At 41.8% G+C, this 57,671-nt stretch carries 37 protein-coding genes (1 of these 37 running past the window's edge); 13 read left to right on the top strand and 24 right to left on the bottom strand.

The window, feature by feature from the left end; genetic code table 11:
• Positions 1-550, bottom strand: the 5' portion of a protein-coding gene (locus LPH68_RS07040; protein ID WP_008018351.1) for an L-rhamnose isomerase. The gene continues 707 nt to the left of window position 1, outside the view; only the first 550 of its 1,257 coding nucleotides appear in the window; it begins with the start codon at positions 548-550; its stop codon lies beyond the left edge, outside the window.
• A gap of 46 nt (positions 551-596) precedes the next feature.
• On the bottom strand, positions 597-2,057 hold the full coding sequence (rhaB, locus tag LPH68_RS07035) for a rhamnulokinase (RefSeq protein ID WP_008024521.1): 1,461 nt from the start codon (positions 2,055-2,057) through the stop codon (positions 597-599).
• Positions 2,058-2,292: 235 nt separating this feature from the next.
• Here rhaB and LPH68_RS07030 point away from each other — a divergent pair, with 235 nt between their 5' ends.
• The 9 genes from LPH68_RS07030 to LPH68_RS06990 all read left to right on the top strand — a co-directional run bounded on the left by LPH68_RS07030 (position 2,293) and on the right by LPH68_RS06990 (position 10,409).
• Positions 2,293-2,766 (top strand): arginine repressor, encoded by a 474-nt coding sequence (locus tag LPH68_RS07030; protein ID WP_004310466.1) that lies wholly within the window; start codon positions 2,293-2,295, stop codon positions 2,764-2,766.
• Positions 2,767-2,793: 27 nt separating this feature from the next.
• Positions 2,794-3,372, top strand: coding sequence for a GNAT family N-acetyltransferase (locus LPH68_RS07025; RefSeq protein WP_004299851.1), 579 nt, complete (start codon positions 2,794-2,796; stop codon positions 3,370-3,372).
• 13 nt (positions 3,373-3,385) lie between these two features.
• Positions 3,386-4,594 (top strand): argininosuccinate synthase, encoded by a 1,209-nt coding sequence (locus LPH68_RS07020; RefSeq protein ID WP_004310468.1) that lies wholly within the window; start codon positions 3,386-3,388, stop codon positions 4,592-4,594.
• The gene (argC, locus tag LPH68_RS07015) at positions 4,591-5,559 is read left to right on the top strand and encodes an N-acetyl-gamma-glutamyl-phosphate reductase (protein WP_004310469.1); all 969 of its coding nucleotides are present in this window, start codon (positions 4,591-4,593) and stop codon (positions 5,557-5,559) included. The genes LPH68_RS07020 and argC overlap by 4 nt, the downstream gene beginning before the upstream one ends.
• A 6-nt stretch (positions 5,560-5,565) precedes the next feature.
• On the top strand, positions 5,566-5,955 hold the full coding sequence (locus LPH68_RS07010) for a four helix bundle protein (RefSeq protein ID WP_004313801.1): 390 nt from the start codon (positions 5,566-5,568) through the stop codon (positions 5,953-5,955).
• 38 nt (positions 5,956-5,993) lie between these two features.
• A complete protein-coding gene (locus LPH68_RS07005) occupies positions 5,994-7,127 on the top strand; it encodes an aspartate aminotransferase family protein (RefSeq protein ID WP_008024518.1) in 1,134 nt (377 codons plus the stop codon).
• A 120-nt stretch (positions 7,128-7,247) separates the two neighbouring features.
• Positions 7,248-8,021, top strand: coding sequence for a pyrroline-5-carboxylate reductase (gene proC / locus LPH68_RS07000; protein ID WP_004310476.1), 774 nt, complete (start codon positions 7,248-7,250; stop codon positions 8,019-8,021).
• 40 nt (positions 8,022-8,061) lie between these two features.
• A complete protein-coding gene (locus LPH68_RS06995; RefSeq protein ID WP_004313803.1) occupies positions 8,062-8,616 on the top strand; it encodes a helix-turn-helix domain-containing protein in 555 nt (184 codons plus the stop codon).
• Positions 8,617-8,753: 137 nt separating this feature from the next.
• On the top strand, positions 8,754-10,409 hold the full coding sequence (locus LPH68_RS06990; RefSeq protein WP_008024517.1) for an AMP-binding protein: 1,656 nt from the start codon (positions 8,754-8,756) through the stop codon (positions 10,407-10,409).
• Between the two features lie 111 nt (positions 10,410-10,520).
• Here LPH68_RS06990 and LPH68_RS06985 read toward each other — a convergent pair whose 3' ends face one another.
• A complete protein-coding gene (locus LPH68_RS06985) occupies positions 10,521-12,062 on the bottom strand; it encodes a glycoside hydrolase family 28 protein (RefSeq protein ID WP_008024516.1) in 1,542 nt (513 codons plus the stop codon).
• A gap of 212 nt (positions 12,063-12,274) precedes the next feature.
• On the opposite strand from LPH68_RS06985, the gene LPH68_RS06980 reads away from it, so the two are divergent.
• Positions 12,275-16,654: a two-component regulator propeller domain-containing protein gene (locus LPH68_RS06980; protein WP_087316983.1), complete on the top strand. Its 4,380-nt coding sequence runs from the start codon at positions 12,275-12,277 to the stop codon at positions 16,652-16,654.
• Positions 16,655-16,690: 36 nt separating this feature from the next.
• On the opposite strand, the gene LPH68_RS06975 is transcribed toward LPH68_RS06980, so the two are convergent.
• The 6 genes from LPH68_RS06975 to LPH68_RS06950 form a co-directional block, all read right to left on the bottom strand.
• Positions 16,691-17,995, bottom strand: coding sequence for a pectinesterase family protein (locus tag LPH68_RS06975; RefSeq protein WP_008024514.1), 1,305 nt, complete (start codon positions 17,993-17,995; stop codon positions 16,691-16,693).
• A gap of 33 nt (positions 17,996-18,028) precedes the next feature.
• On the bottom strand, positions 18,029-19,702 hold the full coding sequence (locus tag LPH68_RS06970; protein WP_004299827.1) for a DUF5123 domain-containing protein: 1,674 nt from the start codon (positions 19,700-19,702) through the stop codon (positions 18,029-18,031).
• A gap of 16 nt (positions 19,703-19,718) precedes the next feature.
• The gene (locus LPH68_RS06965; RefSeq protein ID WP_004305005.1) at positions 19,719-21,794 is read right to left on the bottom strand and encodes a RagB/SusD family nutrient uptake outer membrane protein; all 2,076 of its coding nucleotides are present in this window, start codon (positions 21,792-21,794) and stop codon (positions 19,719-19,721) included.
• Positions 21,795-21,804: 10 nt separating this feature from the next.
• The gene (locus LPH68_RS06960) at positions 21,805-25,056 is read right to left on the bottom strand and encodes a TonB-dependent receptor (protein WP_004305006.1); all 3,252 of its coding nucleotides are present in this window, start codon (positions 25,054-25,056) and stop codon (positions 21,805-21,807) included.
• Positions 25,057-25,167: 111 nt separating this feature from the next.
• Complete coding sequence (locus tag LPH68_RS06955) at positions 25,168-27,648, bottom strand: glycoside hydrolase N-terminal domain-containing protein (RefSeq protein ID WP_032811980.1); 2,481 nt, start codon at positions 27,646-27,648, stop codon at positions 25,168-25,170.
• A gap of 21 nt (positions 27,649-27,669) precedes the next feature.
• Positions 27,670-29,289 (bottom strand): pectinesterase family protein, encoded by a 1,620-nt coding sequence (locus LPH68_RS06950; RefSeq protein WP_008024509.1) that lies wholly within the window; start codon positions 29,287-29,289, stop codon positions 27,670-27,672.
• Positions 29,290-29,571: 282 nt separating this feature from the next.
• Between LPH68_RS06950 and LPH68_RS06945 the strand changes: the two genes are divergently transcribed.
• Positions 29,572-31,212, top strand: a complete 1,641-nt coding sequence (locus tag LPH68_RS06945) for a pectate lyase (protein WP_225473501.1) — start codon at positions 29,572-29,574, stop codon at positions 31,210-31,212.
• Positions 31,213-31,379: 167 nt separating this feature from the next.
• Complete coding sequence (locus tag LPH68_RS06940) at positions 31,380-31,580, top strand: DUF2007-related protein (RefSeq protein ID WP_008024505.1); 201 nt, start codon at positions 31,380-31,382, stop codon at positions 31,578-31,580.
• 177 nt (positions 31,581-31,757) lie between these two features.
• Here LPH68_RS06940 and LPH68_RS06935 read toward each other — a convergent pair whose 3' ends face one another.
• A complete protein-coding gene (locus LPH68_RS06935) occupies positions 31,758-32,192 on the bottom strand; it encodes a hypothetical protein (protein ID WP_004305010.1) in 435 nt (144 codons plus the stop codon).
• A gap of 994 nt (positions 32,193-33,186) precedes the next feature.
• Here LPH68_RS06935 and LPH68_RS06930 point away from each other — a divergent pair.
• Positions 33,187-35,271, top strand: a complete 2,085-nt coding sequence (locus LPH68_RS06930) for a BT4734/BF3469 family protein (RefSeq protein WP_008016805.1) — start codon at positions 33,187-33,189, stop codon at positions 35,269-35,271.
• A 285-nt stretch (positions 35,272-35,556) separates the two neighbouring features.
• Here LPH68_RS06930 and LPH68_RS06925 read toward each other — a convergent pair whose 3' ends face one another.
• The 14 genes from LPH68_RS06925 to LPH68_RS06860 form a co-directional block, all read right to left on the bottom strand.
• Positions 35,557-37,908, bottom strand: a complete 2,352-nt coding sequence (locus tag LPH68_RS06925; protein WP_004316746.1) for a glycoside hydrolase family 3 N-terminal domain-containing protein — start codon at positions 37,906-37,908, stop codon at positions 35,557-35,559.
• Positions 37,909-38,034: 126 nt separating this feature from the next.
• Positions 38,035-39,249 carry a DUF1735 and LamG domain-containing protein gene (locus LPH68_RS06920; RefSeq protein ID WP_004316748.1) on the bottom strand — a complete coding sequence of 405 codons (1,215 nt, stop codon included), beginning with the start codon at positions 39,247-39,249 and terminating at the stop codon, positions 38,035-38,037.
• 11 nt (positions 39,250-39,260) lie between these two features.
• The gene (locus tag LPH68_RS06915) at positions 39,261-40,274 is read right to left on the bottom strand and encodes a BT_3987 domain-containing protein (protein ID WP_151923199.1); all 1,014 of its coding nucleotides are present in this window, start codon (positions 40,272-40,274) and stop codon (positions 39,261-39,263) included.
• 24 nt (positions 40,275-40,298) lie between these two features.
• A complete protein-coding gene (locus LPH68_RS06910; RefSeq protein WP_004310485.1) occupies positions 40,299-41,312 on the bottom strand; it encodes a glycoside hydrolase family 18 in 1,014 nt (337 codons plus the stop codon).
• Between the two features lie 42 nt (positions 41,313-41,354).
• Positions 41,355-42,956: a SusD/RagB family nutrient-binding outer membrane lipoprotein gene (locus LPH68_RS06905; protein WP_004310486.1), complete on the bottom strand. Its 1,602-nt coding sequence runs from the start codon at positions 42,954-42,956 to the stop codon at positions 41,355-41,357.
• Between the two features lie 12 nt (positions 42,957-42,968).
• A complete protein-coding gene (locus tag LPH68_RS06900; protein WP_008770349.1) occupies positions 42,969-46,331 on the bottom strand; it encodes a SusC/RagA family TonB-linked outer membrane protein in 3,363 nt (1,120 codons plus the stop codon).
• Positions 46,332-46,511: 180 nt separating this feature from the next.
• Positions 46,512-47,483: a FecR family protein gene (locus LPH68_RS06895; protein ID WP_151923198.1), complete on the bottom strand. Its 972-nt coding sequence runs from the start codon at positions 47,481-47,483 to the stop codon at positions 46,512-46,514.
• Positions 47,484-47,632: 149 nt separating this feature from the next.
• Positions 47,633-48,175 carry an RNA polymerase sigma-70 factor gene (locus tag LPH68_RS06890; RefSeq protein WP_008770350.1) on the bottom strand — a complete coding sequence of 181 codons (543 nt, stop codon included), beginning with the start codon at positions 48,173-48,175 and terminating at the stop codon, positions 47,633-47,635.
• 346 nt (positions 48,176-48,521) lie between these two features.
• The gene (locus LPH68_RS06885) at positions 48,522-49,664 is read right to left on the bottom strand and encodes a DUF1735 and LamG domain-containing protein (RefSeq protein ID WP_004310490.1); all 1,143 of its coding nucleotides are present in this window, start codon (positions 49,662-49,664) and stop codon (positions 48,522-48,524) included.
• A 32-nt stretch (positions 49,665-49,696) separates the two neighbouring features.
• The gene (locus LPH68_RS06880; RefSeq protein WP_004310491.1) at positions 49,697-50,818 is read right to left on the bottom strand and encodes a glycoside hydrolase family 18; all 1,122 of its coding nucleotides are present in this window, start codon (positions 50,816-50,818) and stop codon (positions 49,697-49,699) included.
• Between the two features lie 33 nt (positions 50,819-50,851).
• Positions 50,852-52,492 (bottom strand): SusD/RagB family nutrient-binding outer membrane lipoprotein, encoded by a 1,641-nt coding sequence (locus LPH68_RS06875; protein WP_230296889.1) that lies wholly within the window; start codon positions 52,490-52,492, stop codon positions 50,852-50,854.
• 15 nt (positions 52,493-52,507) lie between these two features.
• Positions 52,508-55,831: a TonB-dependent receptor gene (locus tag LPH68_RS06870; protein WP_151923197.1), complete on the bottom strand. Its 3,324-nt coding sequence runs from the start codon at positions 55,829-55,831 to the stop codon at positions 52,508-52,510.
• 161 nt (positions 55,832-55,992) lie between these two features.
• Positions 55,993-56,979, bottom strand: coding sequence for a FecR family protein (locus LPH68_RS06865; RefSeq protein WP_230296888.1), 987 nt, complete (start codon positions 56,977-56,979; stop codon positions 55,993-55,995).
• Between the two features lie 70 nt (positions 56,980-57,049).
• Complete coding sequence (locus tag LPH68_RS06860; protein ID WP_004314638.1) at positions 57,050-57,592, bottom strand: RNA polymerase sigma-70 factor; 543 nt, start codon at positions 57,590-57,592, stop codon at positions 57,050-57,052.
• Positions 57,593-57,671 lie beyond the last annotated feature (79 nt).

The raw sequence follows: 57,671 nt of genomic DNA, 5'->3' as shown, positions 1-57,671 counted from the left end.
TGATACACGGATCCCCTTGTGCCTTACCCATTTCTTCCGCAACGGCACGACAGCGTTTGGTATGTTCAATCCAGAACTGACGGATGCCTTCATCAGGATTAGAAAGAGACAAGTCACCTGATTTCGGATGAGAGAAAGAAGTAGAGTTGAAATCGAGCTTCATGTTATGTTCTTTACCCCATTCGATCCAGCTCTTGAAATGTTCCGGTTCTACCTGGTCACGGTCTACCACCTTACCCTGGAAATCTCCATAGATTTCGTGCAGGTTCAGACGATGAGTACCCGGAATATAAGAAGCAGCTTTCAAAATGTCAGCACGCAATTCATCAATATTACGAGCTTTGCCCGGATAATTACCGGTTGCCTGAATACCTCCGGTCAATGAGCCGGCCTGTACTTCAAATCCTGCAACGTCGTCAGCCTGCCAGCAGTGAAGTGACAAATGAAAATCCTGCATCGTTTTCAATACTTGTTCGGTGTCCACACCTACTGCTGCATAACGTTCCACAGCAATCTCATACGCTTTCTGAATCAGTTCTTCTTTTTTCATGATATTCTATTAGTTTTAAAAATGATTATTCTGTCGATCGTTCTATTTATTTCCGAACGCAATTTTTAAAATGGATATAAGCCGCATCCCAAGCTTCCGTGTCTTGTGGTTGATAAGTCTTCAACGGGATAGAACGGTTAATTAACTGCCGCATACCGGCAACATCCGTCGCTTCGCCTGCCGCCATGGCCTGAATCATCACATTACCGATGGCTGTTGCTTCAGATGGACCGGCTACCACAGGAATTCCTATCGCATTGGCAGTAAACTGGTTCAGCAAATCATTCCGGCTACCTCCGCCAATCACGTGCAATGTTTCAATCGGACGGGGAGAAAGTGAACGCAAATTCTCCAACACCTGGCGATAACGCAAAGCCAAACTTTCAAAGATGCAACGCACTACTTGTCCGCGTTTCTCGGGAACCGACTGTCCGGTAGCCCGGCAATATTCTGTAATAGCTTTTTCCATGTCCGCAGGATTCGCGAAACAGTCATCATCCGGATTAATCAGACTACGGAACGGTTCACAAGCATCCGCCTCACTGATTAATTCAGGATAACTTGTATCTCCCCAATTCAGACGGCAACGTTCCAGCAACCACATTCCACAGATATTCTTCAATAGACGGATAGTTCCTTCCACACCACCTTCATTGGTAAAGTTCAACGCTTCCGTTTCGGCATTAATCACCGGAGCATCCGTTTCAACTCCCATCAGTGACCAGGTTCCGCTACTCAAATAAGCAAAGTTGCGATCCAATGCCGGAACGGCAGCAACAGCAGAACCGGTATCATGGCCGGCTACTGCAATTACAGGAATTGCCCCCAGTCCGGTTATCTTTTGCACTTCTTCCGTCAATACTCCCACCTTTTCACCCGGAAATACAAAACGTCCGAAATTCTTTTCACTCAAACCTACTGCTTTCAGCAACTCCGGTTCCAAACGGCGTGTTTGAGCATTTACCAGCTGCGCTGTCGAAGCAATTGTATATTCCGTCACCATCTCTCCGGTCAGCATATAACTTAATGCATCCGGCATAAACAGAATTTTATCTGCCGCCTCCAATGCGCTGTCGTGATTGCGACGTAAAGTATCTAATTGAAAAAGTGAATTAAAATTCATAATCTGAATACCCGTTTTGCCATAGACTTCACTACGCGAAATACGGGAAAAAAGAGCTTCCGGTGCACCTACCGTATGAGGATCACGGTACGCGTATGGTTGACGAAGCAGGTTACCGTCTTTTCCGACGCATACAAAATCCACTCCCCAGGTATCAATACCGATAGAAGCAATGGATTCGCCACGATGAGCCACCAACTTCAATCCGTCAATAATATGACGATATAATGCATAAATATCCCAATAGAAATGTCCACCCACTTCAATCAGGTGGTTAGGAAAACGATTAATCTCTTCCAGATTTAATCCGCCTTCGATGAAAGTTCCTAAGATTGTACGGCCGCTCGTTGCGCCCAGGTCGACTGCAAAAAAGTTTTGTTTCATGGTATTCTGTCTATATATTTAAGGTATCCATTTACCTACATGGCAAAGATAGGCGATTCCCTCCTCCCTTTCCTTATGTATTTTGATTGAAAGGGTATACATTTTGACACAAAACAAAAAAGCAGACTCTCACCGTTTAGCATATTTTTCACTTTTATGCAAAAAAACTTTGGTTTTATGCATATTTTCTCCAAAATAATGCATACTTTTGCGCCATTCTTAGAATAATTATACAATGAAGAAGAAAGCAAATCGGTTAGACGCCATCAAAATGATTATCTCAAGCAAGGAGGTCGGTTCGCAGGAAGAACTGTTGCAAGAGCTGAACCGCGAAGGCTTCGAACTGACACAGGCCACCCTCTCCCGCGACTTGAAACAATTGAAAGTAGCCAAGGCTGCCAGTATGAACGGGAAGTACGTATACGTACTGCCGAACAACATTATGTATAAACGTTCTACCGACCAGAGTGCCGGTGAAATGTTACGTAACAACGGATTTATCTCTTTACAGTTTTCCGGTAACATTGCCGTTATCCGCACCCGTCCCGGTTATGCGAGTAGCATGGCGTATGACATCGACAACAATGAATTCAGTGAAATTCTGGGAACCATTGCCGGTGACGATACAATCATGTTGGTGTTGCGTGAAGGAGTTGCCATCAGCAAAATACGTCAGCTTCTGTCACTCATCATTCCCAATATCGAATAATTATACCTATTATTATATAATAAAGAAATGGACACTCAACAAATAGATGTTATGGTAGCCGACGCCTCACATGAGGTTTACGTTGACACTATTTTGGAAACTATCAGAAATGCTGCCGCCGTACGAGGAACAGGAATTGCGGAACGTACACACGAATACGTAGCGACAAAGATGAAAGAAGGTAAGGCGATTATTGCTCTTTGTGGCGATACTTTTGCCGGATTCACCTACATCGAATCATGGGGAAACAAGCAATACGTGGCTACTTCCGGTCTGATCGTTCATCCCGATTTCCGTGGATTAGGACTGGCAAAACGTATTAAACAAGCTTCTTTCCAACTGGCACGTCTCCGATGGCCGAAAGCAAAAATATTCAGTCTGACCTCCGGAGCAGCTGTCATGAAGATGAACACCGAACTGGGTTATGTGCCTGTCACCTTCAACGAACTGACAGACGACGAAGCTTTCTGGAAAGGATGCGAAGGATGTATCAACCATGATATTCTGGTAGCGAAAAACCGCAAGTTCTGCATCTGCACAGCCATGCTGTACGATCCGACAGAGCCGCGGAACATTAAAAAAGAACAAGAAAGAAATAACATTTAAAAGATACAGCACTATGGAAGAAAAGAAGAAAAAAGTAGTGGTGGCATTCAGCGGCGGACTGGACACATCGTTCACCGTCATGTACCTCGCCAAAGAAAAAGGTTACGAAGTATATGCAGCTTGTGCCAATACGGGTGGTTTCAGCGAAGAACAACTGAAAACAAACGAAGAAAATGCTTATAAACTGGGAGCAGTGAAATACGTGACGCTGGACGTTACCCAGGAATACTACGAAAAGAGCCTGAAATACATGGTTTTCGGAAATGTGCTGCGTAACGGTACTTATCCTATTTCTGTTAGTTCCGAACGTATTTTCCAGGCATTGGCCATCGCACGCTATGCCAACGAAATCGGTGCGGATGCCATCGCACACGGTTCTACCGGAGCAGGGAACGACCAAATCCGTTTCGACATGACTTTCCTCGTACTGGCTCCCAATGTGGAAATCATCACATTGACCCGTGACATGGCATTGAGCCGTCAGGAAGAAATTGATTATCTGAACAAACATGGTTTCAGCGCGGACTTCACCAAACTGAAATACTCTTATAATGTAGGTTTGTGGGGTACTTCTATCTGTGGTGGCGAAATTCTCGACTCCGCGCAAGGACTCCCGGAAACAGCCTACCTCAAACATGTTGAAAAAGAAGGCAGCGAACAGCTCCGCCTGACTTTCGAAAAAGGGGAACTGAAAGCTGTCAACGACGAGAAGTTTGACGACCCGATCAAAGCCATCCAGAAAGTGGAAGAAATTGGTGCAGCATACGGTATCGGCCGTGACATGCACGTGGGTGATACAATTATCGGTATCAAAGGCCGTGTAGGATTCGAAGCAGCTGCTCCGATGTTGATTATCGGCGCCCATCGCTTCCTTGAGAAATATACATTGAGCAAATGGCAACAATACTGGAAAGACCAGGTAGCCAACTGGTACGGTATGTTCCTCCACGAAAGCCAATACCTCGAACCGGTGATGCGTGACATCGAAGCGATGTTGCAGGAAAGCCAGCGTAACGTAAACGGTACGGCTATCCTCGAGCTTCGCCCTCTCTCCTTCTCTACCGTAGGTGTAGAATCGGAAGACGATCTGGTGAAGACTAAATTCGGAGAATACGGTGAAATGCAGAAAGGCTGGACAGCCGAAGACGCCAAAGGCTTTATCAAAGTCACTTCTACTCCGCTACGTGTTTACTATAATAACCACAAAGACGAAGAGATATGATTAAAGCAGGAATCATTGGTGGCGCAGGATATACAGCAGGCGAATTAATCCGTCTGCTGCTCAACCATCCGGAAACTGAAATCGTATTTATCAACAGCAGCAGTAATGCCGGAAACAGAATTACCGACGTACACGAAGGCTTGTATGGAGAAACAGATCTAAGATTCACCGACCAGTTACCTCTGGACGAAATCGATGTTCTCTTTTTCTGCACCGCCCACGGCGATACAAAGAAATTCATGGAAAGTCACAACATACCGGAAGACCTGAAGATTATCGACCTCTCGATGGACTACCGCATTATGAGCGACGACCACGACTTTATCTACGGCCTGCCGGAACTGAACCGCCGTGCCACTTGTACGGCAAAGCACGTAGCCAATCCCGGCTGTTTTGCAACCTGCATCCAGCTCGGTTTGCTTCCGCTTGCCAAGAATCTGATGCTGACGGATGATGTAATGGTAAATGCCATTACAGGAAGTACGGGAGCCGGAGTGAAACCGGGTGCTACCAGTCATTTCAGTTGGAGAAACAACAATATGAGTGTGTACAAAGCATTCGAGCACCAGCATGTTCCGGAAATCAAGCAATCACTGAAACAGCTGCAAAACAGTTTCGATGCGGAGATCGACTTCATTCCATACCGTGGAGATTTCGCCCGTGGTATCTTTGCAACGCTGGTAGTCAAAACCAAAGTAGCACTGGAAGAAATCGTTCGTATGTATGAAGAATATTATGCAAAAGACTCCTTTGTACACATCGTAGACAAGAATATTGACTTGAAACAAGTCGTTAATACTAATAAGTGCCTGATACATCTGGAGAAACACGGTGACAAACTATTGATTATCTCTTGTATCGACAATTTGCTGAAAGGCGCCAGCGGACAAGCGGTTCATAACATGAACCTGATGTTCAATCTGGAAGAAACCGTAGGACTACGTTTGAAGCCTTCAGCGTTTTAATGAAGAATGAAGAATTGCCACAATAGAACAAATTCATTATTGAATACAAAAAGCTATTCATTTGCACTTCGAATTGTACAAATGACTAAATATCTTCGAGAAATGAAACAAGAGTTCATCCTCAGCAAACAAATTCTTCGTTCCGGCACTTCTATTGGAGCTTCAATTCGAGAATCCGAATTTGCCCAAAGCAATGCTGACTTCATTAATAAACTAAGTATATCATTAAAGGAAGCTAATGAAACCGACTATTGGTTGAATCTTTTAAAAGATTCAGATTATATCGATTCTAATGCTTTTAATAGTATGGAGATTGATTGTGGAGAACTCATAGCTCTGCTTGTTTCTTCAATCAAAACTGCCAAAAATAATCAAATGAACCATGAAGTAACCTAATTCTTCATTCTTCATTCTTAATTCTTCATTTAATTATTATGAAATTATTCGACGTATATCCTTTATATAACATCAACATTGTCAAGGGCGACGGTTGCAAGGTATGGGATGAGAACGGAACAGAATATCTGGATCTCTACGGAGGTCACGCCGTTATCTCTATCGGACACGCGCATCCTCACTATGTAGCGATGATCAGCAACCAGGTAGCTAAACTTGGTTTCTACTCAAACTCCGTCATCAACAAGCTCCAACAAAAGGTAGCCGAACGACTGGGAAAGATTTCCGGTTATGATGACTACAGCCTGTTCCTGATTAACAGCGGTGCCGAAGCGAACGAAAATGCACTGAAACTCGCTTCCTTCCACAACGGACGTACCAAAATCGTATCTTTCAATAAGGCGTTTCACGGACGTACGTCTCTGGCGGTAGAAGCGACTCAAAATCCTTCCATCATCGCTCCTATCAACAATAACGGTCATGTCACCTATCTCCCGCTCAACGACATTGAAGCGATGAAACAGGAATTGTCTAAAGGCGACACATGTGCTGTTATCATTGAAGGAATACAAGGGGTAGGCGGTATCAAGATACCGACCACCGAATTTATGCAGGAACTCCGCAAAGCTTGCAGCGAAACAGGAACGATCCTGATTCTCGATGAAATTCAGAGCGGATACGGACGTAGCGGTAAATTCTTCGCCCATCAATATAATGACATCAAGCCGGACCTCATCACTGTAGCCAAAGGTATCGGCAACGGTTTCCCGATGGCAGGTGTCCTAATCAGCCCGATGTTTAAACCGGTATATGGTCAATTGGGAACTACCTTCGGTGGAAACCATCTGGCATGCTCGGCAGCACTCGCTGTGATGGACGTCATTGAGCAAGAAAATCTGATAGAAAACGCAAAGGTAGTAGGCAACTACTTACTGGAAGAACTGAAGAAATTCCCGCAAATAAAAGAGGTACGCGGACGCGGACTCATGATCGGACTCGAATTCGAAGAACCCATCAAAGAACTACGCAGCCGCCTCATCTATGATGAGCATGTATTTACCGGAGCAAGCGGTACGAATGTACTTCGACTGTTACCTCCTCTCTGTCTTACTATGGAGGAAGCAGAAGACTTCCTTGCCCGGTTCAAGAAAGTACTCCGCTCATTTGATTAATAAACAGCCAACGATAAAAGCAGCCTTTATTAGAAATTTATTTCTTATTCCGGCTGCTTTTTGTTTTTTCGTAATTAACTGTTACCTTTGCCTTTAACAACTCATTAAAAATAAGCGTATATGAAAATAGCCATTATCGGTGCAGGAAACATGGGCGGTTCAATAGCCCGTGGCCTGGCAAAAGGAAGTCTGATAGACGATTCGGACATCATTGTGTCCAATCCGAGTGCCGGAAAACTAGAGAAACTGAAAAAGGAATTTCCGGGTATCTCTATCACCAACAGCAATGTGGAAGCTGCCACAGGCGCAGATATTGTCATCCTTGCTGTCAAACCGTGGTTTATGGAACCGGTGATGCGCGAATTGAAACTGAAAAGCAAACAGATACTCATCTCCGTAGCTGCCGGCATCAGTTTTGAAGAACTGGCTCATTATGTCGTAGCACCGGAAATGGCCATGTTCCGCCTGATTCCGAACACCGCTATCAGCGAACTGGAAAGTATGACGCTTGTTGCCGCCCGCAATACGAACGATGAACAAGACAAATTCATCCTCCGGTTGTTCAGCGAGATGGGAACAGTGATGCTTATTCCCGAAGATAAAATAGCGGCAGCCACCGCATTGACCTCCTGCGGTATCGCTTACGTATTGAAATACGTTCAGGCAGCCATGCAAGCCGGAATCGAAATGGGACTTCGTCCCAAAGATGCCATGCAGATGATAGCACAATCCTTAAAAGGAGCAGCCGCACTGATTCAGAACAACGACACCCACCCCAGCGTAGAAATCGACAAGGTCACCACTCCGGGCGGAATCACAATCAAGGGGATCAATGAACTGGAACACAACGGATTCACCTCCGCTATCATCAAAGCCATGAAAGCCTCCAAATAATACCATAGAATTATTAATCATAAAAATACGAACCACTTGTATGAATGAACAAATTAAACAGATCGCAGAACGCCTCCGCGGATTACGTGATGTACTGGAACTGACCGCAGAGGATATCGCCCGCGACAGCGACATCTCTGCCGAAGAATACCGACTTGCAGAAACCGGAGACTACGATATCTCTGTCAGCATGTTACAAAAAATAGCCCGCACGTATAATATAGCTCTCGACGCCCTGATGTTTGGTGAAGAGCCTAAAATGAGCAGCTACTTCGTGACCCGTGCCGGCAAAGGAGTCAGCATCGAACGTACCAAAGCTTATAAATACCAATCACTGGCTTCAGGATTCATGAACCGTACCGCCGATCCGTTCATCGTCACTGTTGAACCGAAAGCAAACGACGAACCAATCCATTATAACCAACATAACGGACAAGAATTCAACCTTGTCATCGAAGGACGTATGCTTATCAACATCGAAGGCAAAGAAATCATCCTCAACCAAGGCGACAGTATCTATTTTAACTCTAAACTTCCACATGGCATGAAAGCGCTCGATGGCAAAACAGTACGTTTTCTGGCAGTAATTATGTAATAATAAAAAAATGAAGAATGAAGAATGAAGAATGAAAAATGAAGAATGAAGAATTATGTTGCACTGTATAAATAATACGCATGGAAAAATTCTTCATTTTTCATTTTTCATTCTTCATTCACATAATCCATAACATCATGGTAGAAAGATTTTTATCACAGACCTCTTTCAATTCGCAAGAGGATTTTATCAAAAACTTGAAAATAAACGTCCCGGAGAACTTCAACTTCGGCTATGACGTAGTAGACGCCTGGGCTACCGAACAACCTGACAAGAACGCTTTACTCTGGACAAATGACAAAGGCGAAAGTCGCCAATTCTCATTTGCCGACATGAAACGCTCTACGGACATGACCGCTTCTTACTTCCAGAGTCTGGGTATCGGCCGTGGCGACATGGTGATGCTGATTCTGAAACGCCGTTATGAGTTCTGGTATAGCACCATCGCTCTTCACAAACTAGGAGCAACTGTCATTCCGGCTACTCACTTGCTGACCAAGAAGGATATTATCTATCGCTGCAACGCTGCCGACATCAAAATGATCGTAGCTGCCGGCGAAGGAATCATCCTGCAACATATCAAAGATGCTCTTCCCGAATGTCCCACGGTTGAAAAGTTAGTCAGTGTCGGTCCGGAAATCCCGGAAGGCTTCGAAGATTTCCATCAGGGTATCGAAAATGCTGCTCCGTTTGTACGTCCGCGCCATGCGAACACTAACGACGACATCTCTCTGATGTATTTTACTTCCGGCACTACCGGTGAACCTAAGATGGTGGCACATGACTTTACTTATCCGTTAGGTCATATCGTTACCGGTAGTTTTTGGCACAACCTGGACGAGAACAGTCTTCACCTCACCATTGCCGATACCGGCTGGGGAAAAGCGGTATGGGGCAAACTCTACGGACAGTGGATTGCCGGAGCCAATATCTTCGTCTACGACCACGAGAAGTTTACCCCGGCAGCTATTCTGGAAAAAATCCAGGAATATCATGTCACCTCTCTCTGTGCACCTCCTACCATCTTCCGGTTCTTGATTCACGAAGACCTGACAAAGTACGACTTGTCTTCACTTAAATACTGCACCATTGCCGGAGAAGCATTGAACCCCGCTGTATTTGAAACTTTCAAGAAGCTGACGGGTATCAAACTGATGGAAGGTTTCGGACAAACAGAAACAACCCTTACCATCGCCACCATGCCTTGGATGGAACCGAAACCGGGAAGCATGGGGCTTCCGAATCCTCAATATGATGTAGACTTGATCGACCATGAAGGCCGCTCTGTTGAAGCGGGTGAGCAAGGACAAATTGTAATCCGCACCAGCAAAGGTAAACCTCTCGGACTTTTCAAAGAATACTACCGGGATGCGGAACGCACTCACGAAGCTTGGCACGATGGTATTTATTACACCGGCGATGTTGCCTGGAAAGACGAGGATGGCTACCTTTGGTTTGTCGGTCGTGCAGACGACGTAATCAAGAGTTCCGGTTACCGCATCGGCCCATTCGAAGTGGAAAGTGCGTTGATGACTCATCCGGCTGTTGTGGAATGTGCTATTACCGGAGTACCCGACGAGATTCGCGGCCAGGTAGTAAAAGCTACGATTGTTCTATCCAAAGACTATAAAGCACGTGCCGGAGAGGAACTGATTAAGGAATTACAGAACCACGTGAAGAAAGTGACTGCTCCTTATAAATATCCGCGTGTCATCGAGTTCGTAGAAGAGCTACCTAAAACAATCAGCGGTAAGATCCGCCGGGTGGAGATTCGCGAAAACGATAAGAAGTAAATTATAAACAACTCTAATCAATAGAAGAACGATATTACAGATGATGTAATATCGTTCTTCTCATATCTACCCAACAATAAAATTCAACAGAAATAATATGATAGTTCCTGTTTATTTAAAACTCTCTTTTTTCCAATAATTATGTCCTTCAATAATATGACTGTTATTAGCTTTATAAAAATCCTTCACAGGAGTCATCTGAAAACAATTATTAATAATAGCATTATCGACATCTTCAAAAGTAACAATCGGGTGTTGGTTTACAGGATACTTCGATCTAACATTATTCAGAACAATCTGCTTACACTTACTGAATTGCCACGGTGAACCAGTCTGCGAAGAGAAATCCACATTATCAAAACGAATATCTTCAGCAATATCAACTATAAATCCAACCTCTGCCTTCATATTAATATTTGAAAAGGACAAACCTTGTACAGGCATTTCTTCAATCCCTTTAATATAACCAATTTGCTTGATATCAGAACCTGTGATATTACTCAAATGAATGTTCCGGAAAACAGGAGTCCGTTCACTGACAGGTTCCACTTTTGATTCTTTATCATAGAACAAATCAAAGATGAAGGCATTCCGCTGAATATTCTTCATGACGATATTATCTACCCGAAGCTCTTCAACAACTCCTCCTCTCCCACGAGAAGATTTCAAGCGAATACCGGAATCCGTACCATCGAAAACACAATTAGAAATTGTCACTCTCCTTACACCGCCTGACATTTCACTACCAATAACTACCCCTCCATGACCGGAAAGCATAACACAATTAGTTATCGTTATATTTTCACATGCCTTTCCATATTTCCGTCCATCAGCATCACGCCCCGATTTAATTGTAATACAATCATCCCCTACACTAATAAAACAATCAGAAATACGCACATTCCGGCAAGAAGAAGGGTTTATTCCATCCGTATTGGGACCTTTTGGGTCTTTTGAAGGGTTATATATCGTCACTCCATGCACTGTTACATTATCACAAAAAGCCGGATTTATGGTCCAAAAAGGAGAATTGACAATTTTCACATTCTCTATCAACACATTGTTACATTCATAAAACTGAATAAAAGGAGGCCGAAACATACGACGCTCTAAAGAAGGTTTATAATAATCCGAAATTTCCAGTTCTTCATTAGCCTCTTCCCACATTCGTTGTAGTTTATTCAAAGCAGGCAATTTTCCTCCGTTCTTTTTAATCAGCTCCCGTGTTTCTTTCTCCCAGCTCCACCATTTGAATCCATTACCGTCCAACGTTCCACGCCCGGTTATAGTCAAATTCTCCGCATCATGCGCATAAATCAGGGGAGACAAAGTATTCATCACTGTACCTTCCCAACGAATCTTCACAAAAGGAAGATAATCTTCAAAACGATCTGAAAAACGAAGAACAGCTCCGGACTCCACATACAAAGTTATATTATTTTTCATGTAGATAGTGGCTGTCAAATAAACACCTGCCGGGAAATAAATAGTTCCTCCACCTTCAGAAGATGCTTTTTCAATCGTTTGGTTTATTAACTCCGTACAAGATTCAATACCTCGGGGATCAGCTCCAAGCTCCTTCATATTAAAGGTACGAGACCATGCGGTTACGGCTATAACAAGTCCCACTACACAAATAAATAGACGTTTCATTTATAGTTTTCATTTAAAATTTTACCAGTTCTAATTGTCAAAACAAAAGTACGAGGTATCTTCTCCCCTTATAGGGTAATAATTGTGCTTGATAGAGGATAGACAGGTGGATTAAATATGCAAAAGCGTGCATTTTATGTTCAATCACTATTTTAAATTTCCTTTTTAATCCAGTTTTATTTATTTTTGCTCTACACATAATTTATAATATCATGAAGACACTCTATGTTTTCCTTTTATGCTTATACACCAGTCTGACTGTAGCAGCTCAACCTCTTTGCCAGATTAAACACTTCTCTGTCAATAATGGTCTTTCGCAAGGAGTAGTAGTGAATATAATGCAAGACAAAAAAGGATTTCTTTGGTTCGCCACCTGGAATGGCCTGAACAAATTTGACGGATACACATTTAAAAATTACAAAGCATTTCCGGGAGACGGCTGTACTTTAACGACTAACCGTTTCTCTTATATTACAGAAAGCAAAGACGGAGATATATGGTGCAAATCTTATGATAACCGTGCATATCTATTTGATATTCAGACAGAGAAGTTTATTGACATACTCCTTCCTATTGAATCATCCCTGCAACAAACCAACATAGTCAGCAATATCTATACCTTAAATAAAGGAATTACGTGGATCACCTGTGAACAAGGTTATGCTTTCAGAATCAATGAGCAAACCTGCAAAGAAGGAAAAGATATCATTTTATACAGCAGTTTCAACCAAAATTTAAAAGGAAACAAGATATTCGACATTTACGAAGATTCCGACGGGGACGAATGGATCATGACAGATAAGGGAGTAACCATCATCGGAAAAAAACGAATCAACAGCGATTATCCGTTCAAAATGGTCAAAGAATATAATAAGAGAATATATCTTATCTCAACTTCCGGAAAAATCGCAATATATGATCCCAAGAACGGAAATATAAAATTCCAGGAGCTACCATGTCCTGTCACAGATATCTATTCCATATCTTCCATTTCCCCTTCTAATGACAGGATCGGCTTAGGAACTGACAACGGATTTATAACATACGATACAGAAAAGAAAAAATTCCAGCATTTTAATATACAGACAGCCACCCAGCCATCCAATGAAGCTCATTTTTTTTATCAGGACAAAACCGGAGAAGTCTGGATCTTTGCCAATACCTCCGGTGTGATAAAGCTAAATCTGCAAACAGGAGATAAACAGCACTTCACAGCTCCTATACAAAACCTGATCCAATATGAACGCGACAACCGATACATGATCTTTGAAGACCATGAAGGTACACTATGGATGAGTCCTCAAAAAGGGCATTTGTGCTATTATGATCGCGACAGTAATCAACTGAAACTATACTTTGCAGATGAAAACAATCCCGCTTCCCTATTTGCCCCCTCTATTCGTTATTATTATACCGACCGGCAACAGAATGTATGGATTACCAATGACCGGGGCGTAGACAAAATATCTTTCTATCCCAATAAATACAAAATACGCCCCATAGACAATGGATTGGAAATACGTGCTTTTCTTGCCGACAAACAGAAACGTCTCTGGGTTGCTTCCAAAAAGGGAAACGTCAGAATTTACCGTCCGGATGGGACATTAGAAGGCTACCTTTCTCCACAGGGTATAATCACCCCTCAAGAGGTTACTTTCGGAAAAAGTGTGTACTGTTTTATGGAAGATAAACAAGGAAATATATGGATGGGAACCAAAAAAGACGGCCTCATCCTTCTAAAGAAGAAAAATGAGCACTCCTATCTTTTACAACAATTCGTCCATCAGCCACAAGATACATACAGTTTAAGCAACAATAGTGTCTATAGTATTATTCAGGATAGTCATGACAATATATGGATCGCATGTTATGGAGGTGGCCTCAACCTATTATCACACGCCCCTGATGGTTCTACCAACTTTATCCATAGCGGCAACCGGCTGAAAAACTATCCTATTTCTACTTCACTCAAAATAAGACATATCGCAGAAGCCCCCAACGGAGTGTTATTGATTGGCACAACCAATGGTTTACTTACATTCTCCAATAAGTTCGATCAGCCTGAAGAAATTAAGTTCTATCACAGCAACCGTATCCCTAATGTAGATTCCAGCCTTAGCAGTAATGATGTCATGCAAATATTTACTGACAGTCGAAAAAACACTTATGTAATAACATTCACCGGAGGAATCAGCCAGATTATCTCTAAAAATCTACTCACGGAAGATATACAATTCAAAAGTTATACAATCAAAGACGGATTAGCTTCTGATTTGGTACTTTCAATGCTCGAAGATACTCAAAAACAATTATGGGTAATCTCCGAAAACACCATATCCAAATTCAATCCACAACAAGGAACATTTGAGAATTATGGAAGTAATTACTTTCAGAGAGAACTAAACCTCACCGAAGCAGTTCCCACACTAACCAGTCAAAAGAAAATCGTTCTCGGAACCAATCAAGGGATACTTGAAATCGACACAGAACAAATGAAAAAAAGTTCTTATGTACCTCCTATTGTATTTACCGGACTCAAAATACAAGGAAGTCAACTTCATGTAGCGCTTGATGACATAAAAGAACTGGAACTAAATCCTTCGGAACGTAATGTCACCTTTCAATTTGCAGCCATTGATTATGTAAATCCCGATGCCATCGAATACGCTTATCGCCTGCAAGGTCTGGAAGAAGAATGGAACGAAGCCGGTAATAACCGCTCTGCAACATACATAAATTTACCTGCCGGAGAATATCAACTGCAAATCCGTTCCAGCAATAGCGACGGAGTATGGACCGATAATATACGCATTCTCCCCATTCATGTTTTACCCACTTTTTGGGAAACATATTGGGCATGGTTATTCTATATTGTCATGTTCGTGTTATTCACTACTATCATTGTATACATTCTGTTCTATATCTACCGTTTGCGGCATCAGGTTGACTTGGAACAACATTTATCCAATATCAAATTACGCTTCTTCACTGATATTTCACATGAATTACGCACTCCTTTAACTTTAATATCCAGCCCTGTATCAGAAATTCTAGCGCATGAAACAATCTCTCCGACAGTTCGGGAACATCTAAATTTGGTACATAAAAACACAGAACGTATGCTTCGTCTGGTTAATCAACTACTGGATTTCCGCAAAATCCAAAATAAGAAGATGAAAGTGTTGGTAGAAAAGACAGAACTCGTTTCCCAATTACAGAAGATAATGGAAAGCTTCCACCTTATAGCAAAAGAAAAGAGAATTGATTTCCAACTTCAAACTAATACAGACAAAATATACGCATGGGTAGACCGTGACAAATTTGAAAAGATATTCTTCAATCTACTTTCAAATGCCTTCAAATATACACCGAACGGGAAGAAAGTAACGGTAAATATGATAACAGGTTCGGAGCAAGTCACCATCTCCGTATCTGATGAAGGCATTGGCATTGCTCCCGAAAAGCAACAATCCCTATTTTATCGATTTGAAACACTGGCACAATACAATATCCTGCAGCCCTCATCCGGCATTGGGCTTTCACTGGTACGCGAATTAATAGAATTACATCACGGAAATATCCAAGTGAGAAGCGAGCCGGGAAGTGGAAGTGAATTCATTGTCACACTTCCTAAGGAAGAAAAAGCATTTGCAGACGATCAACAAGCCGAATTTATTTTATCCGACAGTGACAATAATTCACCGACGATACAAGCTACTGAAGAAGATTCGGATAGTACATCCTTCAAGGCAGCATACGCAGAGAATGAAAATAAAACCGACGCAGAGGATGAAAAAACTTCCATTCTTATTGTCGAAGACAACAATGAATTACGTCATTTCCTATGGAATATCCTGTCAGAGACTTACACTGTTCTCGAAGCAGCAAATGGAAAAGAAGGATTAAAATATGCACAGCAGTACATTCCGGATCTGATAATCAGTGATGTCATGATGCCGGTCATGGATGGATTAGACATGGTGAAAGCAATCAAAGCCGATCATAACACCTGCCATATTCCTATTATATTACTATCAGCAAAATCTTCTTTAGATGATCGGATAGCAGGACTGGAACAAGGCATCGATGACTACATCACCAAACCATTCAGCTCTACGTACTTAAAAACCAGAATTTTGTCGCTGCTCCGTCAACGTAAACAGTTACAAGAGCTATATTTATCGAAACTGTCAGAGCATACTCAAGAAGAAGATCATATAAATGGGTGGGAGCCTTCACAACCTCAAGTGACTCCATACGATGAACAATTCATGCAACAAGTAATGGCGTTTATGGAGGAACAAATGGACAATACAGATATCACCATCGACGACTTCGCCAACAAACTAATGTTAAGCCGTACGGTATTCTACCGAAAATTAAAATCTATTGTTGGGCTGACTCCGGTAGATTTCGTATGTGAAATGCGCATCAAACGAGCCGCCCAGCTAATTGAAAAAAGTGAATACAGTTTCTCCCAAATTGCTTATATGACCGGTTTCAATGACCCGAAGTACTTTAGCAGGCGCTTCAAAAAAATCATGGGAGTCACTCCTACAGAATATAAAGAAAGAAAGGGAGATGCCTCATAAGCACCTCCCCTTTCCTTACCAGTTTTCTATATTCAATTACAATACACCTTTTTTACCTTGCGTTCCATATTGATTCACGGCAGATACCTTCAAAGCATAATTCATTTCCGACACCGGAAAAGAGGTATCAGTAGTCGTCCCGAGAATCTGTTCTCCATCATATACAATATATCCGATCGCATTTTTCACAGGATTCCATTTAAGAGTGCCTTGCTGATAAACCAGACTGCGCGGACTTCCTAATTTCTCCATCATAATACGCGGATTCCAGCCATCATTACCCGGAATCATATTTTCGTACGTATATTTGTCCGCCTCCTCTTTCGTTATAGTTGCCTGACAGGTACCCGATACTTCCTTACCGGTTTGGCGGTCTTTATATTGATATTCCGTTTTGCGTTTACTTAAATCCAACACATTACCCTGTGCATCACGACTATTGTATTCGGCAAAAATTCCGGGAACCGTTCCCATATTCGTCCATCCTTCATCAGCGACAGGGATAAGCATGATGGTATTGATATACACCGTCTTCGAATTATTATGCCATGGACGCCCCAACTTCAAACGTCCGTCAGCCGCTTCACTGTTTCCATCTATAGTGCAATTACGAAAAGCATAACCATATTTAGCATCTTTATGGGAAGGAGCCACTATTACTGCTCCACTCCGTACATTATAAAGCGTACAGTTTTCCAGCAACACATCACCACCACCATAAAAATAGTCTACCGCGCCTTCTATCCAGCAATCTTTCACATAGTGCCGACTGACATCATTATTGGCAGTCATCCAAGTATCTTGAAAAGAACGGAACTTACAATTATAAAAGGAAGCACAATCTGCCTGACTATTCATAGCCAAAGCCTGCGGACCATTATCTGATAAAACTCCCCAGTCATTCACATACGAAATGTTTTCCGTATAAAAGTGGTCTCCTTTTACCACCACTACCGATCCCTCGTATTTATAAACTGGAGAGGAAGGATTATGAACCGAGTGTTCCCAATAAGCTGTTTTTCCACCTATTTCTTTACCGGTCAGTTTACTACCAACATTCAAGTTTAAATGAATAATGGTCTTATCCTTATCCTGGCCTATTAAATGTACGTATGGCTTATTCTTAGGGATAATCACCTGCTCATTATACAAGCCATTCTTTATCAGAATCAACCAAGGTTTCGTCTGTCCGTCAGGTACAGCATTGATTGCTTCCTGAACCGTTTTATAATCTCCACTACCATCAACAGCTACAATAGCCTGATAAGGCGATGAGTCCGCCTGTGCATAAATCATTGCACAGGCACTCATCAATAAAATTGATAATACAATATTCTTCATGATATTCTTTATACCTAACAATTATAGGATCAATTAATACCAACGTGGATCACCAGCATTACCCGTTCCGGCGAACCCGGCTCCCGGTTTAATATGGAAATCACCGTTTAATGGATCAACGAACAAGTCATCCGAGCTTTGTTTTATTCTCGTTATTTCTTCAAACCTGTTATTGCCTTCCTGCAGGTCGGAGGTGATATAACAATTATCAGAGAAGTTCAAAATGTCATAAGCACCATTTCCACTATTCATTTTCTTTCCTTTGTTCGGACCGGAGAAAATCAAATTCCGCATTGTCGCAGATTTCGGAGAAGGCGGAGTACTTGCCGCATTATCGAAACGGAAAACTTTAGGCAATTCCTTCTTAGCATCCATAGAATTATAGAAAGTACAATTTTCCAATATCACATCACCGATTCCCCCTTTCACGTCCATCAACTGGTCACCAATATTAATCAATGTACTATTCGTTATAGAAACCTTTTCCAACTGATCGATATTTTTTCCGAAATTAATCATTCCATATCCGTCCGTACCAACTTCGGATATGACACAGTTATCAATCGTAATATCCGTCATGAACACACCACTTCCATCGCTAATACGAACAAGCGTACGTTTTATGTTCTGTATAGCACAGCCTGTGAATGAAATAGACTGGGCATAAGAACTATTTTTCCAATCCGTCATATAACTGGCCTCGCCATTTCCATTCAGGCAAACAAACTCGAATGACAGAGACTGTATCGGAGAAGCCAATGATATTTTATTAGTCACAATAAGCTGTGGACGATTATTTTCATTAGCTTCCGTACTGGTAAACAAAATATTATCCAATCCCGGAATCTTTAGTTCACTTACCTTATACACCGCCCCCGGAGTAAGTTGGACAGTTACATTGCTACATTCTTTCTCTTTCACAAAATTAGATAACAATGTACTTAAATCAATGACTCCGGTTTCCGTAGCCTCCACAAAAAGGATTTCGCTACCACCCAATCCCAGTGTCTTGAATACATACGAACCACGTAATGCATCATTATTATAAATCCGAACACGATAGGTCGCTCCATTCTCCAATTCGGAGAGTGTTTTTGAACAAGCCGCTATATCTTCCGAAGTCAAATCAATCTGTTTTTCCTCACCATATTTCGTATCCACCATTTGAGCCAACGTCAGATGAGTTACCCTGTTCGTTTCTTCCCATGTCAAGGTTGCGGAATTAGCTGTAACTTCCACTCCGGTAAATAATTGCTCATCCGGAGTTTTAAATGCTACACTGACATAAGTGCTTGCCTTTCCCTGCGCATCTTCTCCTTTCATACGAACAGAATATTGCGTAGAACCGTTGAACTCCTGAAACAAAGTACGATATTCCACCCTCATAGGCGTATTACTCTCTGAAAATACAGTCAATGTATCTTTCAGAATCGTATCTGTCCTTACATAATTTTCCGCATTAAACTCCAAGCTGTCCGTATAAAACTCAAAAATATAGACTTTTGCATTCACAATCTGCGAATATCTTAATGTAACCGAAGTCGCATCGGTAGCCGACTTATCGAACGTCAACGGACGGAACAAAGCATCATAGTTCTTATTAACTGTCCAGTCATTGGCATCGTCCTCACAGGAAGACATACCCACTATCAAAGCCAATAGTACATACAGGCATGCTCCGGATAATCTATTAACTAGTCTTTTCATCTTTTCCTACCATTAATTATTTATAACCATACGAATTAGAAACATACCCTTGCGTCTTATTGACATCCTCATAATAAATAGCGAATACATGGCGATAATTACACACTCCATTACCAACAGAATATTTACGGAACTCCGCTTCGGCTTCACCGCCCCAGTTCAGCCTGCCAAACAAATTCGAATAGTCGTAAGACGCATTCAGCCCTGTACCGCAAACCAATATTCTAGCCATTGTTTTCACATAATTAGTATTCAGGGTTGCATTTATATCACCATCCTTATTCAATGTCACCTGCATACTGATCCAGTTGCACTCATACTGTCCTTTTGATGTAGAAGCAGTACCGGTTCCCATATCCTCATTGAAGTTAACAGACGACATATCAATGTATTCCGGATTATCAGAGTCTTCATATTTATAATAGATTTTTCTCGGTATTTCATCCACTTGATAAGTCTTCCCGAAAATAGTCACCGGCTTGTAGTCATACAACATACAAAGACCTATTTTCATCTCTTCTATTTTCTCCGCCAACAATCCCCAACGTGTCAAATCCTGACGACGAATAGATTCACAACCAAACTCCCATGCCCGTTCATTGACAATAGCCGTGAAGAAATCCGCGTCATACTGCGTGATTTCGGGAGCACCAGTACCAAATGCTCTTTCACGAACCTTTTCCAAAGCCTGTCGGGGAGACATACCGGCAATCGGACTAACTGCATCCGGCCCTGTCAATACATTTTGAGCCTCCGCAAACATCAGGTAAATATCTGAATACCGCATCAAAATCCAGTTGATACCAGTAGCAATACGTGAATTAGCTTTCGGGAAACGGACTTTCATATAATTATCAGTCATCCAATACCAACGCCATTTACCACAAGCCACTCCTAATGGATTACAGCGAATAACTTCCTTATTTTTTCCATTCTCATTGATATATTCCTGGAAAACACAAGTAACATCCCGACGGGTGTCTGCCGGATCAAATGAATAAAAATAGTAAGCAGTAGTAGCCGCATATCCTGCCCCTCCCATACCTTGGGTGGTATTAAAAACCCCTCTGTTCAGGTTGTATCCCATCGTGGCCCCCACATCTCCATTCTGTCCTTCACCAAAAGCGACTTCAAACAGGTTTTCATTATACTTGTTGTATTCCAGATGATTGACAGTAGACCAAATATTCTCATAACTGGGATCAAGCTCATGAGGATTATCAGTCGCTCCCAAAATCTCCGCACACTGTTTGGCAGCCAGCTCATAATAATCTTTCCAATTCTTAGGGCGACCGACGAAATATCCGTTCATTTCCGGAATGGTCGGATGATGTTCCACATCCAAGTCCGGAAACTGATTTCCATCCCGTACAGACCATCCTCCAGCAAATAGCGCTACCTTTGCCAGCAGTCCTTTGGCAAAACCTTTATTCATGCGTTCTACCGTATATGATTCTTCTCCCATCCAAGGCAGATATTCAATTGCCTCTTTCAAATCCTCTATGATATAATTATAAACAATATCACGATCCACTTTTCCTATATAGACATTTCCCAATCCGCTTTCAGACGCATGCTCTTTATATGGCACATCTCCCCAATAACGGATCAATTCAAAATAGCCTAACGCTTTTAGTGCTAATGCCTCTCCTAAATATCTACGCATGGCAGCCTTGTCCGAAGTAGATTGCATCAACGGTGACCGACGTATACCATCTACGATAGTAGTGGCGGATTCTGCCAGATAATAAAGTTTGTCCCATCTGGTATTCCGGTTATAATTATCGTCATAAAAATTGCCAGCACCTTCATCACGAAGTGTCGAATTATAGTTTTCCGTAGAAAACGCACCCGAGCCAACCTCCACGTCAGAAGCTCCCTGCCAGTTGACACACAGTTTCTGACCATATATATAGGTGTCCGTCATTGTCGCATATACACCCATCAGGGCTGCTTCCGTCAGAGCTGTCGATTTAAACAGATTCTCATCACTTGGAATAGAAGGACTTTCGGTATCCAAAAAATTATCCATACACGAAGTGCATAACACAGAGGAGGATAAAACCGCTAAAAATAGTTTCTGTATTTTCATTTTTCAAGTATTAAAAAGTAACATTAAGACCGAATACATAAGAATGTGCTTTCGGATATGCAGAATAATCCACACCCGGAGTCAAAGGGGTAGAACGTTGTGTGCTCACTTCAGGATCCTGTCCGGAATAAGCTGTCCAGCAAAACAGGTTATTGGCCGTAGCATACACGCGCAGGTTCTTGACTCCTAGCTTACGAGTCACAGTAACCGGAAGCGTATACCCTAACGTCAGGTTACTACAACGCAAAAAAGAGCCGTCTTCAATCGCCCAGTCCGTCACAAGCGTACGTCCCATCATAGGCATCCAGATAGAGGCTTTGGAATTGATTTCAACAAAGCGTTCCGGATTGGCGTCATTACCATACATTACATTGGCACCCGTTTCCGGATCAATAATCGACCAACGGTTTTCCAAACTCATAAAATCTCTGATATTATTATATTTACGATTCGTATGAGTGGATGCCATAATCTTATTGGCATTATATACTTTATTGCCATATGACCAGTTGAACATTGCCGCCAAGTCAAACCCTCTCCATGCAGCATTCAGCCCGAATCCGCCAATATGCTTTGGCTGTACACTACCGATCACTTTACGGTCATTATCCGCATCGATCACACCGTCATTATTCTGATCCTTCAGTTTGATAAAGCCAGGACCAAAGTTAGGCAGGTCATTAGAGAACAAAGCCCTGTCGTCTACTACCCCTTCATTCAGTATCCATTTTTTCGTATTCTCATCAAACGTAAAGTCGTCTACAGAATAAAAGCCCTCTACTTCGAAACCATAAATCTGTCCTACCGCCTGACCTACAATAGCACGAAAATCATCAGAGCCGATATCCGGTCGCCAGTTGGATTGCGCACTCAATACGGTTGCCGTTCCATCCAGTTTATTCACTATATTTTTATTGAATGATATATTGAAGTTAGCGCCCAGATAGAAATCTTTACTATTGATAATCGTTCCGCTAAGCGTAAGTTCAACTCCCCTGTTCGTACTGCGGCCTACATTCTGATACTGATATTCATATCCCGAATTTGAAGGAAGATCCATGCGTAAGATTAAATCTTTCGTTATATCATTATAGAAGTCAACCGTCACATTCAAACGGCTATTAAAGAGGCTGGCATCTATTCCCACATTAGAGGATAACTTCGTCTCCCAAGTCAGATTCTCGTTCCGCAAGGTGTTCTGCAATTTCAGGGCACTCTGTACTGTTTCATTCAGATAATATTGCCTATTGGCAGAAGATTCCATTTTATAATCCTGTCTCCAGTATGAATTGACACGCGCATTACCAACTGACCCGTAACTCACACGAAGTTTCAGATTATCCAGCCAGTCTTCCGTCTGCTTCATAAATTTTTCCTGGGAAATGCGCCATGCCAATGCCATACCCGGGAAAAATCCCCAACGGTTTTCAGGAGCGAACACATTCGTTCCGTCGGCACGGGCTGTAAAAGTGAACATGTACCGGTCTTTGAAAGCATAGTTTAAACGACCGAAGTAAGATGCCGTACGAGAAGGTTCACCAAGAGTGGTATACGTTGGTTGGGATTCTCCATAGTTCCACATAGCCAACACTTCGCTCGCCGTAAAATCCATAGGATAATATTTGGATGAGGCAATCATCTGATTTCTGTAATTACTCACCATTTCATGTCCGGCCATCAGATCAAGACGGTGATTCTTTTTCAGAGAGAACCGGTAACTCAATATGTTCTGCAAGTTCCATCGTGCACCTTTCTCATCCGTACGTTTGGCTACGGGCTGACCGGCATTGGAGCTCGACTCTCCGGTTTTCTTTAACCAGACATTATCGGTATAATTATAAGTGTAGGCGTAACTACCTTTCAGCTGATAAGTCAATCCTTTAACAATTTCCCAGTTAAAGCCGGCATTATAAGTCATAGAAAACTGGTTTTGCTTCTTATACTCATTCACCGTATTATATACAGGATCATTCAATGATGATAACAATGCATCATCCGAGTAATCAATTTCACCCCCCAAAGCATCTCCCGCATCTATACTTGCAAGGCTGTTGATTGGCGAGAAAAGAACGGCATCTCTCAATTTACCTCCATTGGTACCCGCACCGTCAATCACCATTCTAGTCAAACGGCTGGAAAACTCAAACTTCAATTTATTACTTAACTTTTTATCCATCTTCACACTCAAGTTATCCCTCACATAATTGGAGTTGAGCATAATGTACTTCTCATCATCCCGCGTATAACTCAAATTATAACGCAATGTGGCATCCGTTCCTCCTGTTATACCAACGTTATAGCTTTGTTTGAATCCGGTGTTTCCATATACTTTATCCTGCCAGTTCGTGCCTTCTACCGAACGATAAATATTGCGGTCGTCCCAACGTCCATACATCGAATTAATGCTACTGGTCAGAGAGGTGCCCGGATCAAGTTCTTTCTGATAACAGTAGTATTCGTAAGGTGAAAGTACCCCCGTCAGATTATACACATTACTGACACCCCAGTGAGCATTGAATGAGATTTCTGTTTTTCCCGCCTTACCGCTTTTTGTAGTAACAAGAATAACGCCGTTCGCACCTTTAGCTCCATAGATGGCGGTAGAAGAAGCATCTTTCAAAACATCAATGCTTTGAATATCACCGGGAGGAATATCATTGATATTACTCACCTGAAAACCGTCAACAATATATAACGGTGAATTGTCCTGGGTAATAGAACCACCACCACGTACTGTAATCTGGATTGTTGCATCGGGCGATCCATCAGTAGCCACTACATTCACACCTGCCAGTTTTCCTGTAATAGCCGCAGCCGCAGAAGTTATCGGAATATCCTTCAAAACCTTCTCACTCACTGAAGAAATCGCACCGGTCAAATCTCCGCGGCGTGAGGTTCCGTACCCTACCACTACCACTTCGTCCAAAGTCTGATTGTCTTCTTCCAACACAACTTTCAGATGTTTGCCCGGTTTCACAGTCGCAACAACTGATTTCATTCCTACAAAACTAATTTCCAACTTTGTTGCATCTTCGGGAACAGACAAAGTGAAATTTCCATCCAAGTCGGTAATTGTACCGACGGAAGACTTTTTCAACACCTTCACACTAGCACCAATAATAGCATCGCCGTTGGTATCCACCACCGTTCCTTTCACAGATACCTTCTGTGCATATACTGTTGTCGCCGTTATAAAGCACAAGAGCAAGCAACATATATACGCAAAGCATCTTCTCAAAAATAAATGTCTTTGTACATCCATAGTATTATCTTGATTAATTTGTTTCATTTTTGATGTTACAAAAGTCACACTTTTACATCTGTTTTCCACTCATTATTTATGCAAAAGCGTGGACTTTTTATATAGAATGTCTTATTTTACTGTAACAATAATCACCTCTCCTTCGCGTGTATCCACATCATACAAATAAGTATCACGTAATGCCACTCCTTTTAAAGGCGCTTTTTCACTAATCATCGGGCGTGAGATTTGCTGTACTTTAAATAATGCGTTCGGATTCGCTTCCTCTTCCTTCTTCTGTTTCAACAATGCTCCTTCAGCAGCCAATTTCCAGTAAGAGCGCAGGCGCAGATTGCCTCCGGTTTCCGAACGTAACACAGCTTTTACCAGCTTACCGTCCTTCCAGGTCAATTCATCAATCAAAAAACCTCCCCGGGCACGCAACCCTTTCACTGTCCCGCTCTTCCATTCCGAAGGCAACGAAGGCAACAGATGAATCGCACCATCATGACTTTGCACCAGCATTTCGGCAATACCAGCCGTGCAACCGAAGTTACCATCTATTTGGAAAGGTGGATGCGCGTCGAATAAATTAGGATACGTTCCGCCTCCCTGTCCTTTTTGTATTTCAGGGCTGACATAAGTCAGCTGATTCTTTATCAACTGATAAGCATGGTCCCCGTCAAGCATACGGGCCCAGAAACAAACTTTCCATCCCATTGACCAACCGGTAGAAGGATCTCCCCGTTGTATCAATGTGTTTTTTGCCGCTTCAAAGAGTACCGGAGAACGATAAGGAGAAATCTGATAACCGGGATATAGTCCCCAAAGATGAGAGATGTGCCGGTGACGATCATTAGGATGATCCCAGTCTTCAAACCATTCCTGCAATTGTCCGTACTGCCCTACCTGCATCGGAGGCAACTGCCGGCGCATATTCTTCAATGTATCACAAAAATCGGTATCTGCGTTCAGCACTTTGGCAGCTTCGCATGTATTTGAAAATAAATCAAAAACCAACTGATTATCCATCGTGATTCCTGCAAAAAGATTACTTTTCTTCTTTATCCAGCGCGGAGAATTCTCGGGTGAGTTGGAAGGAGTGACAACCAGATAACCCGTGTTCGGGTCGCGTACCAGAAAGTCGACAAAGAATTCCGAAGCACTTTTCATCATCGGATACACTTCCTCCAAATACTTCTTATCACCGGAAAACAAATAACGGTCCCATAAATGCTGACAAAGCCATGCATTAGCCACAGGCCATGTCCCACAATAAGGACGGTCCACCGCACCCGTCATACGCCACAAATCCGTATTATGATGCAACACCCAACCACGGCAACCATACATTCGACTGGCAGCTTCACGCCCATTCTCGCTCAATTCACGTACCATCTGGATGAATGGTTTATGAAGTTCGGCCAAGTTAGTGATTTCCGCCGGCCAGTAATTCATTTCAGCATTAATATTCGTTGTATAATTGCAGCTCCAGGGAGGCCCCGGGTTATGATTCCATTTGCCCTGCAAGTTGGCGGGCTGGCATCCGGGCTGTGAAGATGAAATCAATAAGTAACGTCCATACTGGAAATACAATGCTATCAATGCCGGATCATAGGATGAAGAAAACTCCTTGATACGTACATCCATCGACTTATTGGCTTGGGAAGTTTCACCCAAATCCAAAGTTACACGATTGAATTGTTTCTGATAAGCAGCAATATGAGCGGCTTTCGCTTTACTATAATCTTTCGCTGCATTTTTCAAATAAGCTTTATTCCGTTGATACGGATCGCCCGATATATCTTTATAGTTGACAAAGTTAGTCGCCATCGAGATATACAATGTAAGTTCACTGGCTCCTTGAACGCTAAGCAACGTGTCATTGGCAGTTATCACTTTCCCACCTTTATGTTTCACATCCAAATCGGCACAATAGTGCACTTTACCCGAAAAATAACGGCTGCCATGCGTAATACCTTCCAGCCGCAAACCTTTCTTTCCATAAATACTACGTTTCGGATCTCTCATCGGGGTATTAAAAAACAGTTCGCAATTGATTGTGCCCGGTTTGGATGCTTTGATATGCCTGATAACCAGTTGATCGGTAAATGATGCAAATGTTTCTTCGGTAAATTCCACTCCGTCTACTTCGTAGCGAGTCACAGCTACTGCATTGCTTATATCCAGATCACGATAGTAATTATTTACTTTTTTGTGATCTTGATAACGGATATTCAGACGACCCACTGTCTGGTAAGGCATTTCATTCCCCACTTGTGAAAGAATCTTCGTTGCCGCCATGTTCTGCGCTTCTTCGTACTTTCCTTCAAAAATCAACCGGCGCATTTCCGGCAAAGCCGTTTTTGCTTCTTCATTATAGTTCTGGTAAGGAGAGCCCGCCGACACTGTTTCTTCGTTCAACTGTATTTGTTCCAGTTGAGGGTCACCGAACACCATTGCTGCAATCCGTCCATTACCAACCGGGAGTGCTTCTTCCCAATAAGAAGCGGGTTTGTCATACCATATTCTATAGATGTTTTGTCCTTCCACATTCCCCAACAGAGAAGAAAAAGCCAACATACAACTGAATACTTTACTTATCATTTTCATATTTTAAAGTTTTAATTGTCATCACTCTTCTAAAGGTTCACTCAAAGACCCATACTCACTAACGGCCTTCACCTGATATGTCTTTCCTTCCTCAACATTACAAGACGTTTCCTTGGTTATTTGTACAGTTTCATCGTTCGCAATTACCAAATAACAAATCGCATATTTCGAAGCATCCCAACTTAATATGCCGTTTTCTCTTTTCAGATTTTCCGGTGCGGATATTTGTTCCATATATTTCTTCGGGTCCCAATTATCGCCCTCACGAACAACGTTTTCGTACGTATACCGAGCTGCCTCACCTGCCGTAAGGACAGCCTGACAAATGCCTGTCACCGGATTCTCTTGTTCATCCTGATAGGTATATTGCGTTTTACGCTGGCTTAAATCTACAGTATTCCCCTCCTTATCTTTACTGTTATATTCAGCAAACATTTGAGGAATAGCTCCCATATCCGTCCATCCTTCCGGGGCTATCTTTATATTAAAAATCGTATTGAGATATACAGCTATCGGAGAATTGTGCCAGGGACGCCCCAACTTGACACTTTCTGTATCAGCCAATTCATTTCCATCCACAATGCAATTATTCAACACATATCCCCAACGTGTTCCTACTTTATGAGAAGGAGCAACAATAATTGCGCCATCCCTCATATTATAAAAGGTGCAATGTTCGAGAAAGCAATTCCCGTTTCCATAGAAGTAATCAACGGCTCCTTCAATCCAGCAATTCTGTGCATACAGTCTGCCGTTATCCGACTTAGGCCCGGTCTGCCAGGTGTCTTGGTACGAGAGGAATTTGCAATTATTGAATGAGTTGCGGTCATTCTGGGTATACATTGCCAATGCCATAGGACCTTTCTGTAATTCTTTGCCATATCCGTTTACAAAAGACATATTCTCTGCGTAAAAATCCGTAGCTTTCACTGATACCATAGCGGCTTCCGTTTTTCCTAAGTTCTTATAAGAGTACTTCCACACATCCGGATCAGTCGCACTGGCTTCGGTTGAGCTGTTAATTCGTAACTTGACAATTGTCTTATCCACATCCTGTCCGATGAGATGAATATACGGTTTGTCTTCAGGAATAATAATTTGTTCTTCATACGTTCCGTTCGCCACGAAAATGAGCCAGGGTTCTGTTCTTTTCGAGGGGGCATTATCTATTGCTTTCTGTATACTGGTATAGTTTCCTTTTCCGTCAGGACTGACCACCGCATCAAATATACGTGCTTCCGGTTGAGGACGTTCTCTGATTGTAAACTGAATACTGACACCTTCGAATACATTTCCCTGAAAGTCTATGACTGCACCTTTGGGGAGGCTGAACTGACAGGCCTGATTATAGTCCAAAGCAGTATAAGCGTAAGACGCTGTTTTACCTTTGAAAGTCAACTCCACTTCCTCGCCATTAAAATTCGCCTTCCCTTCTCCCGCTTTCACATACTCGTTAAAAGTAAGCAAAATCGTATTGTTTTCTTCGGCCGTTTCACCATTTGCAGGAGTTACAGACACCAAAGAAGGGGCTTCATGGTCGGGAACAAAAAAGTTATTGCTACTTTCCTTGCAACTTGTTGCCAGCAAAGCTGATAACAACAATAGTCCTTGGGACATCTTTGAAAATAAATGTGCTTTCATAAATTATTTGTTATATTCTTAATGATAGATTCTTATTCCATTATTATTTGGTCGTCCTGCCTTGAGCAGTTACTATTTCACGTTACAAAAGTATACGGAACAACATGAATACTTTCTCACTATTTGTTTGTTTGCGTGGACTTTTTTAATATCATTCAAAAGTTGCGGACTTTTTGTGCAATCTGGTGCACTATCTATGCAACCAGTTGTCTATCAAATTCTATCCGCTTACATTTGTATCAGTATCACTATCATCACACTTTATAAAAAATCAGGTAAGATATGAAAAACAACAAGGTAAAATTCATTTTCGTGGCACTACTGTTTGCCACACAAGTAGAAGCGTTCTCCTCCTGTTCCACATCTTCAGTCAATGAAGATAATAAAGAACAGGAGACTCCACCGGATTCTCCCTCCGTATCTCCACCAGTGGAAGAAACAGCATATGCCTTTCCCGGAGCTGAAGGAGGAGGAATGAACACTACAGGAGGAAGAGGTGGAAAGGTATATATTGTCAGATCCCTGGAAGACTCCAAAGCACCGGGTACCCTCCGGTATGCCATCGAACAAAAGGAGCCTCGTATAATTGTCTTCTGTATATCCGGCACCATTTATCTAAAATCGACACTGGACATTCGGAACGGTGATGTCACGATAGCCGGACAGACAGCTCCCGGAGACGGTATCTGCCTGGCTCACTTTCCAGTAAATGTATCGGCCGATAATGTAATTCTACGATACCTGCGTTTCCGTATGGGAGATACGGATTTGCTGGGCTCTTCGGCTTCCGACGGTGCAGATGCTCTGGGAGGACGCCAGAAAAACAATATCATGATTGACCATTGTTCCATCAGTTGGAGCACTGACGAATGTGCTTCATTCTATGATAATACTAACTTTACTATGCAATGGTGTATTATTTCAGAAAGTCTCCGCTTATCGGGACATACCAAAGGCCCTCATGGATATGGCGGTATTTGGGGAGGAGTCAACGCTTCCTATCATCATAATCTGATGGCCCACCATGACAGTCGCACACCACGTTTCGGTTCCGGAGTAAAATATCAAGGTCAGGAACGTACTGATATGCGTAATAATGTTATTTATAACTGGAGCGGTAACGGATGTTATGGCGGCGCAGCAATGGGTATTAACATTGTGGACAACTACTACAAACCCGGACCCGCTACGGATGCCAAAGTGGCCAACCGTGTGATGGCTATCGACATCAGCTCTTCTGATGGAGATTTTGCACCGATCAAAGGGGTATTGGGACAGTATCATATCAGCCGGAATTACTTCGAGGCAGGAAACCAACTGACAGAAACAGCCGCCGCAAAAGTGAACAAAGACAACTGGACTGGTATCCGTAACAACACCGGTCACTCTCTCGATGAACTGAAACGGGATACTCCGGTAGAAGTAGATGCGGTAACTACCCACACGGCACAAAAAGCTTACGAACTGGTGTTGAAATATGCGGGTTGCAGTCTCAAACGAGATGATATAGATACTCGTATCGTTGAAGAGACACGCACAGGAACGGCACAATTCATCGGAAAGAACGAACACAACGGATTAGGAGATGCCCCCTGCCCGAACGGTCCTTGTGAACATTGCGACAAAGGTATCATCCATTGGAAAAGTCAGAATTATCCTAAGGGCGGACTTATCGATAGTCAGAAAGACCTAAAGCCTTCCGGAGCTGGTAGCGACTGGAGCGCATGGCCAACATTAAAATCATTGCCACAAATTACTGATTCTGACAATGACGGCATGCCTGACGAATGGGAAACCGCCAACGGATTGAACCCAAACAAATATGATGCAAACGGAAGAAATCTAAGTACTGCCTATGATAATATAGAGGTTTATATCAATAGCCTTGTAGAAACAATAACAAATACGCAAAATAAGAAATGAATGATGTGAGGGAAAACAACTCTTATTAACGCAAAAAACTGGTCAATTAATACAAATCCTGATTCAATGAATCATTTGTATACTATATATGAAACAATATTGCACCTCTATGTTGCTTTTCTCCCTTATCTTTGTTGCAGTATAAACAAAAACACACTATAAAGATTATGATTACAAGTAGAAAGATTTCTCAAGTCAATGTTTTTGCTGGTAGTCCTTGGGAAGTAGCCAGCGTAAAGAGTTTGTTGAATGAAGCTTATATTCAGGTGTCAACGAAAGACAGTGGTTTAAACAGTATTCTCATTTCTGTTCCTTGCGAATACTATACTGCGGCCATGCGTGTAATTAATAACAGAAAAGTTTCATAGGTTTTAGGTTTACATATAAATTGAAGGGTTCTTATTGTCAGCAGGAGTTTTAGCTGGATAATACAGTGACTAGCAACTCATTGCACCCTGACAATAAGCTATGACAATAGGCTGACAATAAAAAGATCGTACTTTTATTGTCAGCCTGTTATTTAATAGATTAAATTCACAGCAGAATTATAGAATTCGTTTCAATCTCCTGCATATCTTTCTGATCCAGCAGTTGCTACAAATAGCATTGTCCGACATAGAATTCTTCTCGAAGGAGCGCAGTCTTTCGTATTGTTCCTCCACCATTTTCCATAAACCGTCCAGTCGCGAACTTTGTCCTCTAATTGCCATTAATTCCTGATCCCGCATATTCAAGAGTGAAGCATACAATCTGCTGGTTTTGTTTTTTTCCATGCAAAGTTGCTCTAACTCATCGATATATTCAGACGTAATTCCCAGCTTAGTCCGTTTTATGAATTGCTGAATACTATCATCATCTATGGAAACTGTATCGTTCTCATAAGACACTGTGATTTTTTTCATTTCCACCCAGAGCCAGATATACTCTTTTTCGAGTCGGTATTTCTCGGCTGCCGCTTCTATGCTAATCCATTGTGACATAGTGTTTGTTTTTAATTTGTTATACAACAAGGAATAAATAGTGCTCTGTTGATGTTGATTCAACAAACATTCGCGCTTTTTGTATTCCGGGCGGACAGGAGATTGGGGTTGGGGATTTATAAGGATCATGAAACCAACCGGGTACAATAAAAGCGTGAATGCTGTTGAATCATTATCTGTCCTTGAGGCCTAGCAAACCCGTCCATAAGATAATGATAACAACAGACATCCACGCTAATCGTTTATATATAACACATCTTCCATCAATATGTTGATATACGACCGTTCACGTGGAATATCTGTTGAACCACCCCTCTACGGACAGAAACTTGCTAGATTTCAAGGACGAGGGATAATGCAATAATATTCCTATTTCAAAATAAATAACGCTTCTTACCTGTTTTCACCACGCTGGTGAACAGAAAGCGTATGACAAAGATATGCTTTTTTTTCGAAACAAAGTGGAAATACGGAAATAAATACAGGAAGTTTTGTATTGAAAGAGAGGAAGTTCAATATTAGCAAAGAGCGTATAAGAAATATAAACTCGCTACGAAGCGAATGTCGCCCCGTTAAATGAGTACTGCACATCCGGTATCTTTCACTAAAGAAGCAGGTATTGTTCGGCTAAAGCAGCAGTATTGTTCAGCTAAAGCTACGGTATCTTTACCTTCCCACGACCGTGGTGACTTCTTTCCACAGCCGTGACGAATTCCTACCACGGCCGTGGGAAGATCTCGTCACGGCCGTGGCGAACTACCAATACCGGTAAGTTAACGTAAGAATAACGGTGTCTTTATGCAACAATACACAGTGGCGAGCATATCTTTACTTACTTGTTAATGTTTCAAGTCCGCCTTCTTGAATAGAGTATAACAAGAAAGCACATTCTTTATCGCGATAAAGCGCAAATAGTTTGTTTTACAAGTACCTTATCCGTACCTTTGAAACCAATAACAAACACTTACTCTCATTAAATATCAAGAGAAGAAAAATGAAGATTACACAAATCAGGGAAAACGGAGATACGGAGGCACTAAGCGTGACAGACATCGACCTGCTGATAGAAAAAATGAAAAAAGAAACCAAGCTCCGCCCGGTAACCGGATTACGTCAGGCCCTGCATTTTGTTCTACCCGACGAGCCTTGTTCCCTCGCCAACAAACTACCACGAGTGATTCCCGCAGCAGCCTTCGGGCGAGTGAACGGAGTGAAACGAATGAAAACCTACAATGGCATTGTAGAACTGACCATCGGCCCGCTAGCCGGAAAGACAGAAGTGGAAATCGTGAAGCAAAAGGCAGCCGAACTTCCCCAAACAATGCTGGCTTTTATGGGAGCAAGTGGTAAAAGCGTCAAGATATGGACTTGCTTCACCCGTCCGGACGGCACTTTACCGCAAACAACGGAAGAAGCCGAAGTGTTTCAGGCACATGCTTACCGGCTCGCCATTAAATGTTATCAGCCTCAACTTCCCTTCAACATTCTATTAAAAGAGCCGAAACTGGAACAATTCTCACGTCTTAGTTATGATCCGGACTTGATTTATCGTCCCACCCCTGTCCCCTTCTATCTTTCACAACCCATCGGTATGCCCGGCGAGATGACTTATCATGAGAAATCGAGCACTGAAGCATCTCCACTGAATCGAGCACTGCCGGGGTATGACACGGAAGATACAGTAGCATTGCTTTATGAAGCGGCATTGCGGAAGACATTCGAAGAAATGGAAACAGACTGGCACCGGAACGATCATGATTTGCAAACGTTAGTAGTCCCGCTTGCCGAAAATTGTTACTACTCCGGCATCCCGGAAGAGGAGGTAACCCGACGAACCATCATGCGTTATTACAAAAGAAAAAATCCGATGCTGATACGCGAAATGATAAGAAACGTATATAAGGAATGTAAGGGAGTGCCCAAAGGCAGCTGCCTGACTAAAGAGCAACGCCTTAGCCTGCAGATGGACGAATTTATGAATCGCCGTTATGAGTTCCGTTATAATACGCAGATCGGGGAAGTGGAATACCGGGAGCGTTTCTCGTTTCAGTTTTATTTTCATCCTATTGACAAACGGGCACAAAACAGCATCATGCTTGATGCCCAATCCGAAGGTATTGGCGTATGGGACAGGGACATAGACCGATACTTACATTCCAACCGTGTGCCAATCTACAATCCGTTGGAAGAGTTCCTGTTTCATCTGCCTCATTGGGACGGCAAAGACCGTATTCATGCTTTGGCAAACAGGGTGCCTTGCAAAAATCCGCATTGGGAATTGCTTTTCCACCGTTGGTTCCTGAATATGGTTTCACATTGGAGAGGAGTAGATAAAATGCACGCGAACAATACGTCGCCCATATTAGTGGGCCGACAGGGAACTCATAAATCAACTTTCTGCCGTGAAATGATTCCGCCTGCGCTTCGCGCTTACTATACAGACAGCATTGATTTCAGCCATAAACGGGATGCAGAACTGTATCTGAATCGGTTTGCGCTCATCAATATCGATGAGTTTGACCAGATAACGCTGCCACAACAAGGATTTCTGAAACATATTCTTCAAAAGCCTGTGGTCAATCTACGGAAACCGCACGGTCGCTCGGTACTTGAATTGCAACGGTATGCTTCATTTATCGGCACAAGCAATCAGAAGGATTTGTTGACTGATCCTTCGGGAAGCCGCCGTTTCATTTGTATTGAAGTGACGGGAAACATCGACACTACACAGCCGATAGATTATGAACAGCTTTATGCACAAGCCATGCACGAGATTCATCATGGCGAACGCTACTGGTTTGACAGTGAGGATGAGCAGATTATGACTGAAAACAACCGTGAGTTTGAGCAGACACCGGCTATGTTGCAATTGTTTTACCAGTATTTCAAGACTGCACAAACGAAAGAGGAAGGGGAATTTCTTACTCCGGTTGAAATATTGAATTATCTGAAGAAGAAAAGCGGTATGTCATTGTCTGATAACAAAGTATATCACTTCGGGAGATTGCTGCAAAAATGCGGTATTCCTTCGAAGCATACTTATAAAGGTACTGTTTATCAGGTAATAAAGCTATCATAAGAGATAAAAGTAAGGCTGACAATAAAAGTCGGGATATTTTATTGTCAGCCTATTATCAATGGTTATTGTCAGGTGATAGAACGTTGATATTCATCTACTTGCACATAATCCTGACAGTATGACAATAAAACAGGTACCAATCATTATGAGATCTAAATTTGAGAGTTTTGTTTCATAGATGAATAGAGGTAATCTTATTTAATATCATCCGATTACCTTCTTTTTGAACTATCTGGTTTTTCCGGATAGTTGTATCCTTATCTACTCCTCCTTGCGAAGTATCTCCTATTTTATCTCCACTTTCGTCTGTAATCTTATGTCATTGGAAGCAGCACCAATCATTATCTGAAAAGTTCCCGGCTCCACAATCTTCTTTAAATTCCGATCGACAAGCGAGAAATCCTCTTCGGATAAAATAAACTTCACTTCCCGTTCTTCACCACGCTTCAAATAGAAACGTGCGAAATGTTTCAATTGCTTCAACGGTTGCACTACTGAAGCGTATTCATCTCTCAAATAAAGTTGAGCTACTTCTTCACCGTCGTACTTTCCTGTGTTCCGGACTTTGAATGAAATTTCGAAAGAACGTGGCATCAAGGCTGACAGGTGCAAATCCGAGTAATCAAAAGAGGTATAACTCAAACCATATCCGAAAGGATAAAGCGGAGAAGCAGACATTTCTACATAATCATGGCTTTGAGGAGCTTTCTTATTATAATAGAGTGGAATCTGTCCGACGGAACGGGGCACAGAAAATGGCAATCGTCCTGCCGGATTAAAATCACCAAATAAAACATCGGCAATAGCAATCCCTCCTTCTTGTCCCGGGTAGTAAGCGGTTAATACTGCATCTGCATTTTCTGATGCCCAGTTTTTATCCAAGGGACGGCCTTCAATATAAACGACTATCAATGGCTTTCCTGTAGCTTTCAAGGCTTTGAGCAGTTCCTGTTGCTTTCCTAATAAAGAGAGTGTTGCGCGGTCGAACCCTTCGCCACATTCCATATCGCTGATCGTCTTTTCGTCGGCAATGGCCGCACCCGTTTCTTTATAACTGGTCTTGAAATCACGGGCACTGGAACCTCCCACCACGGCAATAATGACTTCGGAACGCTGAGCGGCTGCAACGGCCTGTTCAATATCAGTTGTCACAGTATCACGAATGGAGCAGCCTTTCACGTATTCCACTTGCGACGAAGAAAGTTTGGCCCTGATTCCATCCAAGACAGTCTTTATATTTTCTTCTTCCTGCGGAGCGGTATAATCCCCCAACATATTATAGCGATTATCTGCATTAGGTCCGATTAATGCAACTTTCCTATTTTTGTTCAACGGAAGCAAAGAGTGCTCATTCTTCAACAACGTGATTGAAGCTTGTGCTACCCGGCGTGCCAAAGTTACAGATTCTTCACTGCGCACTTCTTTCTTTGCTTTTTCAGGATCTACATAAGGATTTTCAAACAGCCCCATCTCAAATTTTAATCGTAGAACACGGGCGACAGAAGCGTCAAGTGCTGTTTTACTGATACGACCTGTGTTTACAGCATTCATCAGATTCATATATGCATCGCCTCCCAAGTCTACATCTACTCCGGCTGACAATGCAAGAATAGCTGCTTCTTCCATAGTGGGCGCAACAAAATGGCTTTGATGAATACCTTCTATGCTGTATAAATCAGAAACGACGATTCCTCTGAATTTCCATTCATTCCGAAGAAGTTCGGTCAACAGAGAGTGATTGGCTGTGCAGGGAACACCGTCCATCGAATTATAAGAAGTCATTACTGATAATGCTCCGGCATCGATAGCTTGCCTAAACGGGGGCAGGAAGTTCTCGTGCAGCTCACGTATACCGGCAAAAGAGGGGTTTCCGTTCTGTCCGCTTTCCGAGATACCGTAAGCAAGAAAGTGTTTGAGAGTAGCTAATGTACTGTATGGATGTGACAAATCACCGCCTCCTAATCCTTCCACCATCGCTTTTCCTATTTCACCCGTCAATACCGGATCTTCACCAAAGGTTTCTTCTACACGAGACCAACGCGGGTCACGAGCCAAATCGAGCACAGGTCCATAGCTGATATGTCCACCCTGCAAACGTATCTCTTTGCCGATTGCTTTTCCTACTTCACGGATAAGTTGGGGCGACCAGGTAGCAGCCATTCCGATTCCGGTTGGAAAAACGGTTGCACCAATTGCCATGTGACCGTGCGGTGCTTCTTCGGCAAGGAATAAGGGAATTCCCAAACGGGTATTCTCTATTACATACCTTTGCAAGGCATTTCCGGCCTTTGTAGCCAAAGCGGGATTCAATCCGGTTGACAATGTTTTCTTTGTCCACGGGTCGGCACGATAGGTTGCCCAAAGCATACCGGCCTTTCTGTCTTTTATGAGTTGCTTGAATTTATCAGAAGGAAAAACATCGTTTCTTTTGATTTCATACATCTCCCACCCTAAAGGACAAAGGAGCTGGCCGACTTTTTCTTCTAACGTCATACGGGATAGTAAGTCGGCTACTCTTGTTTCTACCGGCAAAGTCGGATTTTTATAGGTTACTGCCGGAAGTTGCTGTGCAAAGGAATAAGCAACTCCTGTCATCATAGCCGTAAACAGTAGTGATTTACAGATTCTATTTAGCATAACTATTTTTTATAAACGAATAAGATATTAAAAAGAGAAGTCTGCCATCTCCCCGTAATGCTTTGCGCAAAACCGATTCGACAGCAGACCTCATCGTACTAAAGAACAACCTCTATTTTACCTCTTTTAGAACGGACATTTCTGATTGTCTACATAGGTAATGGTTCCACCGGGCACAGCATTGTGACCATGACCTGTCATATCAAGCACCGAACCATCATCCTGCGTTTCACCGTCGAAACGCCAGTAGGCTATGAGCCCTTCACTGGTTGGGTCTACATAACAAACACCATCTTCAATCTGTGCGGATGTACGCGCTACGTTCCACACACGACATTCGCTAATGTAACCATCAAAGAAACGAGCATTACCGGCTGAACGACCGATGGAGAAAGTGTCTTCCCATGTATGACCGTCATAAGCCATACTCAAGTTAATGGTTCCGCCATTCTTAGTTTCCACAAAGTGAATCTGCTCACCATCCAAATAAAGACGTAAATACTGACCGTCATATACGGCAGCAAAGTGCAACCAATGACCGGTAGGAAACTCTTTCTCTACCCACGATTCATAATGGTCTTTCTTATCGGGATGTGAAGCCGAACCGATAGAGCCTTTCACGAACTGCAATTTATTCACAGGATTACCGGCACCGTCACCAAAACGGAAGAGGAAGTTTTCTTCGCATCCGCACAATGAGCTGATACCATTAGCATTTCTTTCAGAACCGACAGGGAAGGATACTGGAAGTACCTTCATTTCTAATGTCATCTGTCCGAGTGCTTTCACCGGACTTTTTTCCTGATCACCGAACGAAGGAATATTAAAATATCCCCGACGTGCCAGATAAGCAGCCTTGATATTGATAACCTTAGTCAACATAACATAAGCGGTACGGGAAGTTTCCATCACTTTCAGATCGCTATTTGACACAGAGGTAATAGATACAGGAAGGCAGTAGGATACCCCCTCCTGTAATTTTTCGGAATCAGCAGTTACCTTGATTTGCGTAGACTGGTTCTGCCCTGCTGGAATCACCACTTCACCACCTTCAAAACTATAACTACCTTCGGGAGGCATTTGGCAGTTACGACCGGTAGAGGCATTAAAAGACTCAAGTAGCTGAGGAGCCACCTGCACACCAACTTTCACATCAGTGTCCGTCTTATCGGTTGAAGTCACGGTCAAACCTAATGTAGACTGCCCCTCAACGAGAAATTTCACATTTGAAGAAGTCAACGTGCCAGTCATATAGACAGCATCGCTGTAATCAGGTTCAGTCTTGCAACCTGACACACAAAGCAACAAAGCTAATAAAGATAAGAGCGTATATTTCTTCATAACTTCAATTATTATTTAGCATAAACATTAAATACACCACATTCCAAAGAAGCACCATACCAACCACCGGCATTCGGAACAGTTATCCGAATATATCGGGCAGTCAACGGAGCATAGAAAACACAATCTTCGGCATTACGTTCAATTTCTCCTTGTGTTTTCCAATCCGTACCATTATCACTTGTGCTGACAGTCATACCGGCACTGAACGCACCGACCTCTTTTTCAGTCCAAGTTTCATAATCATATCCGGAACTTGTCATTTTGATACTATCAAAAGAATATGCTTTCCCCATATCAATATCCAGCAAAAGCTCAGCCGACCGATTAGAGATAGAACAATAAGTTTCATAATTTCCATCAAAAATGGCTTCAATCGGTTCATACCAAGACTGAACAGTTCCATTGGTGGTAGCGGTCCATCCTGTTTGGTCTGCCACTAATGTACCAGTACCTGTATATTGGGTAGCTTCATGATTCATATTATCCTCAGTCACAGTAATAGTCAAGAAAGAAGGCGCCAGCATATTAGTGCTCAACTGCGAATTACCACCTTCTGCCGAAACTAGACGCAAAGGAACAATATATCCTTTTTCACTCTTAAGAGTAGAGAGAACATTCACGTCATCAGTCAATTTTAGATGTACAGCATCTGCCACTACCATTTCTCCTGCAGGAATAGTCATTTCTTTATTCTCCAGTACAATAGCCTCAACAGGCAAGGCTTCAAACTCGGTGTCATGTTCTTCATTATAAGCATCAATCAAGGAGTTATCAACCGCTACCGTTACTCTAATGTCACCACTCGCTTTCTTTGAGCATTTTGCTTCCCATGTGAAATCTACATTACTGACTGTACTGATGGGAGTCTGTACTATCTTATACTCCTTGGAATTATCCAAAACGTACACTCTATTATACGGATCTCCATAAACATCGTAAGTCTCATCATCGCCACAGGCAGTAAAAACAAGCACACAGATGGCGAACATACTTATATAAAACAGATTCTTTCTATTTTTCATAGTCATCTTTCATTAAAAAGTTAATTAATGGACAGCCGGATTCTGTATTTGGATACATTGACGGAACCGATAGTAAGGCTCAGGATTGTATTCGTGTACATTATAGTCACGATGGATAAAGAATGCTCCAAAACCTCCTTTGCGTTTGCCATTCGCCGGTTTATAACGTGCCTGATTGTACATGGACTGCATATCACCCTGCCAGCCGTCACCCATATTACAGCAGTATACCACCTTTTCATCAGGCCATCCACCAGCGCCAGTTCCACCACTATACGCCTGAAGGAAACAATAATTACTATATGGAACAAGACTTGTCATACTAGTAGATGTCTGGTCAATATTCAACATTTTGTCACAAATGCCTTCTTGCGAAGCTATTTCTTTACCATAACGCTCTTCAATGAGTTGTAGACGCTCTTCTTTAGTGATATCCGGATTCGGTCCCATATATTTAGCCATATGCTTGTAGAAGTACTCAAAATTTGAACCACTCAAAAAGTCACCTTCCGGTTCATAGTCGGCATCGAAGCCGTCAAGATCATTCAGGAACACCTGGTCAAGGAAATATTCAGCATACATTTCAAAGGAACGATTAAGTGCAACGGTTCGTTCATCACCCTCCGGCATTGCCTTTGCTTCATTGTAAGCCTTCTTAAAATCGTGTTCGTCAGTTTCCGCATCAATACGTGTAATTGCCACACAGAGCATTTTGGTACCTTTCACTTTCTGCACAAAACGAATTTCGTCCCATATCTCAGTATTTTCCTTTGCAGGAATACCACCCCACATAGAACAAATATCGAGACTGTCGGGCAATCCCATAAATCGAACAGCCGCTGAGTTTTGAGCTCCATACTGCGCAAACCATCCAAAAGCAATTTCATGGTCGCTTGCTTTGTAATCGCGCAGGTTTTGGTAGTACTGGTCGTCGTAAGTCAACGGTCGCTGAATGGTCAACGATTCAATGTCCGTGTTACACGCAGCCATCAAGCTGCCTGTGGCTAGCGCGACCAATAAGTATTTCATTGTTTTCATATTCTAATTACTTAGTTAGATTGTTCTACATTATATATCTGATTACCTTTTTACATCCCACCAAAGACGTGTACCGGCAATGTCCGTACCCTTCAATAGGGAGACAGCAGCTTGCGTATTCTCGCCATTGTCTGAATACTCTGTTGTCGGAAACTTCAGACGACTAATAAGTTCTCCTTCAGGCACTTCACCACCGGAACGATTCGAACTGATAGTAACAATTCCCGGATAACCTGTACGACGCATCTCACTCCATGCCTCCTGCCCGTCAGGAAAAAGAGCAATCCATTTCTGAACCATAATACGCTCCAGTTTCTTGCTTTCAGTAGCATTATCGTTCCACTTCACAGTCAAGTTTGAAACCATACTACTTACATCAGTACTACGTTCGGTTGTCGGATCTACAAAAGACGTAGCCGGTACATTAGTATCATCCGCGAGGTAAGTATCTGCCCCCGTAGCACCTTTGGAAGAGAAAGAAATTCTCACACCTTCTTCATAATACTCCTGCACGGTCTTATCCCCCAAGTTCAAACGCAATTTAGCTTCTGCCAGTAAAAAATAAGTTTCAGCGGCGCCCATCCACTCTATATTATCGTTTTGTTCCACATTCATACTGGAAGCAGCCTCCGACAATGTTCCTTGATTACGGCTAGTTTGTCCATTCCGGACTCCATGATATGCTCCATCTTTCACCGCAGCCTTAAAGTAACATGCCAAACGCGGATCTTGCAAACCTTTCAAATAACAATCCATAGTAGCACTCATGCGAAAATCATTAAAACTTTCAAATGCTTCCCACCACTCATTGATGAAAGTGAACGATGCAGACTGTTTTAAAACCGCATTATCATCAACAGACGTCATCAGTCCTATACTGTGACCAATCGCAGCCTCTATTTCTGTCCGAGCTTTTGTCTCATCCACATAAGAAATACGCATTGCCAAACGGAGACGGAGTGTATTGGCAAACTTTATCCACTTCTCTACTCTACCATTATAAATATAGTCATAACGTTCCATATACGGTTCGGACGTTCGGCTGTTATAACCAGTAAGCACATCAATGGCATCTGCCAATTCTTCAAAGAAGCGATAATACACATCCTTCTGGCTGTCATAAGCCACATGAATACCTGTACCAAACTTAGAATAAGGAATGGGACCATACTTATCCGTAATACGACTCATACCAAACACCTTGACAATAGTAGCCAAAGCACGTGCAGGTGAAACCTCATCGGTATTCTCTACGATACTTTGCCACGGCTGCATCACTTCGGTATAAGCGTTATTGAACGGTGAATTATACCATTGGCGATAAAGTTTATAACAGTCGTTATCTTCTGTTCCGGCATAATCCCACGTCTTGACAGGAGCAAAGTAGCTGGCAAATATGTCACCGGTCAGCATCTGAGTTTCCTCAAACAAACCGCCTTTATCCTTACCTACCACAAAAATGCCCCTCTCCATCTGTGTAAAGTAAGCTCCCGTTTTAAGGTTATCGCGTTCCATCTGCTCCGGAGTTACCTCATTCGGATTAATATTCCAACTTTCAAAATGGCTGGTGCAGGCTGTAAGCAGCAAGCCTCCGGCAAGCAACGTACCATTAACAACTTTTATATATTTTGATATCTGTTTCATCTTGTCGATTCTTTAGAAGTTAAGTTTAACAGAGAAGCCTAAATTACGCAGGCTCGGCAACATAAAATAGTCCATACCGCTGAAGTGTGTACCTGTACTTGCCGTCAGTTCAGGATCATAAGGGGCCTTACAATAGAACATGAACAAGTTGCGTCCGGTGAAGGCGACGTTCATGCTCTGAATCCAAGGAATTATCTTTTGAACGGGAACATCATAACCGAGAGACAATTCTGCAAGACGGACATTTGTAGCACTGTAGACATACATCGAGCCTACACCACTTCCCACAGTACTGTAATATTTCTGCACGGCTGGCACTTCGTGACCGTCAATCAATACATATCCTAAATCGCGCGCTGTAGCCGTAGCTTTGGAAACACCGTAAGCATCCATCAATGCTTGGGTCTGCGAAACAACCACACCACCGATACGAGCATTAATCAAACAGCTCAATGTCAGCCCTTTCCAAGAGAAGGAGTTACGCCATCCCATCATGTATTTAGCTTGAGAATTACCAGCATAAATCCAACCATCCTTACGTTCACCGGCTTTGTCGTCGATAGCCACTGTATTATTGACATAATCCACGTCAATATACCCGTGATGGTCTGTGCGAAGAGCAGTCACATACAAGTCACCGATAGAACCACCCTCAAAAAGACGTGACTTCACGATTTCAAGCCCCCCAAGATCCATCATGTCCTGGCTAACAACTTCTCCGCCTGACAGAGTGGTGGGCTTCAACAACTTTTTAATTTTGTTGCGATTGAGAGTGTAAGTGAACGTAGAGTTCCATTTCACCGGTCCGAGAGGCTGATTCAATGTCAGACTGGCTTCAATACCTTTGTTATCCACTTGTCCACCATTGATATAAATGGAAGAATAACCGGAAGATGAAGGGAGTGAAGGATTGAACAATTGGTTGTAGGTGGATGTCTTATATAAAGATACGTTCAACTCTAATTTATCGTTCCAAAAATGAGACTGCAAACCGACCTCCCACGCCTTGGTACGTTCCGGCTTAATATCTGTGTTAGGATACGTAGTAGCTGTCGTGGGAGAAGCCGACTCATACGGATAGGTCTGATAAGCAATATAACGTGTAGGAGCATTTCCTACCTCACTATACGAGCCACGCACTTTCAAGAAAGTAAATACATCGTTCTTGATAGGCAACAGTTCAGTCAGAATTGCGGAAAGACCTACCGATGGATAAGCGACTGACTTCGCATCGGTCCATGCCAAAGCAGAAGACCAGTCGACACGCCCAGTTACATCCAAATAAAGTTTGCTTTTCCATCCTAACTGTGCGGTAGCAAAAATAGACTGCGTCTGGTCATGATAACCATCTTGCTGAAACTTCACGGTAGACTGCATCAAATTAAGCGTTGTAAAGCTATTGGCTACCGAGTTCAAACTACCACCGACATCGAAATACTGGTAGTTGACATCTTGAATGCTGGTTCCCAGCGTAGCTGTTAATGAGAAATCACCAAAATATTTATCTATATTCAACATCACATCACCATAAAGCTGACGGGTAGAGGCATCGCCTTTGTAATAACCACCAAAGTCCTGGCAAAAGATATTATCGGTAGATGCCGAATATTTCTTTTCAAACAGAGCCGAGGTATAATCCATTTTAGCACGTGCACCTAATGTTATACCTTTAGTGATTTCAAAGTTCAAGCCCCCGCTTATAAGAAAACGATTCTTATGATTGACAAAATTGTCGCGGTTGACAATCCAATAGGGATTCTGCAAAGCAATCCCTTGATTACCCCACGGCCAATATTGTGTCTTGAAGTTACGAGTCTCATTATACATTTCGAACTGTTGAAGCATATCCAGGCTGTAGCTCGGTGACATCAGATAGACCGGAACTATCGGATTAAAGTACTGACCCTGTGATACCATATTCTGTTCGCGTACGTTCATATAGCTAGCACTCAAGTCAAGGCGTAAACGATCATTGAGCATACTAGTTGTATTCCGGATCGTGAAATTGTAACGATCCAACGTGTTATTCGGAACAATGCCCGCTGCATTGGTAGCAGCCATAGAAAGGAATGTCTGGTTCTTCTCATTACCATTACTGATAGTCAACGAGTTAGTTTCATTCCATCCTGTCTGATAGAAATCTAACGGATCGTAATTACTGGGTTGTCCCATTTTCTGCCCCCAACTTTTCAGTTCACCTGTCGTTGCACCATAAGTATTTTGAAACTCCGGAGTTACAAACGGATTGAAGAACGAGGTGTTATTAGCATAACTGACACGGAGTTTATCTTTCGTACCTTTTTTCGTGGTAATCATAATAACCCCATTAGCTGCATCGCTTCCATAAAGTGCAGAAGCGGCAGCACCACTTAATACAGACATCGTTTCAATATCTTCGGGATTAATCATGGAAGCACCGTCACCGGACTGCCCCATACCAGTCATAAAGTCATCCGGCTGTGTCGTTTCCAATGAAGGCATCGGAATGCCGTCAATTACATATAATGCATTATTATTTCCGGAAAGAGATTTTGCACCACGCATCACCACCTTTGCTCCGCCACCTATACCAGATGAACTGGAATTGATAACCACACCGGCTATTTTACCGGACAAGCTGTTTACAAAGTTGGCATCTTTAACACCAACAATTTCACTGGCAGATACTTCCTGCACATTATAAGAAAGTGCTTTCGCTTCTTTTCTAATACCAAGGGCGGTGACCACTACTTCGTTCAACACTTGCGAATCATCTTCCAAAGTAACATTCAAGACCGAACCGACAACAGGCAGTTCTTTTTTCTGATAACCCACATATGAAAATAACAACACCGGATTGGCAGTCTGAACAGTCAACGTATAATTTCCATCAAGATCCGTCACTGTTCCGTTAGTAGTTCCTTTCTCCACAATGGAAACGCCAATTAGCGGTTCTCCATTTTTATCAACTACCGTACCTTTAACGTTTTGTACCTTTTGCTGGGCAACTTCCGTTTCCTTAGCTGTCAGTACAATTTGATTATCCAGTATTTTATATTCAATATTGGTACCTTCAAAGACTTGCTTCAGTACTTGAAAAATATTTTTATCCGATACGGAAACCGTTATCCGGCGATTGAGATTCAGATTCTTGCTGTTAATAAAAAAGCCGAATCCGGATTCACGTTCAATCGTGTGCAGCACTTCTTCGATAGTACTGTTCTTCACGTTCAACGAAATAGAGTTTCTTTGTGCATATCCGTCAGACGCATAAGTCAGCCCAACAGAACAAACGAGCAGCATTAATAGTAATTTCATAGCCAATGATATTTCTTTTAAGGTTCGTCTAAGCGACTTTAATCCTCCAAGAAATTGGACGATACAATAATTTTGCATAGATTTGTAACGAGTTTAATTAGAAAATTGGTAGTTATACTTGTCTGCAAACAAGTAGTTCACAATTACTGAGGCTCATACGGGAAGATACGGCCAATATCGTCCCGTATTTTTGTCTTTAAGGATCTTTGTTTTTCATGGCAATAAGTTTTGTTTTTTAAGGTTTTATATTTTCCAATACTAAATAAATATCTCTATTTTTATCTTTTCTTTACCGGCAGTTCCATTATTGTTCAGATAACGCCAACGTACTTTTGAAGAGACACTGATAAAATTGAGTATCTGTTCTAGATTCCGGTTGGTAAATGTACCGGAGAATGAGTCGTCATGAGGAACATTCTCCCGAACGACAAATTCAGCATTGTATCTATCCGCTAAGATATCCAGTGCATCCCGTAGGGAGGTCTGCCGGAAAATGATTTTGCCATCTTTCCATGAAAGCTCCCTTTCACCGGAAGTTGTATAGAGTTCAGTCTTTCCATCCTGGAAATAATAGACCAGCTTCTGTCCCGGAACCATCACAATATACTGCGGTTGCTGACTAGCGTTGTTAAATTCAAAATTAACTTTTCCTTCAACTAATGTAGTAATTACCTCATCGGCTTCTTTGTATGCCTTTACATTGAACTTTGTGCCCAGAACTTTTATGGCAGACTGGTGAGCCGTAGAGACTATAAACTGTTTTTCCGGATCTTTCCGAACATCAAAATAGGCTTCTCCGTCAAGTTCCACCTTACGTGTACGGGAAGAAAAACAATTCGGAAAAGTTAATGTACTTTTCCCATTCACCCATACTGTAGTTCCGTCAGCAAGTGTCACCAATGTGCGTTGTCCGGCAGGAACGTAAACAGTCTGCATTTCTATATCCTCTTTTTGGAGAACCTGTATCATTGCATAACTTAATCCGAAAGCTACAACAAATACTGCCGCAATCCGCAAGATTCGTTGTGTAACAGGATGCAATGAAATTGTCTTTTTTGTCTTCTTTGAGAATGCGTCTGTGTCTTGCCATATGAATGCATCATAACTCTTACGAAGAGAAATGAATTCTTTAAGATTGGCTGCATCTGCATCAATCCATGTAGCAACGTCTTCCTTTTCCTTTTGGGATGCCTTGCCTGCAATATATTTTAATAGTAATTCCTTATCCATACAATAAATAATTTATAAGTTATGAGAATAGGGGTATTATTCCCCCTTTCATTAAGAATACCACTCACTAAAGAGATTCCCTAGTAAGAAATGTGATTTTTTTGTTAGTGCTTAAAAAAATAGCAAACAAGGAGGCCTTTTCCTTCTTTTCAGATGAAAAAGAAAAGGAATGGAGCATAATCTTTTAGATTATCACGCAGCATTTTAACTGCTCTGCTGATATGATATTCTACTCCTTTTACACTAATGCCCAGTTCTTCGGCTATTTCTTTATGGGATTTTCCATCTAGGCGATCGTGGATGAAAGCAATACGAGTTTTTTCCGGCATACTCTCTAGTAATGCATGCACTTTTGCCCGTAATTCTTCTGATAATATTTCCTTCGGGTCACATGCTTCCAATGTTGATATACGAATTTCCAATTCACGCTGTCCCTTATCAAGCAAAGTTTGAAAAACATTCTCTTGTGCTTGTATATGTTTCAGGTAATTGAGTGATTTGCTGCGAATATAAGTAATCAAAATCGCTTCAACACTTGGGATTTCCCGTTCTTTACTTAGTTCCCATAAATGGATAATGGCTTCTGATACAATATCTTCTGCTACTAAATCATTATGGACATAGGACAAGGTAAATAGGAAGGCTTTCCTATAATAAGCAGTATATATCGAGTTGAAATTGATTTGAGCCATTCCAGTATATCCATAAGTATTAAACGCTGCAAAGAAATACATTTTACTCATAAAAAGGAAACTTTTTAGAGAAAATTTAAATTTAGCTAAAATACCTTTTCCTTATAAAGAAGAAAAGAAATGCCTTGATTATAATTTGCACGTCAGCATTAATCTTCCTTCTGAGGTACTGGCAAAAACATTTAGATGGAAAAGATATAAACAGGGTAAATAGTAACTTCTTCATAAAACAAACATAAATAAAAGAAACCTGCTTACCCAAAGAATATTATCTTTTCAGTAAGCAGGCTTTCACTCATATTCAAAAATGCAAAGAGCAAAATCTCTCACAAATTTGTGTGTTCCATTAATTGATAGCTATCGGAGCATCCAACGTCTTAATAGTAATTCCATTTGTAGTACCGTTTATACGCCCTGTGGCATCTTTGATAACTCCACCTTCCTGAGTCTCCGATCCGTCTAGTTTATAATAAAGTGCCAAGCCTTCTGAAGCAGGGTCAACACCCAGCATATTCTGCTTAAGTTGATTTTCCGTACGGGCTACACTCCAAACACGGACTTCACTCATTTTACCATGGAATGGACGTTCACCCCATTTGAAACCATAGATTCTACCAATATAAAAACCCATATCCGAATTCGGATCAAAACCGTCAATCCCCCAATCTGAACCAGCCCATTTCTCACCATTTACATAAATGCCTGTTTTTCCTGTCGGTTGATCATAAGTCAACGCTACATGATACCAACGATTTGTTAACAACGGTTTCGTTACACGGTAGTTCTGTCTTCCGGCCACTTCCAAATAATCTTTAGGAGTAATTCCTCCTCCCGCATCACCGATACGGAGGATCATCACACCTTCGGTTCCCATAATCGTATTATTATCGAGGAAATAATCCACATTAATCAATGCTTCGTAAGTGAATGACGAGAAGAAAGTACCGACAGGGAACTTCACAGAAATATAGTGATTACTGAAGTTACCAGCTTTGGTAATTTTCAACGGTTTGGAGAAAAAGAAATATGCAATGTTTGTTCCGGAAAGAGTCGACACCGAAGACGAATGCACCCGCATAGGCAAAACATACGAGTTCCCGGCTTTCAAAGCTTCTAAACCGGAAAGTTCGACTTCTACATTATCCGCATACAATTTTCCACTCGAAATAGAAGATGTCGTACTGCTTAGCTTTACCTGCGAAACATCAAGCATCTCATAATTTGTGCCATACTTTGCATTGTATTCGTCTACTACACTTGGTTCGGCTACACTATATGATACGTCTACCTGAGAGGAAGTTGCTGACGAGAGTCTTGAAACCAGATCAAATGTCATTACATCCATTTCATCTTCCACCGAGAAATTATATTCCTTGCTTTCGAAATAAACCTTAGGCTCCAGCAGGTCATTCATGCTGTCGTTGCAAGCGCCCAACAATAACGCCATACTACCTACCATCAAATAATAGAATATATGTTTATTCATCATCTTTTTACTGTTTTAGAATTTTATAAGTCCACTTATTCCTGCGGTTTATTTTCCGCTTCGTTTTGTTTCGCTTTCCATTCATTGAAAACCCGCTGATTGATTTGAATAGCCTGACGCATCCATTTATAATTTGGCGTATTGTCATAATCATTATCGAAGCGATAAGCTCCTACTCCACCTTTATAACCTTCTCGCGGCATAGCAGCTGCCTGCTTCAGCAATTGACCTCCATTAGTGGCATACTTTTCAAAGTTCTCTGTGCAGATTATTTTCTTAGGATCAACGCCATAACCATCAAAACCGGGATTGGAACTACCATAACTTTGTATAATCCAATAATCGACATACTCATCCAATTCATGGGTAAGCCCATAAATATTTCCATCAATACAGATCATTTTATGTCCTTTACCTTCCGGATCGCTTTTCGGGCCAATGTAATTATTCATTTCTTTAACCAAATGAATCAAATGCTTATTCTGACTCAATGTGCCATCCATATCAAACACACCACTACCGATTTCCCAGTCTACATCATAACCGTCCCATTCGTTTGCATACAAAGAATCGCACAGAGCTTTGGCAAACTTCGCCAGACATGCATAATGGTTTTCACTTTCAAACTGACCTTCAAATCCCCAATATTTCCAACGGGCTTGTTTCTTCGCCGTTTCCAATTGAGCCGCCGACCAGCCTTCTTCCTCCGCTTGTTTTTCCACTTCGAGGTATACCGAATTTGGTGTCGCACCCTTACCAAGATAAGAAAGCAGACTTACCTGCAACAGTTTCGTTCCTTTCACCTTTTGCACAAACTCTTTATCTGCCTTCTGCTCCGGAGTGATTTCATAACGTCCTGGAGCGCCACTCCACATTGAAACAAAATCCATACTATCGGGCATAGCAGAGAGATATCCTCTTCGATAAGCTCCAGCAGGCGCCCAATTGGAATACCATCCGAAAGCTACGGGACGATTGTAATTCCAAGCAGTCGCCTTATAGGCGCGCAGATTGGCATAATATGCCTCACTCTCCGCATTGTTCATTGTGGCATACCCGCCTATATGGTCTATCTCAATATTCTCCACATCCATGCAAGAAGTTACCATCATGCCTGTCAATGGAATAATATATAACAATTTTCTTAATGATTTCATATTCTTCATCTGTATTAAAATGATACATGTAGGTTATCTCTTACAATCCCACCACAAACGGGTAGAAGACTTATCTTCGCCACCTGCACCGTTATTGAACAACTTCAAGGCTGCTTCATAAATAGCCTTTCCCTCGTTAGTCTGAGAAAAACTGGTGGGATAAATCATACGGCGAATACCGCCCTCAAGAGTTGCGCCTTGCACTGCTCCTTTCAAAGTCTTAATGACATTCAACTTCGGATAACCGGTTCTTCTCCATTCCGTCCACGCTTCCTGTCCGTTAGGAAACAAAGCAATCCACTTCTGAATCATAATTTTTTCCAACTTCTGCTCTGGTGTTCCTTCAAACTTGGCAGTAGTCTCACACGGAGCAGAAAGTGTTTGCCCATACTGATAATGGGAAAAAACATATGCCCGAGGTGACAAATTGGAATTCATATAATCGTCTACAGGATCGGTCACACCATTCTCCTGAAAAGACATATCAATGCCCTGTTTATACCATGAATCCGCACTGCCGAAACCTTCCCACACTAAAGCTGCTTCCGCACGCAAAAAATAAACTTCCGATGCACGCAGCCAATATGTAGGAGTTCCACTTTGAATATTGGGCTTTGAGCAAGATTTGTAGATGTCATTCTGCGCATTGGCATGCCCTGCCGGCACCGCTTGATACGTTTTTCCGTCGAAAGCCTCAACACCATAAGAGGCATTACCATCCATCGGCAAAAAATAAACGCTCAAACGCGGGTCTTCATATCCCATCAGATAAGAAAAGATGGAAGAACCCATACGAGCTTCATTATAGTTGCCTGCCAACCATTCAATGTTGTTGCGGAAAGTCATACCCGCTCCTTGACTCATTTGAGCCGCATCATCCTTAGCCGTCATCACGCCAATAGAATGATTCACTGCTTGAGTAGCATACTTTTTCGCCAGTTCCGCATCAGCGAAGCGGACACGCATAGCCAAACGAAGCATCAGCGAATTGCCGTATTTCACCCATTTGGTAGCATCTCCGGCATATACCGCATCATAAGCACCCATTACATTCACCCCATTTTCCGCCTTTTCTGTTAATTCTTCAATGGCTGAGGTCAATTCTTCAAACATCGCCGTATATACCTCTTTCTCCGAATCGAACGGAATGTTCATTGTAGCGTCCGCCGCATGAGAATAAGGCATCGGACCGAAACTTTCAAGTGTCTTGTGCCAAGCGGAAATCTTCAGAATTTGAGCCAAAGCAAAGACTTCGGGCGTACCATTTTTCTCGGACGCTATTTTCAATTTCTTCCAAGGATCAAGAGCATTGGTATAAGACTGTGTATAGGTCGCTTTTATCCAATTGTCCAACAAATAATAAGTAGTATTGTTACTACCTGCGTTCCAACCGTTACTGTTGTTCTCGCCAAAAAATCCACTCCAATTATCGGCCGACAGATGATAAGCTATTTGATATTCATTGATAACATCTGTATCATCAGCCTGTGTGCCTACGGGAATCACTGTCCGTTGCATAGCTGTAATCAGCCCTCCGACTTCAAAACCATCCATCGCACCTTCTCCGTCGCTCATCTCAAATTGGTTGGTATTGATTTCTTCAAAATTGCATGAGGCAAATAGCGTCATTGCGCATATCACCGCTAATAGTTTAAAATGATTCATTTTTCTCATAATAAAGAAGGTGTATTATAATTTAAATTTAATACCGAAGCCAAAGCTACGAACACTCGGTTGCATAAAATAATCATTACCTTGTCCGTAAGTACTAGTGGAAGGAGTCAGTTCCGGATCGAACGGAGCTTCGCAATACAACATCCAAGGATTGTTGGCTATAAACGAAACTGTAACATCTTTCAACACGTTACCAAACCACTTATTAGGCATAGTATAGCTAAAGGTAAGTTCTTGCAAACGAATATTGGTGGCACTGTATACATAGTAACCGGAAGTTTCATAATTTCCCGTACCTGTCATCTGATAATAAGACTTCGCATCTACCAGACCTTGTCCCTTCAACAATACGCCTCCCGCTTCACGAGCCTCAGCCGAACGTTTGGACACACCGTAACGATCAAGCAATGCCTCTGTAGAAGAGGTCACCACACCACCAAAACGCCCGTTGATTTGGAATCCGAGTCCAAAGCCTTTGTATGTCAACATATTACTCCATCCCAGATTAAAGTCAGGAGAAGTTTTTCCCAAATAAACAGGTTCCCCCTTTTCCATTCCAAAGGTTCCGTCGCTCTTTACCTCAACATATCCCAAGTGGTCTTTCTTTAAGAAGGTGTTGGCATAAATATCGTGGATACTTCCGCCTTCTTTCAAGATGACACGACCACCATCCTTCAAAACCTCCGGAATATTAATCGGTTCATCCATCAAATCCGTATGATAGTTTTCAACCATCTCCTTAATCTCATTTATATTACGAGAGAATGTCAATGTTGAAGAGATTCCTAATCCGAACTTAAACCGATCGGAATAGCTTAATGAAGCCTCCCAACCACGATTTTCCACATTACCGGCCTGCAAATAAATCTGCTTGTATCCGGTATATTCCGGAAGATCACCCAAGAAGGTCTGATTGTATGTATTAGAATGATAGTAGGTTACCTCCGCACTTAATTTATTCCACAACTTCAGACTTAATCCAAATTCGTATGACTTTGTACGCTCTGCCTTGAAATCAGTAAACGGATAGATACCGGTAGGATCTAATGCACCACCCACAATAGGGGTAGTTACCGTACCCGGAGTCAGTCCCGAACGGGATACAGGCGCACCGACTTCCGTATACGAACCGCGAACTTTCAGGTAAGAGATAAATTCGGGCAATTTGACCATCTCGGAAATAATCCCGGACAGACCGATTGAGGGATAGAAGAAAGATTCTTCATCGGTATTCACCAAACGTGAATTCCAGTCATTACGTCCGGTCAGCGTCAAATAAAGCATACTCTTCCAACCAAGTTCCAAATTGGCAAAAACAGCATGATTACGTACACGACTATCACCACCCTTTTCTGAGATACGACCATTAGCCGGATCGATATTAGAAGCCGCAAATTTATTGGGCACTCCCAATAATGTCCCTTTGTATCCTCTCTCCAATGCCCAATAGTTAGAATAGTTCCAACCCGCATTGGCAGAAATACTGAAATCAGCTATATGTTTATTTACGTTCAACATAAAGTCGGCATATTCCTGACGGTCTTCATAGTTATTGTATCCATACAGTCCTTTCTTTCCTTCCGCAAATTTATCGTCGGATGAAGCGTAAATCTTGCGTTCAAACAATACATGTGTGTCATCCATTCTGAAACGGGCTGTCGCATTCAACCAATCGGTAATATTATAAGTCAACCCTACGTTGAACATATAACGACTCTTTTCATTCGTAGCTACATTGCGATAAGCAGTCCAGTAAGGGTTCTGTGAAGCATATACCGGATCTGCCACCGGCCAATACTGAACCGGAAGTTGGCGACTTTCATCGAAATGTTCGAATGACTTAATTCCATTAAAGTCTTCACCACGAGGGAATAAATAGGCGGCCATCACCGGATTCCAATATTGTCCTTGCGATACCATATTCTTGTCTTTCTGTTTCACATACGACGCACCTAAATCGAGTTGTAATTTATCATTAAGGAAAGTTGCCGTATTACGGATTGTGAAATTCAAACGATCATATTCATTATTAGGCACAATACCTTTGGAATTGGTAGAAGAAACAGAAGCAAAAGTCTGATTCGATTTCGTCCCGGTGGTCAACGTTACCGAATTAATAAAGTTTGTTCCGGTATTAAAGAAATCCTTCTTAGGATCATAACTTGTAGGAGTCAACAGTTTCTCACCCCAGCTTTCATACATATCTTTTTTGTTACCATACGTATTTTGAAACTCAGGAGTCATATAAGCTTTGCTGAACTCTGAAGAAGAAGAGAACTGCACTGAAAGTTTTCCTTCTTTTCCTTTTTTAGTGGTAATCAAAATTACACCGTTAGCGGCACTACTACCATACAACGCAGCAGCCGAAGGACCACTCAAAACAGAAAGACTTTCAATATCTTCGGGATTGAAGTCGGCGATTCCTTCTGTTCCGGCCTTACCTTCACCCATAATACCACTGTCGGTATTTCCCATATTGGTATTGAACAAAGGAATACCGTCCACCACATACAAAGCATTGTTATCACCTTCAATAGATTTTGCACCACGCATTACAACACGTGTCGCACCACCAACTCCACTAGCACTTTTGTTAATACTCACTCCGGCTATCTTACCGTTCAGCGAGTTTACGAAGTTAGCATCTTTTACTGTAGTCAGAGCATCTCCCTTGACTTGTTGTACATTGTAAGACAACGCCTTTTCTGCACGTTTGATACCCAATGCCGTCACAACAACTTCATCGAGCACTTCTGTATCCTGCTTCATTACAACCGGATAGAAATCTTTCTTGGAAACAGGAATTATCTGTGCAGCATATCCGATATAAGATACTTTGAGAATAGATTTCTCTGCCGCCTTGATCGTAAAGTTACCATCGAAATCGGTAATCGTACCTGTAGAACTACCATCCACAGATATATTTACTCCAATCAACGGTTCACCGCTTTCATCAGTAACCTTTCCTTTGATATTTTTAAGGGTTTGTGCAACTACAGGCTTCTTTTCAGCTATTATGATGTAGTTACCTTGAATCTGGAATGAAAAGCCCGTCCCTTTTAAGATGGTATCAAGTGCGGTCTCGAGGGATGCATTCTGCAAGTTTAACTGGGCTATTACTTTTCCTTTTAATTCGGAATCACTATAATTTATAGACTTTTTGGACTGTTTTTCCACAGTTTTTAAGGCATCAATGACAGTGATGTTCTTCTGCTGGATAGTTATTTTACTATCATTTTGAGCCAAAGCGAAAGTCTGTATAAGAATAAGACTTAAAAAAGTGAGAAAGACCCGCTTATGAGCTATTTTTTCTGCTATTTTTTCGTAGATTTGTAGCATCTTTAGTATTAGTTAATTGGTTATTATTCTAGGATCATTCAGAATAGCGTCAATATTACGCTAATATTAAAAGAGATTGATTTCATATCCGGGAGGAACGGCCATTCCTTCCGGGTATTTTTTTGCATTACGTATTAAATTTAAAAGGTTCTACAATATATTTATTCTTTACTAGTTACATAGCACTTATTTCCCTTGATAACATAGTTTACATTTCCTACAACTTGCGATATAATCTTCATAACTTCCTCCAGATTCGCCTGTTTGGAGAAGCGGAAACTATATGTATTCTTTTTCAAGCTATGAAGGCTATATACAAAAGCATAAGGAAATTTGCGTTCAAGACTTGTAAAAATATCCTCCAGATACATATTACTAAAAACCAATTCCCCACGTTGCCATGCCGTCACATCATCTATCTCAGGCATCCGCAGATTGTGCGCTTTCGTATGTTTGTCATATACCAACTGTTCATTAGGCTTTAAAATAATATTGGACAGCAAGTTATTGAATTCAACTTTCACACTACCTTCCAGCAAAGTAGCCATCAGTTCGCTATTTTCCGGATAAGCATTTACATTAAATTCAGTACCTAAAGCAGTAACTTGATAATCATTGGCCTTTACAATGAAAGGATGCTTCTTATCCGGTTTCACTTTAAAGTTGGCCTCACCAATCAAATATACGCTTCTAGTCTCTCCTGTAAATTTTTCCGGATATAGTAGTATACTCTTCGAATTCAGCATGACATTTGTACCATCCGGTAATGTAAGTTCACGAATTTCCGCTGTCGGTATATAGCATTCAACTAAATCTTTTTCCGGCCGTTCCTTTTCCAACATCAAATAAATAGAAACGGATGAGACTGCTAACAAGAAAATAGCTGCAGCTCTCCATATAAGTAACTGGTAATTTCTACGTGAAGTGATAGACTGCATTCCCAGATTCTGCCGCATTCGTTGTATTGATTGTTGCATGCCATCAGGCACTTTCTGCTCTCCTGCTTGTTTCCAAAGCTCACGAAGAGCCTCACTCTTTTCATCAACATGCTCCTCATCAGCCAACCACTGTTGCACTTTCTTCTGTGTTCCGGCTGAATAGCTATTATGGCCGAATAATTCTATGAGTTGTTGAATATAATTTTTCATGAATCTTTTTCTTTCTTTTTTGGGCTTTATACACTAAATACAACTACTACATACATACTACTTAAAAATATTAGAGAAAAAAAATAAAAAAGAGGAGTACCTTCTTTAATTCGATCAATGCCAAATAAACCTGATGCTCTATTGTTCGGATAGAAACATCGAGTTTATCAGCTATTTCTTTATGACTTAATCCCCTGAAACGACTAAGTTCGAATATCAACCTCCGACGCTTCGGCATTTTCTCCAGGGTGAGTTGAATAATCATCAACATCTCCTTATAATATACGTTATTCAAGATCTCTTCCTTTTCTGTTAATTCATAAAGAAGAGTCTTCTCTATAACTTCCGACTGATATTCCTGTTCTACCTGTTGATGTTTAAAGATATTCAGAACTATATTTCTAGTCATTATAAAAATATAATTGTCTAGTTCTTTATCATTATCCAGCCACAACTCAGGCTGCAACCAGAGCTTACAGAAAACATCTTGAGCCACATCTTCTGCATCCGCTTCCGATTTTAGCAGCATTTGAGCAAAGTTCTTTACCTTTGGAAAATTTACAGTGAAAAACCTCTGAAACTTTAATTCAATCTGCCTGTCATTATTCTCCATCTCTCTAGTATTTTTCAGTGTTAGCGGTTAAATCAAATATTACATATATTTAGGTCTAAGGAATGATTCAATATAATAT

The organism is Bacteroides sp. 1_1_30 (assembly GCF_020982715.1).
GTDB classification, from domain to species: Bacteria; Bacteroidota; Bacteroidia; order Bacteroidales; family Bacteroidaceae; genus Bacteroides; species Bacteroides xylanisolvens.
Note: the sequence above shows the minus strand (reverse complement) of the source record. Positions and strands in the feature narration are given on the sequence as shown.

Excerpts from the sequence above, each read along its gene's own strand:
- rhaB (WP_008024521.1), bottom strand. The coding sequence starts at position 2,057 with ATGAAACAAAACTTTTTTGCAGTCGACCTGGGCGCAACGAGCGGCCGT.
- LPH68_RS07030 (WP_004310466.1), top strand. The coding sequence starts at position 2,293 with ATGAAGAAGAAAGCAAATCGGTTAGACGCCATCAAAATGATTATCTCA.
- LPH68_RS07025 (WP_004299851.1), top strand. The coding sequence starts at position 2,794 with ATGGACACTCAACAAATAGATGTTATGGTAGCCGACGCCTCACATGAG.
- LPH68_RS07020 (WP_004310468.1), top strand. The coding sequence starts at position 3,386 with ATGGAAGAAAAGAAGAAAAAAGTAGTGGTGGCATTCAGCGGCGGACTG.
- argC (WP_004310469.1), top strand. The coding sequence starts at position 4,591 with ATGATTAAAGCAGGAATCATTGGTGGCGCAGGATATACAGCAGGCGAA.
- LPH68_RS07010 (WP_004313801.1), top strand. The coding sequence starts at position 5,566 with ATGAAGAATTGCCACAATAGAACAAATTCATTATTGAATACAAAAAGC.
- LPH68_RS07005 (WP_008024518.1), top strand. The coding sequence starts at position 5,994 with ATGAAATTATTCGACGTATATCCTTTATATAACATCAACATTGTCAAG.
- proC (WP_004310476.1), top strand. The coding sequence starts at position 7,248 with ATGAAAATAGCCATTATCGGTGCAGGAAACATGGGCGGTTCAATAGCC.
- LPH68_RS06995 (WP_004313803.1), top strand. The coding sequence starts at position 8,062 with ATGAATGAACAAATTAAACAGATCGCAGAACGCCTCCGCGGATTACGT.
- LPH68_RS06990 (WP_008024517.1), top strand. The coding sequence starts at position 8,754 with ATGGTAGAAAGATTTTTATCACAGACCTCTTTCAATTCGCAAGAGGAT.
- LPH68_RS06985 (WP_008024516.1), bottom strand. The coding sequence starts at position 12,062 with ATGAAACGTCTATTTATTTGTGTAGTGGGACTTGTTATAGCCGTAACC.
- LPH68_RS06980 (WP_087316983.1), top strand. The coding sequence starts at position 12,275 with ATGAAGACACTCTATGTTTTCCTTTTATGCTTATACACCAGTCTGACT.
- LPH68_RS06975 (WP_008024514.1), bottom strand. The coding sequence starts at position 17,995 with ATGAAGAATATTGTATTATCAATTTTATTGATGAGTGCCTGTGCAATG.
- LPH68_RS06970 (WP_004299827.1), bottom strand. The coding sequence starts at position 19,702 with ATGAAAAGACTAGTTAATAGATTATCCGGAGCATGCCTGTATGTACTA.
- LPH68_RS06965 (WP_004305005.1), bottom strand. The coding sequence starts at position 21,794 with ATGAAAATACAGAAACTATTTTTAGCGGTTTTATCCTCCTCTGTGTTA.
- LPH68_RS06960 (WP_004305006.1), bottom strand. The coding sequence starts at position 25,056 with ATGGATGTACAAAGACATTTATTTTTGAGAAGATGCTTTGCGTATATA.
- LPH68_RS06955 (WP_032811980.1), bottom strand. The coding sequence starts at position 27,648 with ATGAAAATGATAAGTAAAGTATTCAGTTGTATGTTGGCTTTTTCTTCT.
- LPH68_RS06950 (WP_008024509.1), bottom strand. The coding sequence starts at position 29,289 with ATGAAAGCACATTTATTTTCAAAGATGTCCCAAGGACTATTGTTGTTA.
- LPH68_RS06945 (WP_225473501.1), top strand. The coding sequence starts at position 29,572 with ATGAAAAACAACAAGGTAAAATTCATTTTCGTGGCACTACTGTTTGCC.
- LPH68_RS06940 (WP_008024505.1), top strand. The coding sequence starts at position 31,380 with ATGATTACAAGTAGAAAGATTTCTCAAGTCAATGTTTTTGCTGGTAGT.
- LPH68_RS06935 (WP_004305010.1), bottom strand. The coding sequence starts at position 32,192 with ATGTCACAATGGATTAGCATAGAAGCGGCAGCCGAGAAATACCGACTC.
- LPH68_RS06930 (WP_008016805.1), top strand. The coding sequence starts at position 33,187 with ATGAAGATTACACAAATCAGGGAAAACGGAGATACGGAGGCACTAAGC.
- LPH68_RS06925 (WP_004316746.1), bottom strand. The coding sequence starts at position 37,908 with ATGCTAAATAGAATCTGTAAATCACTACTGTTTACGGCTATGATGACA.
- LPH68_RS06920 (WP_004316748.1), bottom strand. The coding sequence starts at position 39,249 with ATGAAGAAATATACGCTCTTATCTTTATTAGCTTTGTTGCTTTGTGTG.
- LPH68_RS06915 (WP_151923199.1), bottom strand. The coding sequence starts at position 40,274 with ATGAAAAATAGAAAGAATCTGTTTTATATAAGTATGTTCGCCATCTGT.
- LPH68_RS06910 (WP_004310485.1), bottom strand. The coding sequence starts at position 41,312 with ATGAAAACAATGAAATACTTATTGGTCGCGCTAGCCACAGGCAGCTTG.
- LPH68_RS06905 (WP_004310486.1), bottom strand. The coding sequence starts at position 42,956 with ATGAAACAGATATCAAAATATATAAAAGTTGTTAATGGTACGTTGCTT.
- LPH68_RS06900 (WP_008770349.1), bottom strand. The coding sequence starts at position 46,331 with ATGCAAAATTATTGTATCGTCCAATTTCTTGGAGGATTAAAGTCGCTT.
- LPH68_RS06895 (WP_151923198.1), bottom strand. The coding sequence starts at position 47,483 with ATGGATAAGGAATTACTATTAAAATATATTGCAGGCAAGGCATCCCAA.
- LPH68_RS06890 (WP_008770350.1), bottom strand. The coding sequence starts at position 48,175 with ATGGCTCAAATCAATTTCAACTCGATATATACTGCTTATTATAGGAAA.
- LPH68_RS06885 (WP_004310490.1), bottom strand. The coding sequence starts at position 49,664 with ATGATGAATAAACATATATTCTATTATTTGATGGTAGGTAGTATGGCG.
- LPH68_RS06880 (WP_004310491.1), bottom strand. The coding sequence starts at position 50,818 with ATGAAATCATTAAGAAAATTGTTATATATTATTCCATTGACAGGCATG.
- LPH68_RS06875 (WP_230296889.1), bottom strand. The coding sequence starts at position 52,492 with ATGAGAAAAATGAATCATTTTAAACTATTAGCGGTGATATGCGCAATG.
- LPH68_RS06870 (WP_151923197.1), bottom strand. The coding sequence starts at position 55,831 with ATGCTACAAATCTACGAAAAAATAGCAGAAAAAATAGCTCATAAGCGG.
- LPH68_RS06865 (WP_230296888.1), bottom strand. The coding sequence starts at position 56,979 with ATGAAAAATTATATTCAACAACTCATAGAATTATTCGGCCATAATAGC.
- LPH68_RS06860 (WP_004314638.1), bottom strand. The coding sequence starts at position 57,592 with ATGGAGAATAATGACAGGCAGATTGAATTAAAGTTTCAGAGGTTTTTC.